Genomic DNA, 42,242 nt, shown 5'->3' on the forward strand with positions numbered 1-42,242 from the left:
CGGCCAGCGGGCCGTGCCCGGTCGTCCGTCCCGTCGTCATCCGGCCCCCTTGCTGTGACAGAACTGATGTAACACCAGTGATGCTATGAACGTGTCCCCGCGGACACAAGAGCCGGACGAGCAAGCGCTTAGGTCAGGTCGCGGCCGGTTCGCGGCGCGTCGACCGACGCTCAGCGCCTTTCCAGCTCCGCTATGAGCCGCCGGGGAGCGATCGTGCGGTAGCTCTCCTCCACCCAGTCGCAGAGCAGCTCGGCCTCGGGCGCGCCCTTCTCCCCCAGCGGGAGGCGCACCCAGCCCGACCTGCCGAGGCCGTATCCGGCGGGCTCGGCGCCGGGGGCGGCCAGCGCGTGGCCGTGCGCGGTCTCGTCCGTGAGCTTGACGGTGACGCCGAGCGGGTGACTGCCGTCGTCGACGCCGAGGAAGACGAACACCTTCTTGTTCACCTTGGCCACGCTCCCGCCCCACGGGAACTCCTCCGCCGCACCCGGCAGTCCGAGTGCGAACGCGCGCACTTTCTCCCACTTCCTCAGGGCGTCGCGGTCCACGGTCACCTGCTGCCTCCGGGCTCGTCGTCGGCCTCCGCACCCCTCACGCTAGCCTCAGCCACCGACAGCGGCACGGGCTGCACCGCGAAGGGATGTCATGAGCAGGCTGAAAATGACCGACCGTCCGTACGACATCGTGCTCTTCGGGCGACGGGCTTCGTGGGAACGCTCACCGCGGAGTACCTCGCCGCCCATGCGCCCGCCGGGCTGCGCTGGGCGATCGCCGGGCGTGACGAGCGCAAGCTGGAGCGGCTGCGCGAACGGCTCGGCGTGGACGTCGGGGTGCTGCGCGCCGACGTCGCGGACCCGGCGTCCCTGCGCGCGCTCGCGGAGCACGCGCGCGTGGTGGCCACGACGGTGGGCCCCTATGTGCGCTACGGGCGTAGGACCTGGTGGCCCGCCTGCGCGCGACCACCGGCCGCCGACTACCTCGACCTCACCGGCGAGCCGGGAGTTCGGTCGACCTGATGTACGACCGGCCCGACGCACGGCGCGCGGGAGACGGGGGCACGGCTGATCCACGCGTGCGGCTTTCGACTCCGTCCCTCCCACGTCACGACCTCGGCGTGTACTTCACCGTTCCGGGCAGCTCCCCGAAGGCGTGCCGTGACCGTGGACGGCTTCAGTGCCGGCCGACGCCCTCCTTCTCGGGCGGCACCTTTCGCCTCCGCGCTCGGCCAGTTCGCCCGTGGGCCGCCAGATGCTGGCCGCCGCACGGGAACGGGGACGGCACGAGCCGCGGCTCATGGGCCGCCGGGCCGTCGCACCGGTGGGCGCGCCCCGGTTCGCGGGAGAGGTCGGCGCCTGGGCGCTGCCGCTGCCGACCATCGACCCGCAGATCGTGCTCCGGTCGGCCCGGGCGCTGCAGCGCTACGGCCCGGACTTCCGCTACCGGCACTACGCGGCCGTCCGGCGGCTGCCCGTCGCCGTGGGCGGCGTCGCCGCGGTCGGGACGCTCGCCGCGGCGGCCCAGATGCCGCCCGCCCGGCGCTGGCTGTCGGACCGGCTGGGGCCCGGTGAGGGGCCGAGCGCGCAGAAGCGGGCGCGGAGCTGGTTCTCCGTCCGGTTCGTCGGCGAGGGCGGCGGACGGCGGGTGTACACCGAGGTCGCGGGCGGCGACCCCGGCTACGACGAGACGGCGAAGATGTTCGCCGAGGCGGCGATGGCGCTGGCCTGCGACGACCTCCCGCCGGCGGCGGGGCAGCTCACCACGGCGGTGGCGATGGGCGACGCGCTGACCGGGCGGCTGACCCGCGCGGGCGTCCGCTTCCGCGTCGCGGCGCGCCGCTGACCGGTGCGCCCGCGTCCTGGCGGTCGACTGCCGCCCTCAGAACGGCCACTGCACGAGCGTGTAGATCATCCCGACGATCCAGCCGAGGCCGGCCAGGACGGCGAGGATCAGCGCGACGTTGACGGCGCGCTCGACCGGGCGTCCCGGGGCGGCGAGGGGCTTCGGAGCACGATGCGTGGTGGTCATGCTGCCCAGCTTGCCGACGCGACGCCGGGCGTACATCCGTACGGGTACTCAGAGGGTGTACTCAGACCGCGTACCCAGGCAACGCTCGGACGGCGTACTCGGACGACGTGGTCAGCTGCGGACGGTGGCCTCCTGAAGGGCTCGCCGGCACAGCGAGTCGGCGCGGCGGGTGGTCTCCGGGAGCCGGAACCTGGGGGTGAGGGCGAGGGTGTGGGCGCAGGCGTCGTCCAGGGTGACGCGGTGGCCGACGGAGACGAACACCGGCTTCACGCCCGCCCGGGTGCGCAGCGCGCGCCCCACCTCCTCGTCGCCCGACAGCAGCGGGGACGCCGATCCGCGCGGGGCGTCCGGATCGGCGTAGGCGACGGCGAACGGGTTCTTGGCGACGCCGATGGTGGGCAGGCCGGTGAGCACCCCGAGGTGGCTGGCGAGGCCGAAGCGGCGCGGGTGGGCCAGGCCGTAGCCGTCGCACACCACCAGGCCCGGCCCGTGCGGCAGGGCCTCCAGGGCGGCGAGCACGGTGGGGATCTCGCGGAACGCGAGCAGTCCGGGCACGTAGGGGAAGGAGATCCGGCCGACGGCGGTGGCCTCGGCGACGACCTCCAGGCTCGCCGCGTCCAGCACGACGGCGGCCGCCGCGACGACGTCGCGCGCGTCGTCGTAGGCGACGTCGACCCCTGTCACGTGTCCGGCGCCCACGGGCGGCCCCGGCTCGAGCAGCACCCGCGCCCGCAGCTCGTCCTGGACGGCGCGGGCCTCTTCCTCGGTCGCGGGCCAGCCCGCGGGGATGCTGACGGTCGTCATGGTGAGGACGAGCGTACTGCTCCCGCGGGCGGGCCCGCGATCATGTTTCCTTCGCGGCCGGCGCCGGCGTCAGTCGCCGAGTGCGCGCTGCAACTGGCTCTTGTTCATGTCCGAACGGCCCTTGACGCCCCGCCGCCTGGCCTCCTCGTACAGCTGGTCGTAGGTGGGTCCCTGAGAACCCTTGCCGGACCGCTGACCGCCCCGCTTGCCGGACGACATGTCCTGGGTGGAGGTGCGGCTCGCGGTCTTCGACTCGCCGGACCGGGCGCGCTCCTTGTTGACCGTCCGCGCGGCGATCTCCTTCGCGCGGCCGGCGCTCTCTCCCCGGTCCTGCGCGCTCTCCTTGATGTGCTCGTACTGGCGCTCCCGCTTGGGGCTGGAACCGCGTGGCATGGACGCTCACTCCTTCCGCGTTCGTCTCCACCGGGTACCCGGAAAAGGGCTTCCACGTACGCGGAAAAGACTTTCGCGTACCCGGAGAGGAACTTCCGTGTACCCGGAGAGGGGCTCAGCTCTCCAGGCGTGCCACGCGCCCCTGTTCGCCCGCGGCCCAGCAGCCGAAGTCGGGCGTGCAGTCCACGGTGTCGTACGAGCCGGTGTCGAGGGTGCGCCAGGTGCGGCCCGCGTCGGTGGTCAGGTCGGCGCCGGCGGGGCCGACCGCGAGGGCGGCGGTGCGGCTGTGCGGCAGCCAGGCGACGCCGGAGCGGTAGGCGGGCGGCGGGCCTGCCGCGGGCCGCCAGGTGCGGCCGCCGTCCGTGGTCGTGGCGGCGGCCTGCGGGGAGGGCTGGTCGGGGCGGTAGTCGCCGCCCACGGCGAGGCCGTGCGCGCGGTCGCGGAAGGCGAGGGCGAAGACGCCGCGCGCGGGATCCGCGGCGGGGACGGGGACGTCGGCGGCCCGCCAGGTCATCCCGCGGTCGGAGGAATGCAGCACCCGCGCGCGTGCGGCCCCGCCGGTCGCCAGCCAGACGTCCCGGGACCCGGCCGCGACCAGGCACTGGCCGCTCGCGGCGAACCCCGCCTCGCCCTCCTGGGCGGGCGGCATCCCCGCGTCGGGCAGCACCTTCCAGGTGCGGCCGCCGTCGCCGGTCGACAGGATGCGGAACCTTCCGTCGACGGGATCGCTCACGGCGAGTCCGTGGCGGCGGTCGAAGAAGGTCATGCAGTCGTAGAACGCGCGGGGGTCGGTGTTGCGGAAGGACTCGGTCCAGGTCGTCCCGCCGTCCTCGGTGCGGTACACGCGTGAGGCGTCGCCCTCGCCGATGGCGAGCACCACGGCGCGGCGCGCGTCGAACGCCTCCACATCACGGAACTGCAGGCCCGCCGCGCCCGGCGGGGAGACGTCCCGCCAGGTCTCGCCGCCGTCGGCGGTGCGCAGGACGACGCCCTGCGTGCCGGCCACCCAGGCGGTGTCCCGGTCGACCGCCGCGAGACCGCGCAGGCGCGCGGTGACGCCGGTGTCCTTGAGCTCCCAGTGCGGCGCCGCCGGCCGTGCCGGATGGGCGTGCGCCGGCAGCGCGGTGAGCGCGGCGAGCACCGCCCCGCAGGCCGCCGCCACCACGCGGCCGCGATTGCGGGTGCGGTGGCGGTTGCGGTTGTGTTTTGTCCGTAACGTGCGTCGCGTCTTCCCCAAGCGCCTCATGGCGGGCGAAGCTAGTCCAGGCTCCCGCCGGCGTCCAGAAGGCGTCGTCCGCCCCAACCGCCTTACGGGGCACGGCAGGAGAGCTGAGTCACTCCCGTGCATGAAACGCGGTGACCGAGGTCACTCGGAAGTGGTGTGCACGGATCGGCCGGTTCCGGCGTCTCTTCCAGTGTCCGGTCCCACCCGCCCGGAGTTTCGTCCCGCCGTCACAAGGGAGCAAGGCGTTGTCCACCGTCATCGAACAGCTCGTAGAGGCCCGTCTGGTCGCCGCCGCGCCCCGGATGCCCAACATCCCCGCCACCTTGCACTACGACCGCCTGGACCCGTTCGCCGTCCGGATGACGTTCCCGGCTCCGGCCACCCTGGAGGGCGTCGAGGTCTGCTGGACGTTCTCGCGCGAGCTGCTCGCCGCGGGCCTGCACGACGCCGAGGGCCATGGCGACGTCCGGGTGCGCCCCTACGGGTACGACCGCACCGTGCTGGAGTTCCACGCGCCCGAGGGGACCGCCGTCGTGCACGTCCACTCGGCCGACATCCGCCGTTTCCTGCGGGCGGCGAGCGAGCTCGTGCCGACCGGGACGGAGCACCGTCAGCTCGACCTGGACCACGACCTGGCGGAGCTTATGCGGGACGCCTGCTGACCCGGGCGCCTGCTGGCCCGCGTAAATCCCTTTGACGGCCCTCCCCTGCCCTCCTACGGTGTGAAGCGCTTCTGTTGCCGCCGATCGGAGTAGGACGTTGCTCGTCTGAGGTCCCGAGACACCCGCGCCACACCCCTTGTCGGTGTGTGCGCCGTGTGCGACCTCGGCCTCGAGCCGTCCCGGCGGAGCAGGGCTTTCCGTGCTCTCTCCGCGCCCCCGCTCACCGCGGTGGTCGCCGCCCTCCGGTGTCTCGACACGTGTCGTCCCTGACCGCACACGCACCCACGAGGCCCACTTTGCATCAGTCCATCGCCTGTACCTCCCTCGCCTTCTCCTGGCCCGACGGCACCCCCGTCTTCGACGGCCTCGACGTCGCGTTCGGCAGCGGCCGCACCGGGCTCGTCGGCGTCAACGGCTCCGGCAAGTCCACCCTGCTGAAGCTGATCGCCGGGGAACTGACACCCGCCGACGGCGCCGTGCGCGTCGCGGGCGAGGTCGGCTACCTCCCGCAGAACGTCACCCTGGACACGGCCCTGCGCATCGACCAGGCGCTCGGCATCGCCGACCGGCGGGCCGCCCTGCACGCCATCGAGGCGGGCGACGCGGCCGAGGAGCACTTCGAGACCGTCGGCGACGACTGGGACGTCGAGGAGCGCGCCCTGGCCACCCTCGGCGAGCTCGGGCTCGGCCACGTCGACCTCGACCGCACGACCGGCGAGGTCTCCGGCGGCGAGTCGGTCCTGCTGCGGCTGGCCGCCCTGCTGCTGCGCCGGCCGGACGTCCTGCTGCTGGACGAGCCGACCAACAACCTCGACCTGTACGCCCGGCGACGGCTGTACGCGGCCGTCGCGTCCTGGCCCGGCGTGCTGGTCGTCGTCAGCCACGACCGGGAGCTGCTGGACCTCGTCGACCAGATCGCCGACCTGCGCGCCGGCGAGATCACCTGGTACGGCGGCAACTTCACCGCCTACGAGGAGGCCCTGGCCACCGAGCAGGAGGCCGCCGAGCGCATGGTGCGCGTCGCCGAGGCCGACCTGCGCAAGCAGAAGCGCGAACTGGCGGACGCCCAGGTCAAGCTCGCCCGCCGGAAGCGGTACGGGCAGAAGATGTGGGACAGCAAGCGCGAGCCGAAGATCGTCATGGGGGCGCGCAAACGCGCGGCGCAGGAGTCGGCGGGCAAGCACCGGATCATGCACGAGGAGAAGCTCGCCGAGGCCAGGGACCGGCTCGACGACGCCGTGGAGGCCGTACGCGACGACGACGAGATCCGCGTCGACCTGCCGTACACGGCCGTACCGCCGGGGCGCGAGGTCCTCACCCTCATGGACCTTCGGCTCGCTTACGGCGCGCGCGTGGAGGGCGGTTTCGATCTGCGCGGTCCCGAGCGGGTGGCGCTGGTGGGGCGCAACGGGTCCGGGAAGACGACGCTGCTGCGCACGATCGCCGGGGAGCTGGCGCCGGAGGCGGGCGAGGTGCACGCGCACGTGCCGCTGCGTTTCCTGCCGCAGCGCCTCGACGTCCTCGACGGCGACCTCACCGTCGCCGAGAACGTGGCCCGCTTCGCGCCCGGAGCGACCAACAACCGGATCCGGGCCCGGCTCGCCCGCTTCCTGTTCCGGGGCGCCCGCGCCGACCAGAAGGCGGCGACCCTGTCGGGCGGGGAGCGCTTCCGGGCGGCCCTTGCGGCCCTGATGCTGGCCGAGCCGGCGCCGCAGCTGCTGCTGCTCGACGAGCCGACCAACAACCTCGACATGGCGAGCGTGCGTCAGCTGACGACGGCGCTCGAGTCGTACGAGGGGGCGGTCATCGTGGCCGGCCACGACCTGCCGTTCCTGGAGTCGATCGGCATCACGCGCTGGCTGCTGATGGACGGCACGCTGAGGGAGACGACGGCGGAGGAGGTGGCGGACGCGGAGTAGGGCACTGCGTCGGGGGCTTCGCGTTGGCTACCTGCATCGGGCCCTTCGCGTCGGGTCCTCCGCATCGGGCCGTGCGTCGGGTCCTGCGCGTCGGGCCCTGGCGCGTGCGGGTCGCCGTCAGGTCCTGCGGGCCGGGCCCTTCGCCAGTCCTTCGCATCGGGTCCCGCCTCGACCGCGCGGGTCTCGGGAGGGCCACAGTGTTACTGAGGGGTTTTGTCCTGGTGGTCCCGCGCTGCATGATGGCTGACCGGCGCCGCGCCCGAGGCGCCGGTCGGCCACCCGATTCGGAGACCTGGACGTGCCCAGCAAGAAGGCCCTCATCCGCCGCCCCAGCCCGCTCCTCGCCGAAGGCCTGGTGACGCACCTCGAGCGGGAGAAGGTCGACGTGGAGCTCGCCCTGGAGCAGTGGGAGGCGTACGCCGACGCCCTGCGGACGCACGGCTGGGAGACCGTCGAGGTCGATCCGGCCGACGACTGCCCGGACTCCGTCTTCGTCGAGGACACGGTGGTGATGTACCGCAACGTCGCCCTGATCGCGCGCTCCGGCGCCGAGTCCCGGCGTGGCGAGACCGTCGGCGTCGAGGAGGCCGTGGCCCGCCTCGGCTGCTCGGTGAACTGGATCTGGGAGCCCGGCACGCTGGACGGCGGCGACGTGCTCAAGGTCGGGAACACGATCTACGTCGGCCGGGGCGGGCGGACCAACGCGGCCGGCGTCCAGCAGCTGCGGGCCGCTTTCGAACCGCTCGGGGCGACGGTGGTGGCGGTGCCGGTGAGCAAGGTGCTGCACCTGAAGTCGGCGGTCACCGCCCTGCCCGACGGCACGGTGATCGGCCACATCCCGCAGGTGGACCGGCCGTCGCTGTTCCCGCGCTTCCTGTCCGTGCCCGAGGAGGCCGGCGCGCACGTGGTGCTCCTCGGCGGTCCCCACCTGCTCATGGCGGCGAGCGCCCCGAAGACGGCGGACCTGCTCGCCGACCTCGGGCACGAGCCCGTCCTCGTCGACATCGGCGAGTTCGAGAAGCTCGAGGGATGTGTGACCTGCCTCTCGGTGCGACTGCGGGAGCTGTACGCCTGACCGGGTGAACCATTCACCCTTTCAGCCTCGGGACCTGCGATTCCCCGGAGGGTCTTCGGCATGCCCCGAATGGCCCGGGGAACCCGGCTGATCAGCGATGTTTACGCCCCGCTTAGTCTGAGGCTTCGTAACCTACGGGTTCGTAGCCTACGATCCCGTAAGTTCCGGCCCCGCTCGCCGGACGGTTCCGCTCCGCTTCACGTCCCCTGGAGTCTCTCGTGACGATCACCTCCCCTCACCTCGGCAATCCGGCCGTCTGGACCGACGCCAAGCTGCTGTTCGCGCTGGAGGAAGTGGTCGAGGCGGAACTCAACCGGCACCTGAAGGTCACCAAGGACTGGATGCCCCACGAGTACGTGCCGTGGAGCGACGCCCGCAACTTCCCCGGCTTCTTCGAGGACGGCGAGGCCTGGGGCAAGGAGCAGTCCAAGGTCACCGAGATCGGCCGGATCGCGCTGGTCGTGAATCTCCTCACCGAGGACAACCTGCCCAGCTACCACCACGAGATCGCCTCGCTCTTCGGCCGGGACGGCGCCTGGGGCACCTGGGTGCACCGCTGGACCGCCGAGGAAGGCCGGCACGGCATCGTGATGCGCGACTACCTCCTCGCCTCACGCGCGGTGGACCCGGACAAGCTGGAACAGTTCCGGATGGCCCACATGGGCGAGGGCTTCGAGTCGGACAACCGGCACTCGATGCTGCACTCGGTCGCGTACGTGTCCTTCCAGGAGCTGGCGACCCGTGTCTCGCACCGCAACACCGGCCACCAGTCCGGCGACCCGGTCTGCGACCGCATGCTGGCGCGCATCGCGACCGACGAGAACCTGCACATGGTCTTCTACCGCAACCTGCTGAAGGCCGCCTTCGAGCTCGCCCCCGACCTCACCATGCAGGCCGTGCGCGACGTCATCGTGAACTTCCGCATGCCCGGCCACGGCATGCCCGGCTTCGAGCGGGCGGCCGCGCAGATGGCGATCGGCGAGATCTACAACCTGCGCATCCACCACGACGACGTCATCCAGCCCGTGCTGCGCTTCCTGAAGGTCATGGAGATCGACGGCCTCGGCCCCGAGGGGCGGCAGGCGCAGGAGGAGCTCGGCCTGTACATGGGCGGCCTGGACGCCGAGGCCCTGAAGTTCGACGAGAAGCTGGCCGCGCGCAAGGCCCGCATGGCGGCCCGCGCCGCGGGCTGACGAACGACGAACGGCCCGCACCCGGGAAGGACTTCACGGGTGCGGGCCGTTCGTCCGCTCACCGGTCAGTCCCGGTGGTCCTTGCGGACCCCGCTCACCAGTCCGCCTCCTGGTAGTCCTTGAGGAACACGCCCGATACCGGGTCCCCTGCCTCGCCGCGCACGATCGGGTCGTACACGCGTGCGGCGCCGTCCACGACGTCCAGCGGGGTACGGAATCCCGCGCTCGCCATCCGGGCCTTCTTCGGCGCCGGGTTCTCGTCCGTGATCCAGCCGGTGTCGACGGCGCACATGTGCACGCCCTGTTCGGCGAGCGCGGCTGCGCTGGTGCGGGTGAGCATGTTCAGGGCGGCCTTGGCCATGTTGGTGTGCGGATGCCCGGGCATCTTGTTGCGCACCGCGAACCGGCCCTCGACCGCGGTCACGTTGATCACGTACCGGCGTGGATGCGGGGACGCCAGCAGCAGCGGCAGCAGCCGGTCGCACAGCAGTGCGGGGGCGAGCGCGTTGACCAGCTGGGTCTCCAGGACCTCGGCCGGGTCGAGCGCGCCGAGCCGGGCCGACCAGGAGTTCTCCGGGGAGGGGTCGGGGAGCAGTCCGGCCTCGTCGGCCTCGCGCAGCACGGCCGGGAGCGCCGGCACCGTGCCGCCGAGCCCTTCCAGCATCCCCATCGGTGTGAAACCGGGCGCCCGTCGGGCGCCGTCGGGCAGCGCGTCCCGCTCCCCGGCGGCCAGCAGGGCGTACGACTCGGGCGGGCGCCGCACGGTCTGCGCCGCGTTGTTGACGAGGATGTCGAACGGCTTGCCCTCCTCGCGCAGTTCGTCGCACAGACCCAGCACCTGGCGGGGGTCGCGCAGGTCGACGGCGAGGACCGTGAGCCGGTGCAGCCACCGCTCGCTGCCCGGCTCGGCCCGGAAACGGCGGACGGCGTCGTGCGGGAACCGGGAGGTGACGACGACCTCCGCGCCGTCCCGCAGCATCATCAGCGCCAACTGGAAACCGATCTTGACCCTGCCGCCGGTCAGCAGCACCCGGCGCCCCGTCAGATCGGTGCTCAGAGCGCGGCGGGCGGCGTTGTCGGCGGCGCAGACGGGACAGAGGCGGTGGTAGAACCCGTCGGCCTGCCGGTAGCGCGACTTACAGACGTAGCAGGGCCGCGACCGGTGGTAGACGCCGCCTCCGCCGCCGTTCACGAGGGGCGCGTCCTCGCGCCGGTCCAGTGCGCCGGTGGCGGTGGCGGCCGTCGTCGCCGCGTCGGCGGCCGTCGCCTCGGCGCCCCGGGTGCGACGCCTGCGCCGCCATCCGTCGCGCGCGAACGACGTGGCCACCCGCTCGGCGTGCAGCCGTACGGGATCGTCGACGGGCAGGGCCCGCAACTTGCCCACGACCTCGTGGAAGGCGGCCAGCTCCGTCTCGCTGACCTGCGAGGTCTTTGCCGCCCCCGTGTCCTTCTCGCGCATCCGCCTCTGCCCCCGGCCCCGCCCCTGTGCTCCGTACCGTGGCCCCGACCGGATGGGGCCGACGTCACCGCCCTGAGGGGTGTCGAGTCGGCTCTGCTCCAAGGGGACCGCGCACGCGTTCGGGCGGCCGGATGCGAACCGGCGTGATCGCCTGTGCAGGGCGGTGTGCCTGCCTTTGCGCCACGCCCGAACACGCCCCCGGATCTTAACCGCACCCCCGCGACGCGGTCGTTCGAATTCGGGGACGGCGACGGCGACGGGGACGGGGACGGCCCCAGGGCGCTCCGTCGCCTCGGCACGGTCAGTCGGCCGTAGCCCCGGCACGGGTCAGTCGGCCGTGCGCCTGATCTGCAGTCGCTCCTTCTCGGAGAGGCCGCCCCAGACGCCGAAGCGCTCGTCGTGGGCCAGGGCGTACTCCAGGCAGGCGGGACGCATCTCGCACATGCCGCAGATGCGCTTGGCCTCGCGCACCGAACTGCCGGGTTCGGGGAAGAAGAAGTCCGCCCCCGTCTGCGCGCACAGCGCCTCCCGCTGCCAGGAGAGGTCGGGCGTGGGAATCGTGTCGGTGTACATGGCCAGAACAGTGCCCGGCGGCGCAAAACGTTCGATCAACGCCGGGTATACGCGCGGCGCGACGAGCCCCGTGACCGCCCTGCCGTCCCCCTGACGTCCCCTGACGTCGCCTGACGTCGCCTGACGTCGCCTCGCCGGTCCTGCGCCTGCCGGGGCGGTCGGTGCTCGGGCAGCGATTGTCAGTGGGCGGTGCCAGACTCGGCAGTGCACAGGACGGGACTCCTTCGAGGAGGGCGATGATGCTCACCACCCGTTTCGTCGACGGCGCGCCGAACTGGGTCGACGTCGGCACGCCCGACATCGACGGCGCGACCTCCTTCTACGAGGCGCTCTTCGGTTGGCGGTTCCGGTCGGCGGACCCGACGCCGGCGGCTACGGCTTCTTCCAGCTGGACGGCAGAACCGTGGCGGGCGGCATGCAGACCACCCCCGAACAGGGGCCGCCGTCCTGGACGGTCTACTTCCGGACGACCGACGCGTCGGCCACCGCCAAGACCGCCGAGCAGGCTCACGGCAGAGTGCTCCTCCCTCCGATGGACGTACTGGGCCAGGGCACGATGGCGGTCCTCGCCGACCAGGCGGGCGTCACGTTCGGCCTCTGGGAGCCGGCCCTGACCAAGGGTGTGGACGTGGCGGACGAACCCGGCTCGCTGTGCTGGGTCGAGCTGTACACCCCGGACATCGCCGCGGCGGCGGCCTTCTACCACTCCGCGCTGGGCCTGGAGACCTCGGCCGCGCCCTTCCCCGGCGGCACGTACACCTGCGTCAACCCGGCCGACGGCGGGGAGGAGGCGATGTTCGGCGGGATCGTCCCGCTGGCCGACGATCCCTCCGAGGCCGGGTCGGATCCGTACTGGCTGCCGTACTTCGAGGTCACCGACGTGGACGCGGTCGTCGCGGAGGCCACGGGCCGGGGCGGCAGCGTGCGGATGCCCGCCACCGACGTGGAGGCCGTCGGCCGCATCGCCAAACTCGCCGACCCGTACGGGGCACGCTTCGCGGTGATCAGGAGCGTCCCGCAGGAGAGGTGACCGGCGGCCCGGCCTCAGCCTCCCGGTGCCCTGCCCGGCTCGGCCCCGCCCGGCGCGCGGGTGTCGGGCCGTCGCCGCCGCGTGCTGACCTACGCCGACGCGCGGCGCACCAGGGTGGTCGGCAGCACCACCGGGGCATCGGGGCCGTCCGCACCGCCCGGAACCGCGTCGGCGGTGCGCCTCTCCAGGCGGCGCAGCAGGAGGCGGGCCATGATCCGGCCCATCTCCTCGATGTCCTGGCGGACGGTCGTCAGCGGCGGGTCGGTCTGCTCGGCGACGGTCAGCATGTCGTCGAAGCCGACCACGGCCACGTCCTCGGGCACGCGCCTGCCCCGCTCCCGCAGCACGCGCAGGGCGCCCGCGGCGGTGAGGTCGTTGGCGGCGAACACGGCGTCGACGTCGGGGCGGCGTTCGAGGAGTGCGCGCATGGCGCGTTCGCCGCCGCCGGGGGTGAAGTCGCTCTCGACGACCAGACCGGGGTCGGCGTCGCCCATGACCTCCCGGTATCCGTCGAGCCGGTCCGCCGCGGAGGTCTGGTCGAGCGGGCCGGTGATGTGCGCGATGCGGGTGCGGCCGAGACCGGCCAGCAGGCGTACGGCGTCGCGGGCGCCGCCGCGGTTGTCGCTGTCCACGTAGACGACGTCACGGGTGCCGTCGCTCCAGCCGGGCCGCCCGCCGAACACGGTGGGGACCCCCGCGCCCTGGATCAGGCCCGGCAGCGGGTCGTCGAGGTGCAGGGAGAAGACGAGAGCCCCGTCGACATGGCCGCCGGCGAGGTAGCGGGCCACGCGCGCGTGGTCGTCGCGGCCCTCGGTGAGCAGCAGCACGAGCTGGTTGTCGTGGGCGGTCAGCTCCTTGCTGATGCCTCGGAGCTGGAGCGCGAAGAAGGGGTCGGCGAAGACCCTGGTCTCCGGCTCGGCGATGACGACGGCCACGGCGTCGTGTCGTTTCGTCACGAGGCTGCGCGCGGCCTGGTTGGGCACGTAGCCGAGCTCCTCCACGGCCTGCCGCACCCGTTCGACGAGCGGTTCGCGGACGCCGTCCCCGCCGTTGACGACTCTCGACACGGTCGCCCGGGAGACCCCGGCCCGCTCGGCCACGGCCTCCAGCGTGGGACGGGACGCTGTCTCGGTCACTTCGGGGCTCCTCCTGGCCGGCTGCGGATCAGGATAGCCCCGGACCACGAACCGGCCGGGGGCGCATGAGAGCGCTCTCTCCGGGACGCTCTCGCCTCGCTCGTCGATCTCCGCCGCTCTCGCCGCGCTCGGCGCACCGGTGGTACCGCGCCGCGTCGCCCGGCGGTACCGCAGCACGCCGGAGGTGGCCTCTGCACGGAGGCGTCCCGGTCAGGGGGCGGTCGTGTCCGACGGGGGCCCTCCCGCTTCGGGCACTCCCTTCTTCGCCCTGCTGGGCTGCACCCGCTTCGGTTCGCCCGGCATCTTCGGGTACTCCGGCGGATACGGCAGGTCGCCGAGACCGTGGTCGTGCTCGTCGCGCCGGGCCAGGTCGAGGAGGGCGTCGAGGGAGAAGGCGTGGTCGTCCATGTCGGCGTGGACGTCGCCGAGTTCGGCGTAGCGGGCGGGCATGCTCGCGATGTCGAAGTCGCGGGGGTGCGCCTCGCCCACCTCCTCCCAGCGCAGCGGCGCCGAGACGGGAGCGTGCGGGCGCGGGCGCACGGAGTAGGCGGAGGCGATGGTGCGGTCGCGGGCGGTCTGGTTGTAGTCGACGAAGATGCGTTCGCCGCGTTCCTCCTTCCACCAGCGGATCGTCACCTGGTCCGGCATCCGCCGCTCCATCTCCCGGCCCACGGCGATGGCGGCGCGCCGGACCTGGGTGAAGGTCCAGCGCGGCTCGATCGGCACGAAGACGTGCAGACCGCGCCCGCCGGAGGTCTTGGGCCAGCCGCGCAGACCCCCGAACTCGTCCAGCACGGCCCGCAGTTCGTGGGCGGCGCGGACGGCGTCGTCGTAGTCGGTGCCGGGCTGCGGGTCGAGGTCGATGCGCAGTTCGTCGGGGCTGTCCACGTCGGTGCGGCGCACCGGCCACGGGTGGAAGGTGAGGGTGCCGTACTGGGCGGCCCACAGGACGGCCGCCTCCTCCGTCGGGCACATCTCGTCGGCGCTGCGTCCGCTGGGGAAGGTGATGTGCGCGGTCGGGATCCAGTCGGGCATGTTCTTGGGCGCCCGCTTCTGGAAGAAGGACTCCCCGGTCACTCCGTCGGGGTAGCGCTCCAGGGTGGTGGGGCGGTCACGCAGGGCACGCAGGATGCCCGGGGCGACCGCCTGGTAGTAGCGGGCGAGGTCGAGCTTGGTGAAGCCGCGTTCCGGGAAGAACACCTTGTCCGGGCTGGACAGGCGTACCGTCCGGCCGGCTGCTTCCAGTTCCACCGCATCGCCCATGCGAGCCACGGTAGACACACCCCTGGCGCCTCGCATGCGCGCACACCCCGGGTGACTCGCGTACGCGCACCCCCCGCCGGCTCGCGTGTGCGCACCCCGGGTGACTCGCATACGCGCACCCCGGGTGGCCCGAGTGTGCCGGCGGCGGGCCCGTCCGCCGGGCGGCCGGGTCGATCGGCGCGCAGAATCGCACCATGGATCTGCCCGTGATGCCTCCCGTGAAGCCGATGCTCGCCAAGTCGGTGGCGGCGATCCCGCCGGGCATGCAGTACGAGGCGAAGTGGGACGGTTTCCGCGCGATCGTCTTCCGGGACGGGGACGAGATCGAACTGGGCAGCCGCACCGGGAAACCCCTGACCAGGTATTTCCCCGAGCTGGTGGAAGCGTTGCGGGAACGCGTTCCCGAGCGGTGCGTGCTGGACGGCGAGATCGTGATCGTCCGGGAGGGACACCTCGACTTCGACGCGCTGACGGAGCGCATCCACCCGGCGGACTCCCGGGTGCGCACGCTCGCCGAGCGGACGCCGGCGTCCTTCGTCGCCTTCGACCTGCTGGCGCTGGCCGACGAGGCGGTCCTCGACGTGCCGCAGGTCGACCGGCGGGAACTGCTGACCGGGGCGCTGGCCGAAGTGACGGCGCCGGTGCACGTGGCGCCGGCGACGACCGACGTCGAGGTGGCCCGGCGGTGGTTCGAGGAGTACGAGGGCGCGGGACTCGACGGGGTGATCGCCAAGCCGCCGCAACTGCGCTATGTGCAGAACGAGCGCGTGATGTTCAAGGTCAAGCACGAGCGCACCGCGGACGTCGTGGTCGCCGGATACCGCTTCCACAAGAGCGGGCCCGTGGTGGGCTCGCTGCTGCTGGGCCTGTACGACGACGCGGGCGTCCTCCAGCACGTGGGGGTCTGTGCGGCCTTCACCATGAAGCGCCGGGCGGAACTGGTCGAGGAGCTGGAGCCGCTGCGGATGCCGGAGGCGGCGGGCATCCGTGGGCGGCCTGGTCGGACGAGACGGCCCACGAGAGCGCCCGGCTGCCCGGGGCGCCGAGCCGCTGGTCGGGCAAGAAGGACCTGTCCTGGGTGCCGCTGCGACCCGAGCGAGTGGTCGAGGTGGCGTACGACCACATGGAGAACGGGGCCCGGTTCCGGCACACGGCGCGCTTCCGCCGCTGGCGCGCGGACCGCACCCCGGAGAGCTGCACGTACGCGCAACTGGAGGAACCGGTGCGCTACGACCTTGCGAAAATTCTCGGGACGCCGCCGCGCACCTGACCCACCAGCCGGCCGCGCCGCCCGCGCGCCCGGCCGCCGGCCTACCGTCTACGGCGTCATCAGGACCTTCACCGCGCCGTCCTGCTTGCGCTGGAACATCTCGTACGCATGCGGGGCGTCCGCCAGCGGCAACCGGTGGGTGGCGAAGTCGTCGACGCCGAGCGGGTCGTCGTCGGTGAGATGGGGCAGGATTCGGTCGGTCCAGCGGCGCACGTTCGCCTGGCCCATGCGGATCTGCAACTGCTTGTCGAACATGGTGAGCATGGGCAGCGGATCCGCCATGCCGCCGTAGACGCCGACCAGGGACAGCGTGCCGCCGCGGCGCACCAGTTCGATGGCAGTGTGCAGTGCGGCGAGCCGGTCGACGCTGAAACGTTCCGCAAGCGGGCCGCTCAGTTTCCGCGGCAGGAGGGCGGAGGCGTTCTGGACCATCCGGGCGGCCGCGCTGCCGTGCGCCTCGGTGCCGACGGCGTCGATCACCGCGTCCGGGCCTCGGCCGTCGGTCTCGTCACGGATGGCGGCGACGAGTTCCTTCTCGCTGTCGAAGCTGCGCAGGTCGAACGTCTCCACGCCCCGCGCGCGGGCCCGGCGCAGCCGGTCGCCGACCAGGTCGACGCCGAAGACCCGGCCCGCGCCACGCACCTGGGCCACCCGGCAGGCCATGTCGCCGATGGGCCCGAGCCCGAGCACGGCGACGCTGCCGCCCTCCGGCACGTCCGCGTACTCGACCGCCTGCCAGGCGGTGGGCAGGACGTCGGAGAGGTAGACGAAGCGGTCGTCGGGCGGGCCCTCGGGCACCTTGATGGGGCCGAACTGGGCCTGGGGCACACGCAGGTACTCGGCCTGGGCGCCCGGCACCGCGCCGTACAGGCGGGTGTAGCCGAACAGGGCGGCGCCCATGCCCTCGCCGGTGACCTGGGTGGTCTCGCACTGGGTGGGCAGGGAGTTCAGACACATCCAGCAGTTGCCGCAGGCGATCTGGAAGGGCACCACGACCCGGTCGCCGACCTTCAGGTCGGGCACGGCCGCGCCGACCTCCTCGACGATCCCATGGGCTCGTGGCCCAGGATGTCGCCCGGGGTCATGACGGGGTGAGCACCTCGTACAGGTGCAGGTCGGAGCCGCACAGCCCGCTGGACGTGATGCGGATGACGGCGTCCGTCGGTTCCTGGATGGTCGGGTCGGGGACGGTGTCCACCCGCACGTCCCGCTTGCCCTGCCAGGTCACAGCCTTCATCGTGCCGCACTCCCTCCGCCGGCCGGTCCGTCCCGGCGGGTCCGGGGGTCCCGGGTCCTGGCTGCCGCCCGGGTACCCGTGCCGCGGCCCCCGAACCGCGGCGAGGCCCGCTCGCGGTCACGGATGGCCGCCGTCGCCCGGCGAGCGCACAATCGAGACACCGAACGGGGTGCACACGATGAGTGCGAGAGATCCGAGTCGTCCGGCACGCTCCAGACATCAGAAACGCTGCAGACGTCCGAAACGCTGCAGACGTCCGGCGCGCACGGTGAACGCGGTGCGCGGGGCGGACGCGGTGAAGGCGGAGCCCGGGGCGGACGCGGTGAAGGCGGAGCCCGGGGCGGACGCGGTGAAGGCGGAGCCCGGGGCGGACGCGGTGAAGGCGGAGCCCGGGGCGGACGCCGTGCCCGGGGCGGCCGCCGTGCCCGGAGCGACCGCCGTGAAGGCAGGACGCTCCCCGGCCGCCGCGGCGCTGCTGGCCTCGGCGCTGGCCGCCGTGTTGGCGGTCTCGCTCACGGCGGGCTGCACGACGTCCCGGGAACCCTCGGGGGACGACGGCCGCAGCGCGTCGCAGAAGGCGAGCCCCGGCGGTGACCGTCCGAGCGCGGTCGGTGCCCCGGTGCTCGCCGTGAAGATCGACAACGCGCCGGCCGCACGACCGCAGACCGGACTCGACGCCGCGGACGTCGTGTACGTGGAGCAGGTCGAGGGCGGGCTGAGCCGGCTGATGGCCGTATACGCGACGCGTCTGCCGAAAGCGGTCGGTCCGGTGCGCAGCGCCCGCGAGTCCGATCTGGAGCTGTTGCGCCAGTTCCACCAGCCGGTGCTGGCGTTCTCCGGGGCGCAGGGCAGGCTGCTGCCGCTGATCGACAGGGCGCCGCTGGACGCCGTCACGCCCTCCGACGCGTCCGGCGCCTACTTCCGCGGCGCGGACCGGGCGGCGCCGCACAACCTGTTTCTGCGCCCGAGCGGCCTGCTGCCCTCCGCTCCGGGCGCCGCCGCGCTGACCACGGGGTTCCGGTACGGGCCGGCCCCTTCGGACGGCGGCACGGCGACGGCCTCTCGCACCGTGCGCTACCCGGCGGCCCGCTTCACGTTCACCTGGTCCGCGAGCAGGGCGGGCTGGCTGGTCTCGACCGACGGCGCGGCGACCGGGACGAGCGACGGGCAGGAGCCCCTCGCGCCGGCCACGGTGGTCGTGCAGTACGTGCAGGTGCGCGCGTCGCGTTTCCATGACTTCCTGGGCAACAACACGCCGTACACCGAGACGGTGGGGTCGGGGAAAGCGCAGGTGCTGCGGGACGGACGTGCCTACGACGTGAACTGGAAGCGTGACACGGCGACGGAGGGCACCGACTTCACCACCGCGGACGGCACTCCGGTCGGCTTCGCCCGCGGCCAGGTATGGGTGGTCTTCGCGAACGCGTCCTCGCTCTCGACCTCGTCGTCCTCGACCACATCCTCCTCGTCGTCCTCGGCCTCGGCCTCGCAAGCGCCGTGACCGGCCGGCGGGGCCGGTGCAGGGTGGAACGACCCGCCGGCCAGGACGGAGAACCCGGCCTAAACGGAAATCCCGGCCGATCAGGACGGGGCGGGCTGGGGCTCCCCCGGGTTGCGCAGCCCCTCGGCGGCGTCCGACACGCGCTGGAGGAGTTCGAGGAACACCGTCTGTTCCGCGGCCGAGAGCGGCGAGAGGAAGACCTGGTTCATCCGGGCCGTGCGCACGGTGAGCTTGCGGTGGGTGCGTGCCCCTTCCTCGGTGAGGCCCAGCAGGAAGCGGCGGCCGTCCTGCGGGTCGCGGACCTTGTCGAGGAGGTCCCGGCGCATCAGCCTGCTGATCACCTCGGCGACGGTGGAGCGGTCGAGCCCGACCCGCTCCCCCACCGTGCGCTGGTCGAGGCCCGGCTCGGCGACGAGCGCGTTGAGCACCGCGAACTGCGGGGAGGTGATCTCCTCGGAGACCATCGTGTTCCACAACAGGTAGTGCGCCTGTTGCAGCCGTCGGGCGAGATGCCCGGGGTGGCTGGTGAGGTCCACCGCGGCCATGTGCGCTCCTCTGCGTGGGTTCGGCGTCTGCCTTCATCCCGAGAAATTCATCGGTGCACTGAACGATACCCTCGTCCGCCGACCGGATCCCGTGCGCCATCGACCTCGCTCACCCTATCTGCCTGGGGTCTTGACGGGGAACGCCACCCGGTGGCAGCGTGTGGAAACCTCGAAACAATAATCAGTGCCCTGATTAATTGACCGGATCTCGCCCGCCGAGGCTGCGGCGTGGAGGTCGCCACCCTCCGCATCGGCAGTGGGCCAGGGCTTCGCCCCCGTCCTCGAACGTCAGGAAACACGGGAAACGTCATGACTCTCACGCAAGCCGACATCGACCTGGAGATCGCGGCCGAGCACGCCGCCTACGAGAAGCGGCTCGCCTCCGGCGCGCCCGTGGAGCACCAGCCGCGGCGCGACTATGCGCCGTACCGTTCGTCCGTCCTGCGCCATCCGCGGCAGCCGCCGGTCACCATCGACGTGACGCAGGACCCCGAGCTGGTGGAGCTGTTCTCCCCCGCGTTCGGCGAGCGGGACATCACGGAGATCGACAACGACCTCACCCGGCAGCACACCGGCGAGCCGGTCGGCGAACGGATCACGGTTTCCGGCCGGTTGCTGGACCGTGACGGGCATCCGGTCCGCGGTCAGCTGGTGGAGATCTGGCAGGCCAACTCGGCGGGGCGGTACGCCCATCAGCGTGAGCAGCACGACGCGCCGCTGGACCCGAACTTCACGGGCGTCGGCCGCACACTGACGGACGGCAACGGTTTCTACCGCTTCACCACGATCCAGCCGGGCCCCTACCCGTGGCGTCAGCACATCAACGCGTGGCGGCCCGCCCACATCCACTTCTCGCTGTTCGGCACGGCGTTCACCCAGCGGCTCGTGACGCAGATGTACTTCCCGAGCGACCCGCTGTTCCCGTACGACCCGATCATCCAGTCGGTCACGGACGACGCGGCCCGGCAGCGACTGGTCGCGACCTACGACCACAGCCTCTCGGTACCCGAGTTCTCCATGGGCTACCACTGGGACATCGTGCTCGACGGGCCGCACGCCACCTGGATCGAAGAAGGACGCTGAGCTGCCATGACGAAGATCGACACAAGCCGTCCGGAGAGCGTGCTGCCCACGCCGTCGCACACCGTCGGCCCCTTCTACGGCCATGCACTGCCGTTCCCCGGCGGCGGCGACATCGCCCCGGCAGGCCACCCGGACACCATCGCGCTCCAGGGCTATGTGTACGACGGTGAGGGCAACCCGTTGCCGGATGCGTTTCTGGAGCTGTGGGGTGCGGACCCCGAGGGCAACGTCCCGCAGGTCGACGGCTCGATGCGGCGCGACCCGTCGAGCGGTGGATTCCTCGGCCGCAACGGCGTGGAGTTCACCGGTTGGGGACGGATCCAGACGGACGCGAACGGCCACTGGTCGGCGCGTACGCTGCGGCCCGGCGCGCGCGGGCGGAGCGCCCCGTACCTCAGCGTCTGCGTGTTCGCGCGCGGTCTGCTCCTCCACCTCTACACCCGGATCTACCTGCCGGGCGACGAGGCCGCGCTGGCCGCCGACCCGCTGCTGCGCCGGGTCGACCCGGCGCGGCGCGGCACACTCATCGCCACGGACGGCCCGCTCGGCGCCTACCGTTTCGACATCCGCCTTCAGGGCGAAGGCGAGACGGTCTTCCTGGAGTTCCATTGACATCCTCGCCATCCGACGACCCGTACGGGACCGGTCTGCTCGCCCCCGGGTGGACCGGCTCCCCCGCCGCCTCCGCCACCTCCGACCAGGCCTGGCTGCGGGCGCTGCTCGACGCGGAGGCCGCGCTCACCCGCTCCCAGGAGTCGCTGGGCCTGGCCCCGGAGGGGGCCGGGGCGGCGGTCACCTCGGCCGCGCAGGACGGCGTCCAGGACGGCGTCCAGGGCGACGTACAGCACGGCGTACAGAACGGTGTCCAGACCCGCGTCTTCGACGCGCGCTCCCTCGCCGCGCGCGCCCGCGGCGGCGGAAACCCGGTGATCCCGCTGGTCGCCGATCTGACGGCGGCGGTCGGCGAGCGGTACGGCCCGTACGTCCACCGGGGTGCGACCAGCCAGGACATCATGGACACGGCGGCGATGCTGGTCGCCGTGCGCACGCTCAACCTCGTCCTGGCAGACCTCGACCGCACCCAGAGCGCACTGGCCGCGCTCGCCGCGGCGCACCGGGACACGGCGATGCCGGGGCGCACACTGACCCAGCACGCCGTACCGACCACGTTCGGGCTGAAGGCGGCCGGCTGGCGTTCGCTGGTGCTGGACGGCCGGGACCGGGTGACGGCCGTACGGGACTCACTGCCCGCCCAACTCGGCGGCGCCGCCGGGACCCTGGCCGCCTTCACGGCGTACGGCGCCGAGGACGCGACCGCGCTGCCCGCCGTCTTCGCCCGTGAACTCGGCCTGGCGGCACCCCTGTTGCCGTGGCACACCCTGCGCACGCCCGTCGCCGACCTCGCCGGCTGCCTGGCGTTCACCGCGGGCGCCCTCGGCAAGATCGCGGAGGACGTCCTCACGCTCGCCCGTACCGAGATCGGCGAGCTGGCGGAGGGCAGCGGGGGCGGATCCTCCGCCATGCCGCACAAGGCGAACCCGGTGCGCTCGACGCTGATCGCGGCGGCCGCCCGGCGCGCCCCGCAGCTCGCGGCCGTGCTGTACGGGTCGCTGGCCGCGCAGGACGAGCGGCCCGCCGGGGCCTGGCACGCCGAGTGGGAGCCGCTCAGGGACCTGTTGCGGCTGGTCGGCGGAGCCGCCCGGGACGCGGCGGAACTCACCGAAGGGCTACGGGTGGACGCGGACGCGATGCGCTCGAACCTCGGGCTCTCCCATGGGCTGATCGTCTCCGAGCGGCTGTCCGCCGAGCTGTCGGCGCTGCTCGGCCGTGCCCGCGCCAAGGAGCTGCTGACGCAACTCGCCCGGCGCGCCTACGCCGAGGGCGTGCCATTGGACCGACTCCTGTCCGGCGAACCGGACTTGACCGGGACCGACCTCACCGAGCTCACCGACCCCGCCCGCTACACCGGCTCCGCCGGAGCCCTCACCGACCGTGCGCTGGAGCGACGTTGACCGACAGGCTTCTCCACCACCTTGCCGAGGGTCCGGCCTCCGGTCCCCCGCTGCTGCTCGGCCCCTCCCTGGGCACCTCGAACGCCGTGTGGGGCAGGATCGCGCCCGAGCTGTCCGCCACCCACCGGGTGGTCCGCTGGGACCTGCCCGGGCACGGAGGGTCGGACGCCGGCCTGATCGGTCCCGGAGCCACCGTGGGAGACCTCGCCGACCTGGTGCTGACGCTCGCCGACTCCCTCGGCCTGGAGCGGTTCGCGTACGCGGGCGTGTCCTTGGGCGGGGCGGTGGGCCTGCATCTGGCGCTGCACCACCCCCAGCGGGTGTCGTCGCTGGCGATGATCTGTTCGTCCGCCCACTTCAACGGGTCGAAACCGTGGGAGGAGCGGGCCGCGCTGGTGCGCGCGGAGGGGCTGGCGGGGCTCGTCGAGACGGCGGACGCCCGGTGGTTCACGCCCGGGTTCACCGTGCCGGAGCTGATCGCGGACCACCGCGCCGCGGACCCGGCGGCGTACGCCGCGTGCTGTGACGCGCTGGCCGCGTTCGATCTGCGCGGACGGCTGCCGGAGATCGCCGTCCGGACCCTGCTGATCGCCGGACGCCGGGACCCGGCGACGCCGCCGGCGCATCTGCGGGAGATCGCCGACGCGGTGCCGGACGCCACGCTGGTCGAACTGGCGGGGGCTTCGCATCTCGCTCCCGCGCAGTGCCCCGAGGCCGTGCTGACCGTGTTGCGGGCGCACCTCGACGGCCCGGCGAAGCGGGGCATGGAGGTGCGGCGCGAGGTGCTCGGGGACGCCCACGTGGACCGGGCCCAGTCACGGCAGAACGCGCTTACCGCCCGTTACCAGGACTTCATCTCCCGCTACGCGTGGGGGGAGATCTGGACCGACCCGACGCTCAGCCGCCGCGAGCGCAGCCTGATCACCCTGACCGCGCTGGTGGCGCACGGCCACTACGACGAACTGGCGATGCACGTCAGGGCGGCCCGCCGCAACGGGCTCAGCCCCGAGGAGATCGGCGCCGTGCTGCTCCAGACGGCCGTCTACTGCGGCGTACCGGCCGCGAACTCGGCCTTCGCCACAGCGCAGCGGGTACTGGCGGAGGAGGACGACGCGACCGGTTGAGACGGTGCGGCGGGCATGCCCCCGAACCGCACCGAACCGAACTCACTGCACTCACTGCACTCACTGCACTGAGACGGTCCGAACCCACCGGACCCCACCGCACCACACCGCAACGGTCCGAACTCACGCACCGCACCGCACCGCACCGGCCGCCGCCTCCGGTCCCGCCGCCCCTACCTCCTGGTCTGGCCCGGGACCAGGCCGACCTGTGCGGCGCCGAGGCCCCGCAGGGCTTGCTTCGCCTGCTCCACCAGGCCGTCCGCGCCGCAGGAGCGGGCCAGCGTCAGGCCCCGGCCGAGTTCGGCGACCGAGCGGGAGAGAATGCCGTACTCGACCCGCGCGGCCGCGTGTTCGTACTGGCAGGGCGACAGTTCCAGGTAGGTGACGGCCTGCTGGGCGAGCCGTACGGCACGCTGCCCCGTCTCCAGGGCTGCGGCGCAGCGCAGGGCCTCGCCGATGGCGGTGTCGGTGCCGAAGCGCTCGGCCTGACGGCGGGCCTCGGCGGCGAGCCGGCTCGCCCGTGCCGGATCCTCGACGGCGAGGGCCCGGGCCAGGTCGACGGCCCAGGGTCCCATCACCGGGTTGAGGTGGCCGCGGGCCGCCGCCGCCTTTTCGGCCTCCTCCAGCTCGTTGACGCCCTCCTGGACCCGGCCCACGGCCAGCAGCAGCCGGCCGCGCACCGACCGGGGGTCGGGCAGCACGATCGTCGACGGGTAGGGCGGGGCGAAGCCGTACTGTTCGGCCACTTCCCAGGCCCGGTCGGCGTGGCCGCGCGCCAGCAGGGTGTCGACCAGGTTGCAGATCGCCGACCAGTACAGGGGCAGCCCGCGGCCGACGCGTTCGGCCAGGCGCAGGGACTCCCTGAGGGATTCCTCCGCCTCCTTCAGACGCCCCCTGCGGCGCAGCCCGAGGCCGAGGTAGGCGTGGGCCAGGGCGAGGTGGCCGCCGCTCCAGCCGGCCGACACATAGGCGCGCAAAGCCTCGTTGAAGAGAGCGTCGGCGCGGTCGAGCCGGTCGGTGTAGGCGTATGAGCTGGCCAGCATCATCAGCAGCTCGATGCCCCACTCCTGGTCGGTCCAGCCGAGCCCGGGGGCGAGGCGGCCGTTGACGAGGGCGCGGTCGCAGAACTCGACGACCTCCTCGGCGTTCTCGCCGTGGGTCATCAGGTCGAACCCGCGCAGGATGAGCAGGGCGCGTTCGGAGTTGTCACGGCCGGTGCAGGTCGCCGCGAGGGAGGCGAGCTTCTCGGAGCGGCGGGCGGAGGTCGGGTCACCGGCGTGCACGCCCTCCCACATGAACTGGACGGCCTGCAGCCGCAGCCGCGCGGGGCCGGGTGCGTGCCGGGCGGCCTCCGCCTCGACCGTGCGGACGGCCTCCTCCAGCTGGTCGTTGTGCAGCAGCGCCTGGGAGAGGCGGTAGACGGCGTCGACCCGCTCGTCGCCGTCGAGGCCGGGCAGACACAGGGCTTTGCGCAGGTGCTCGATGGTCCTGGCCGGTGCGGTGAGGAGGGTGGCGCAGCCCAGTTCGTACAGCACGCGCGCGTGGACGTCGGGCACGGGCGGTTCCCGCAGGGCCCGTTCCAGGCAGCGGCGGGCCGCGTCGGGGGCGCCGACGGCGAGGTGTTCCCGGGCGGCCTCGCGCAGTTGCTCGACGAGTTCCTCGTCGCCCTCCGCGTGCACCTTGAGCAGATGGCGGGAGGCGGCCGCGAGGCCCTTCCCGGCGTCGGCGACGACCTGGGCGGCGATGCCGTGCATCGCGGTGCGCAGGCCGCCGGGGATGGACTCGTAGACGGCGGAGGCGATCAGCGGGTGGACGAACTCCAGGTCGCCGTCCTCGGCCGGGGCGGCGGCGGGGTCGGGCTCGGTGAGGATACGGGCGTTGCGCAGCAGCTCGGCGCAGCGCGCCGCGTCGTCACGGCCGAGGCCGGCGAGCCGGGCCGCCTGGGCGACGGAGATGTCGGCGCCGAGGATCGCGGCCGCCATCGCGAACTTGGTGGCGTCGACGCCGAGTTTCTCCAGTCGGTCGACGAGTCCGCCGCCGCGGGCCGCCCGGTTCAGGGCGCGCAGCTCGGTGGCCGAGGACTCGCTCGGCGTCAACTCGCGGTCGCGCACCTTGGCGAGGAGTTCGACGGTCTCGTACGGGTTGCCGTCGGTGACCGCCCACACTTCGCGGCAGAAGGAGCCCTCGGCGTGTTCGCCGAGGGTGGCCCGGGTCAGGCCGGCGACCGCGGCCGGGGTCAGGGCGCTGAGGCTGGCGACGGCGCGGCCCGCGGCCTCGCCGACGGCGTCGAGGTGCCGGGCGGCGTCGCCCCTCACCTCGCCGGGCCTGCGGGCCACGACGACGAGGACCGGCAGTTCGTCGAGGCGTTCCACGAAGGCGGCCAGCCAGCGCAGTGACTCCTGGTCGGCCCAGTGCGCGTCGTCGACGAGCAGGACGAGCGGGTAGTCCCCCCGGGCGAGCCGGGTGACGGCGGCCACGAGACCGTCGCACACGCCCTGCGGGTCGGCGTGGCCCTCGCCGGGTTCGACGATGCCGAGGGCGGGACCGGCGATGTCGAACCAGTCGCCGAGGTACTCGCGGGCCTCCTCCGGGTGAAGGGACATCAGCGCGGGCTGCAGCAGTTGCCGCACCATGTTGAAGGGGACGGACCTCAGTGTCTCGCCGCCGCGGGCCGACCAGACCGCGCAGCCGCGGGCCTCGGCGATGCGACGTGTCTCGGCCAGCAGGGCGGTCTTGCCGAATCCGGCCTCGCCGCTGAGCACCAGCAGGTGACCCGTGGAGGACCGGTCGGCGCAGAGCGTCTCCACCGCCTGTGCGATGGCGGCGACCTCCGCGTCGCGCTCCCACAGGGAAGCCGAGGCGGCCGCCGCCGGCCTGACCTCCGTCATCCCGCTACCTCCCCAAGTCGCCCGAACGACGTACCGACGTCGAGCGTAACTCTCCGAGGGCGCGCGCGGAGGGTGGTCCGCGCAGGTCCCGCCTCGACGGGTGACGGGTCGCGGCGCTGAAGGGCCCGGCGGGCCTGCGGAGGTGCTCCCGTGACGTCAACAGGGAGTGACACGCACCGAATTGACGTCGAATTCGCGCCACGCCGAGGGCGCTCGGCCGGCCGGGCGCCGGGGTCCGGTTCCGACGGAGTGCGCTCCCTCTCATCCGGATCTCACCGACGCCTCTTACGGTGGGGGTATGACGCAGGTGACTCCTCCCGGGTGGTATCCCGACCCGGGCAGACGAATGACGGTCCCGCCACCGAGCGCTGGTGGGACGGCAAGGCATGGACGGACCAGACCCGCGCCGCGGGCTCGGCCGCCGCTTGGGGTCCGCCGGCGCAGACCGCGGCCGACGGCACGCCCGCGGCACATCCCGACGGCGCGCCCGCGGACCGCCCCGGCGGCGCGGGTCAACCGGTGCCCCCGCGGGCGCGGGACAGCGGGGGCACCCCGTGGGCCCGGCGTACCCGGGGGGTCCGGCGTATCCCGGGGGGCCCGCGTACCCGGGCGGCCCGGCGTACCCCGGAGGGCCCGCGTACCCGGGCGGCCCCGGGTATCCCGGGTATCCAGGAGAATCCGGCCATGCGGGCCACCCGGGGTATCCCGCCGCGCCCGCGCCCGGCCGGCGGCGCGGGCTGCGCACGGGCATAGCCGTGGCGGCCGCCGTCGCCGTCCTCGCCAGCATCGGGGTCGGCGTGTGGGCCCTCGCCAAGGACGACGGCTCGGGCGGCGGCGGTGGCACGGCCCAGGGACCGGGCGGGCAGGGCGGCCCGGGCGGACAGGACGGCGGCGGATCAGGCGGGTCGAGCGGGTCGGGCGGGTCGGGCGGGTCGTCGCCCTCGCCCGGGGGCTCCGAGCCGCCGACGATCAAGAGCGGTTCGGTGACCGACGCGCTCAACGGGATCAGCATCCCGATCCCGAAGGGCTGGGCGGGCCAGGAGCTCAGGGTGGGCGTCCAGGTCATCTCCGACGCCTCCTACAAGTGCCCGGGCGACACCACCAAGACCTGCACCAAGGGAGGTGTGTACTCGTCGCCCGCCGAGGTGCTGGGGAGCAAGGGCGACACGGCCGAGGAGGTCGCGAAGGCGGACATCGCGGCCAACGCCGAGCAGTCGTACGGCGGTACGACGTACGGCGCGATCACGTCGCACCAGGTGCTTGCCTCGAAGACGGTGACGGTGGCCGGGCAGAAGGGTTATCTGGTGCGCTGGAAGGCGGTGACGAGCAAGGGCGCGGACGGCTATGTCGAGTCGCTGGCGTTCCCGGCGCCGGCGGACGCCAAGCGGTTCGTGGTGCTCCGCTTCGGTCTCGACACCGATCAGGACGTGTCGGTCATCGACACGATCACCAAGAGCGTCAAGGTGTCGACGGGCGGCGGCAGCGGACAGGACGTCTGAGCGCCGGACCCGCCCCGCGGGACACGCCGGGCGGGACACGCCGGGCGGGACACGGCCGGCCGGGCGGGGACGCCCCTGCGTTCAGGGACGTCCCCGCCCGGCCGGGTGCGCGCCGCCCCCGTCCCCACGGTGCGGCGCGATACAGGTCGCCGTCCGGTCATCCCGTGGACGGCGGCCTGGGTCCGTTCGGTCTCAGGCCGGCCTCGGAGCGGCCCCGGCCGCTCCCCCGGCAGACAGGTCGCCGCCGGGGCGGGGGACGAGGCCGAGGGCCGGCAGCACGGCGGCCTCCACGAAACGCAGCAGGTACTCCTCGTCCGCGTACTCCCCGTCGACGACCGGACGGGCGCGGATCACCCCGAACACCTGCGCGGGGACGTACTCCAGCGCCGGATGGCCGTCGGCGATCTCGCCGCGTTCCACCCCGCGCCGCAGGATCTGCCGGAGCGCGTCGATCTCCGGGGCCACGATCGCCTCCCGCAGCGCACGGGCGAGTTCCTGGTCGCCGGTGACCGCGTGACCGAGGGCCTGCATCAGCGTGGTGTCGTGGGTGGACCAGCGGCCGGCGGCCCGCGCGGCCTCGCGCAGGTCCCCGGCGAGCGAGCCGGTGTCGATGCCGGTCAGCCGGGCCTGGCGGCGGGAGCGCAGTGCGGCGACGACGAACTGCGGCTTGGTCTTCCACTGCCGGTAGAGCGTGGACTTGCTGCAGCGGGCGCTCGCCGCGACGCCCTCCATGGTGACGGCTTCGTAACCGCATTCACGGACCTGGTCGAGGACGGCGTCGAAGAACTCCTGCTCCCGCTCGGGCGTGATCTTCGAACGGCGCGTGGCGGCGGCCGACTCCGGTCCGTCCGCGGCCTGCGACGTCATCTGCTCTCCCCCTCGCTTCTCTTCCGCTCGCTTCTCTTCCGCTCGGACGCCTGCCCCGCGGCGGTGCGGGCCCCGGATCGGGCCCGGCCTCCAGTGTGGCGCACATCAATCGATACGCCAGTGTACCGGTACGGATTCGTTTCGGTACACTGGCGTATCGGAACGACATCGTATCGATGGTGCATATACGCGAGCGACCGCCCGACGGCACCACCTGCGCCACCTGCGCCACCTGCGCCACCTGCGCTACCTGCACTACCTGCGAGATCTGCACTTCGTGCACCACCTGTACTACCTGCACCACCTCACACGCACCACCGTCAGCGAAGGGGCCGGGGGATGAATGCCCGCACCGAGCCTGCAGAAGCGGAGCCGGCCACACCGGCGAGGCCGCCCGTAGTCCGTGAGCTCCTGCTCGTCGCAGGTCTCTTCGCCGTCTACAAACTCGGCCGGCAACTGGCCGCGGGTCACACCGGCGAGGCCTTCCGCGACGCCCGGGACGTGTGGCACGCCGAGCGGTGGCTGCACCTGCCCGGCGAGGGCACCGTGCAGTCCCTGCTGCTGCACGGCGACGGCCTGGCCGAAGCCGCCAACGCCTACTACGCGACCGTGCACTTCCCGGCCACCCTGGCCTTCCTGGTCTGGCTGTACCTGCGGCGCCCGGCGCACTACACGTGGTCGCGGCGGGTACTGGCCGCGGTGACCGCCGCCGCCCTGCTGCTGCATCTGGCGTTCCCGCTCGCCCCGCCGCGCATGCTGGCGGCGACGGGCCTGGTGGACACCGCGCGCGTGTACGGACCGTCCGTCTACGGCCCGCCGCAGACGGATCACCTGTCGAACCAGTTCGCGGCGATGCCCTCGCTGCACTTCGGCTGGGCGCTGATGGTGGCGATCGGCCTGATCGTCGCCACCCGGTCACGGTGGCGGTGGCTGTGGCTGCTGCACCCGCTGCTCACCCTGCTGGTGATCGTGGGCACGGCGAACCACTACTGGCTCGACGCGATCGCCGCGGCCGCCCTACTGGGTGTGGCGCTCGCCCTGGTTCCGCCGCCCCGTCGCGCGGCGGGCGCAGCGGGCACCGGGGGCTCTGCCGGCGCTGCGGGCACGGCCTCAGCGGCCGCCGAAGCCGGACGCGACGCGCGCGCCCTCGTCCTCGTCCCGGCCGAGCGGCCGGCACCGGTCGGAGCGGGCCGATGAACGCCGCCCTGGTCGCCGTCGTCCTCTCCCTGTTCTCGGCCGTCGCGTACGCGGCCGCCGCGGTCGCCCAGGAACGGCTCGCCTCCCGGCACCCCGGCTCCGGCCTGGCCCGCCTGCTCGGCAACGGGGCCTGGTGGTGCTCGGTGGGACTGAACGCCGGCGCCGCGCTGCTGCACGTCGTGGCCCTGAAGTACGGCCCGCTCACCGTGGTGCAGCCGCTCGGCGCGCTCACCCTGGTGGCGGCGGTGCCGATGGGCGCCCGGGTCGCGGGACGCCGGGTGAGCGCCGCCGAGTGGCGGGGCACCGCCCTCACCCTGGCCGGCCTGGCCGCGATCCTGGTCACAGCCTCGGGGTCGGCCCCGGAAGACGTCCTGAGCGGCCCCGAGGCGGTGGCCGTGGCAGGGGCCACCGCCGCGCTGATCGGGCTGCTGGCCCGGCGCGGCGCCCGTCCGGGGCTGCGGCACGCGACGGCGTCCGGCTTCGCCTCGGGCGTCGCCTCGGCCCTCACCCAGACCGTGACGGTGGCCGCGACGGACCGCTCGGGCGCGCTTGCGAGCATGCAGGTGGTCGGAGTGGCGCTGCTGGTCGCGGCCTTCGCGACGGGCGGACTGCTGCTGTCGCAGACGGCCTACCGCGGCGGCCTCGGCGCCCCGCTGGCGATGGTGACGCTGGCCAACCCGGTGGCCGCCGCGGCGATCGGCCTCGCACTCCTCGGCGAACGGCTCCAGGGCGGGCTCGCGGGACTGCTCCTCGCCCTCGCGGGAGCCGGGCTCGCGGGACGGGGCGTGGTACTGCTGTCACACGCCGCGCCACAACCGGCGTCCGTCACCGAGTCTGCCGCTGAGTCCGTCACAAAGTCCGTCACGGAGTCCGTAACGGACGAGGAACACCCGGTGGCGGCGGTGCTGGCGCTGAGTCCGGAGACTGCGTCCGCCGAACCGGCGCTGCTCCCCTGGCCCACGACCGGCCCGGAACACCTCACCCCGCTGTGACGCGCGGCCGGGTGGCACCTTCCGGGAACGTGCCACCCGTGCGCGGAGGATGCGAGCCGCGACCGCGCGCGTCCGCGGAGACGGTCAGCCCAGACCGCGGGCGTCCTGCTTGAGCGCGGTGTCCACGGTCAGGGCCGTCGCGACGACGAGGCTCAGCAGCGGCTCGGGCAGCTGGTAGTGGATCTGCAGGACGTAGTTGTCCGCGGTGGTGAACATCGTCTTGGCGAGGCCTTCCCAGGTCTTGGTGATCCGGGCGACCTCGTTTTCCGCGTGGTCGACGATCGCGAAGTTCCACGCCCGCCAGTTCTCCGCCTTGATGGCGCCGACCTGCCGGCCGTCCGCGTTGATCGCGAAGTTGATCTTCCCGAAGACGTTCTGCTGGACGATCTCGCCGACCGGCTGCCCGTCGGGACGGGTCACCAGCACCCGCGACTTGAAGATCTTCGCCGGGCGGGTCAGCAGCAGCACCGGCTGGCCGTGCGCGTCACGGATCTCCAGCCGCTGCGTCAGGTACTGGTCGATGCTCGCGACGAAACGCAGGATCTTGCGCAGAGCGCTCTGGCCGACCTGGACGACCGAGCCGAGCTGGTTGCCCTGCTGGTCCATCACCTTGTACTCGTTGGTGAGTTCGATCAGCTTCGCCTTCTGGTTCACCACCAGCACGGGCTCGCTGAACATGGAGCCGCCGCCGGGACCGCTCGGCGCTACCCCGGCCTGCTGCTGCACCTGGCGCTGGACCCGGGCGTCGGGCCCCGCCTGCTGCGGTATCTGCGGGGCGGGCCCGCCCTTGCCCTCGGCGTGGGTCTGCTCGGTCCACTGGGCGCCGTCCCAGTAGCGCAGGGTCTGGGCCGCTCCGTGCGGATCGGGATACCAGCCTGCAGGCGTGTTCGAATGCGTGTTCACCGGGGCACACTACCCCGCGCCAACCGGGACCCGACCAGCCCCCACGATCCGGCAGTCCTCGCGCATTCACCGCGACCACCGGCCCGCGCACTCACCGCCGAATGCGAGACAGAAGGAAGCGCATGCACGGCGGCAGCAGGGGGCACTCCGGCTGGATTGAATCGATTCATATGGCAGCATTCGGCCCGAATTTGACGGAAAATTCAGACAGTACAGGTGGTTGACGGTCTAAGAGGAGGCCTTTAAGGTCCCGATTTATGCACGTTGAAAGCATTCAATCGGTCGGGGCGGGCAGGCCTGGGCCGGTGGGAACGAGCCGTCCCGGCACTCCGTCAGACCGCGAGCCCTTCCGTGTCGCCCCCGCTCAGCGACCGGGCATGTCCGGCTGCATCGGCAACCTGGGCTAGCACCCACGGAGTCTGCGCCTCGCCCGTCCGAGGCCAGTGCCGCCCAGGGCTGGAGACCGCGTCGAGCGAGCGCCTTTCTGCCTCGCCGTGAGTCGAGCCGGGGAGAGCCGACCCATCGGCTCTGCGTGCCGGCATCGAAGGTCTCAACGCCCCGAGCTCCTCAGCTCTTGAGGAGTCACCCCTTGATCCAAACCCTCCCAGGTGTCAAGCCAGGAGTCTCGTTCCTGATGCCCGCAGCCGCCAGGAATGCCGGGGAGGCTGCTCGTGCGGCACCACTTCCCCGAACCGAGGAAAGAGAAGTGTTTTGAACAACCCCATGACGCGCCGTACCGTATCGGCGCTGGCCGCCATTGTCCCGCTCACGCTTCTCACCGGCCTTCTCACCACGGCGTGCGGAAGCGAGAACAAAGATCCCAAGAGCGCCGTGCCGACAAACCCCACTACCGCAAGGAGAGGTTATCCACTGGATCCCGTAAAGAAGGGGATGACGATCGCCTTCGTACCGAAGCAGCTGGGAGGGAATCTCTATTTTGCGGCTGCAGGCGACGGTGGCAGAGCAGTCGTCGAGAAGCTCAGCTCGACATACAAGGAGGTCGGCACTTCTGAGAGTACCGACATTGAGGGGCAGGTGAAATACATCAAGCAACTCACCGACGAGGGAGTTGATGCCATAGTTGTCTCCGCGCAGGACCCTGATTCTCTTTGCGGCGCGCTCAAGCGCGCGATGGACAAGGGCATCCCGGTGGTCACGTACGACTCCGACACGCGGCCCGAGTGTCGGAACGCCTTCGTCTCGCCTGCCGACCCGGATCAGTTGACCTTTCCGCTGGTCCTGTCGCTGGCGCAGCAGATCGACTACAAGGGAGACATAGCGATTCTCAGCGCTTCCAAGAGTGCGACGAACCAGAACAACTGGATCGAGTTCATGAAGGAAGACCTCGACACCGACCCGCGTTACTCAGACATCAAACTGGTCACCGTCGCCTACGGCGACGACAATGCCGATAAGTCCTATCGGCTCACCGGGAGTCTCCTCAAGGAGTATCCGAAGCTCAAGGCGATCATCGCTCCGACGTCTGTCGGCATCAGCGCTGCCGCTCAGTACCTGTCACAATCGCCCCGCAAGGGCAAGGTCAAGCTGACAGGTATGGGAACACCCAACAGCATGCGGGAATACGTCGAGGACGGTACTGTCGAAAGTTTTGAGCTCTGGGATCCCACCGAACTCGGTAAACTCGCGGCGTGGACTGCGGAGTCCCTTGCCTCGGGCCAGATCACAGGGCGGGAAGGGCAAGGGTTCAGGGCCATGAACGGACAGCTCTTCGTGCTCGGAAAAAATGGCGTTGTCAACCTGGGCGATCCGATCGCATTCACCAGCAAAAACATCAACAAATACAATTTCTAGCTCTTTTCTAGCCTCGATCTTCCTTGACGGCCCGCCGACGGCGTCGGCGGACCGCCTTGTCGCGGGTGGCGGAGGCCGGGCAGTCGCGGGCCTTGCTCATGAGCACCGCGGTCGTGGGGGCGCCGAGTTCGAGCCCCTTCGCCAACTCGCCGGAGGCGTTCGCTCGATCCGCTACCGCGACCCGGGGAAGAGCAACCCCGGCTACCTCACCCGCCACTCGGTTCGGTCATCGGTTCGCGGACGACGGCGACGCCTCCTTCGGGGACGGTGACGGAGCCCACGACCGGTTTGCCGGTGAGGAGTTCGATCCCTTCGGCGGGGATCTCGGCGCCGTGGCCGGCGTGGTCGATCAGGAAGAGGTAGTCGGCGTCCGCGCCCCGCCGCCTCACCGCCTCGACGCCGGCCGGCACGCCGTGCTCTGGGCGCACTCCGGCCTCCTCAACGATGCGCTCCAGGACGGCGGCCAGGGTGGCGGGGTCGGGGTGGGTGGCGAGGTACCAGGCGGTGCCGCTGCCGTACGCGTGGCGGGTGATGGCCGGGACGCCCGCCAGCGGTCCGTCCGCGTACGTGGCGACGGCCTCCGCCCCGGCGAGCCGGAGGCGTTCGGTCCACAGGTCGGCGGTCGCGTCCCGCGGGACCTGTCCGGTCAGGCCGACCTGGACGCCGGGCAGCAGGGGGAACAACTCGTCGCCGCGCACTCCGAGGAGTTCCCGGAAGGCGCCCGGGTAACCACCCAGGCGTGCGTGGCAGTTCTCGTCCACCGCACCGCTGTGGAAGCCCACGGCGAGGGTGCCGCCGTGCTCGACGAACGCCGCCAGGTTGGTCGCTCCCGCTTCGTCGACCAGGTACAGACTGGGGGCGAGTACGAGCCGGTAGCGGTCGAGGTCGGGGCTGTCGGGACGTACGAAGTCGACCGCCACGCCGGCCCTCCACAGCGGGGTGTACCAGTCCCTCACCAGGTCCTGGAAGCGGAGTTCACCGCTGGGCTGGGAGGGCAGTTCCACGGCCCAGCGGGCGTTCCAGTCCCAGACGACGGCGACCCGGGCGGGGCTGGTGCTGCCGCGGACTTCGGCGAGGGCGCGCAGATCGGCTCCGAGCTGGACGACGTCCTGCCAGATCCGGCTGTCGGTGCCCGCGTGGGGCAGCATCGCCGAGTGCCACTGCTCGGCCCCCGCCTTCGCGGCGCGCCACTGGAAGTAGGCGATGCCGTCGGCGCCGTGCGCGACGTGGGCGAGCGCGTTGCGGCGCATCTCGCCGGGGTTCTTGGCCCGGTTGACGGGCTGCCAGTTGATGGCTCCGGTGGAGTGTTCCATGAGCAGCCAGGGCTGTCCGCCGGCCAGGGAGCGGACCAGGTCGCCGCAGAGAGCGACGTCGGTCTCCGACTCCGGGTCGGTGGAGAGCAGGTAGTGGTCGTTGGAGACGATGTCCAGCTCGGGGGCCCAGCGCCAGTAGTCCATGGCGTCGAAGTTGTGCATCACCATGAAGTTGGTGGTGGCGGGGATGTCCGGGGCGGCGCGGCGGAGCACGTCGCGCTCGGCGGTGAACAGCGAGAGCAGTTCGTCCGAGCAGAAGCGGCGCCAGTCCAGCCGGTGCGCGGGGTTGGGGTCGGCGCCGGTGGCGCGGGGCGGGATGATCTCCTCCCAGTCGTAGTACCACTGGCTCCAGAAGGCGGTGCCCCAGGCGTCGTTGAGCGCGTTCAGGTCGTTGCCGTACTTCGCCTTCAGCCAGGGACGGAAGGCGGCGGCGCTGGTGTCGCAGAAGCATTCGGCGTTGTGGCAGCCGTACTCGTTGTGGACGTGCCACATCGTCACGGCCGGGTGGTCGGCGTAGCGCTCGGCGAGGGCGCCCGCGATGCGCAGCGCCGCGGTGCGGTAGGCGGGGCTGGACGGGCAGAACGTCTGGCGGCTGCCGTACGACAGCGTGCGCCCGTCGCGGTCCACCGGCAGCGCCTCGGGGTGGGCGCGGAAGAACCAGGCGGGCGGGGCGGCTGTGGGGGTGGCGAGGTCGGCGGCGATGCCGTTCTCGTGGAGCAGATCCAGGATCTTGTCCATGCGGGAGAAGTCGTAGACGCCTTCGGACGGCTCGAGCAGGGCCCAGGAGAAGATGCCGACGCTGACCATGGTGACCCCGGCCTCGCGCATCAGGGCCATGTCCTGGGCCCACACCTCCTCGGGCCACTGCTCGGGGTTGTAGTCACCGCCGTAGGCGATGCCGGGAATGCGAAGACGGCGTGCGGTGCTCACTGGTGGTGCTCCGGGAGATAGCAGAGACAGGTGACGTGAGGGGGGTCAGCCCTTGTTGGCGCCCAGGGTGAGGCCGCTGACGAACTGCCGCTGGAGCACGAAGTACACGATCAGGGTGGGGATCGCGGTGAGCAGGGCGCCGGCAGCGACGAGGTTGGGGTCGGTGAAGTACTGGCCGGAGAGGTTGTTCAGCGCCGAGGTGATCGGCATGTTCTCGCCGGTGGAGATCAGGACGAGGGCCCAGAAGAAGTCGTTGTAGATCCAGATGGACAGCAACGTGGCCAGGGCCGCCATCGCGGGCTTGCACAGGGGCAGCACGATCTGCCAGTACAGGCGCCACACGGAGGCCCCGTCGACGAGGGCGGCCTCGGTCAGCTCGTGCGGCAGCGAGCGCATGTAGTTGGCCAGCACGAAGGCGCAGAAGCCGGACTGGAACGCCACGTGGATCAGCACCAGGCCCAGCGCCGAGTCGTACAGCTTGCCGCTCATGGTGATGCCGGGCAGGTCGATCAGCAGGTACAGGCGGTACAGCGGGGTGATGATGACCTGCTGCGGGAGCAGGTTGCCGGCCGTGAACACGAGCAGCAGGAACAGGTTGACCCGAAAGTCGAAGCGGCTGACGTAGAAGGCGACCATCGACGACAGGAACAGCGTCAGCAGCACCGCCGGGACCGCGATGAGCAGCGTGTTCCCGAAGTAGTGCAGCATGTCCGACTGCTCGAACGCGTTCGTGAAGTTGTCGAGGCTCAGTTCGTCGGGCCAGGAGACGTAGCCCTTGGCGCTGGTCTCGGCGTACGGCCGCATCGCCGCGTACATCGCCCACAACAGGGGCGCGAGCCAGGCCAGGGCGCATCCGGCGAGGAAGACGTGCAGCAGGATCCGGGCTGGGCGGACGGGGGTGCGCTGCTTTGCGAGCGCGCTCACGGTGCTCATGCGCGCCGCTCCTTCCGGAAGGTCGCGATCAGGTACGGGATGATGACCGCGAGAGAGATGACCAGCAGGACGACGGCGATCGCGGAGCCGTAACCGATGCGGCTGGACTCGCCGATGATGTTGTTGGTCACCAGGATCGACAGCAGTTCCGTCCCCTCGGCGCCCTTGTTGAAGACGAAGACCAGGTCGAAGGCGCGCAGCGCCTCGATGATCGTCACTACCAGGACGACGGTGTTGGTGGGCCGCAGGGTGGGGAAGATGACGTTCTTGAACGTCTGCCACTCGTTCGCGCCGTCCAGCGAGGACGCCTCCCGCAGGGCCGGATCGACGCCCTTCAGGCCCGCCAGGTAAAGGATCATCATGTAGCCGGTATGGCGCCACGACGCGGCGATGAGGACGGACCACAGGTTGAGGTCCGGGTCGCCGATCCAGTCGATGTAGTGGCCGGGCTTGTTGGCGCCGATCAGGCTGTTGATCAGGCCGGTGTCCGGGTTGTAGACCAGTTGCCAGACGAACCCGATGACCGCCATCGACAGCACGACGGGCAGGAAGAACGCGGTCTGGTACACCTTGCTGAACCGGATGTTCTTGTCGAGCTGCACGGCCAGGAACAGGCCGAGCGGAGTCGGTATCAGGATGAGCACGACGAACCAGGTCACGTTGTGCTCGACGGCGGGCCAGAACTGCGGGTTGCTGGTGAACAGTTCACGGAAGTTCTGCAGCCCGACCCATTTGATGGCGTCGAAGCCGATGCCGTCCCAGGTGGTGAAGGCAAGCGCGATCGAGGCGAGCGCCGTGAGCCAGACGAGCAGGACGTGCAGAATCGTCGGCACCCCGGCCATCAGGCCGAGCGTGAGGCGGTCCCGTCGGGTGAGCAGCCGTCGGTGACCCAAGGGCGCCCGCAACCGCTCGGCCTGACCGGAGGTCACGTTGTCCGGGTGGCCCGGGGGCGGCACTGCGGCCGTCCCCGGGGTGCTGGTGGCGCCGGTCCCGGTACCGGTCTTCGCTGTGACGGTCATGCGGACGCGAAGATCGTCTTCTTCTGGCGCTCGATCGACGCCAGCAGGCTGTCGACGCCCTTGGGGTCGCGGACGAACTTCTGCAGGGCGGGCTGCATCACCGTGGAGGTGAAGTCCGGCCGGCTGTCGCGGTCCATGAACTGGGTGAGGTGCTTGGCGCCGGCGATCGTCGCGTACGCCTTCTTCTGCAGCGCGGTGTACGAGGAGGTGTCGGCCTTGTTGGACGCCGCGACCAGGCTCGGGTCGGACTTCAGGTAGATCTGCTCGGCCTCCGGGCTGCCCAGGAACTCCAGGAGCTTGAGTGCGCCGGCCTTGTTCTTCGGGGCCTTGGAGAGCATGAAGCCGTCGGTGGGCGCCTCGACGGTGTCCTGGCCGTACGCGGAGTCGATCTCCGGGAAGGCGAAGAAGTCGAGGTCGTCCAGGTCGGCCTTGTTCGTGAACTGCTGTGCCACGAAGCTGCCGAACAGGTACATGCCCGCCTTCTTCGAGATCAGCGTCTGGGCCGCGTCCTGCCAGGTGCGGCCGACGGCGCCCTCCTGGTGGTAAGGGAGGATCTCGGCCCAGTTGTCGAAGGTCTTGCGGACCTTGGCGTCGGTCCAGGACGCCTTGCCGGCCATGAGCTCGACGTGGAAGTCGTAGCCGTTGGTGCGGAAGTTGATCTGGTCGAAGGTGCCGAGCGCGGGCCAGGCGTCCTTGTCGCCGAAGGCGAGCGGGACGAGGCCGTCCTTCTTCATCTGCTTGCACAGGGCGACGAGTTGGTCCCAGGTGGTGGGGACTTCGTAGCCGTGCTGCTGGAAGACGCTCTTGCGGTAGAAGACCCCCCAGATGGACGTGGAGATCGGCACGAAGTAGTACTTGCCGTCCGCGCCCTTGCTGAGCGCCTTCATCGCGTCGGGGAAGTTGCCGCCGATCTTCTGCCACACGTCGTCGACCGGGGAGGCCAGGCCCTTGGCCGCGAAGAACTGCATGCGGTAGCCGGCGAACCAGTTGAACACGTCGTCCGGGGTGCCCTGGAGGTAGGAGTTGATCTGCTCCTGGAACGTGTTGTGGTCCTTGGTGTTCACGTCGACCGTGATCCCGGACTGCTTCGTGAACGCCGCGTAGATCTCCGCGAACGCCTTCTTCGGCACCGCGTCCGACGCGTTCGAACCGAGGCTGACGGTCTTCGGGTCGGCAGCCGTACCGCTGCCGCCGCAGGCACTGAGCAGCGGTATGCCGGTGCCGAGGACGGCTGCGCCACCGATACCGCGCAGGACGGTGCGGCGACTGGCGGCAGGCATGGGCCGACCGAGGGAGGAAGAGTGCATTTCGGCTCCTGAAGAGAGCGACGTGCCCGGGTGGCACGTCGGCCCAAGGGGGTGTGACGGGGGAAGCGGTCGTCCACGCGACCAAGAACTCAACACGATCGAACAAATCCGACCGGCGGCTGCGAGGAAGACTGAACGCTCCGAGGAGTCGCTGTCAAGCCCCTCCGACCTGGACTCAGGGCCGACCGAACATGCCTCCAAGGCGGCCGTCCTATCGTCGGACGGCAGCGAAGCCCTCCTTCCGCGAGCGGTCCTGCAAGTGAGCTTCCGCCTTCTGACCTGCACGTATACCCGCCAGAGGCGACCTTCTCAAGGTGGCTGCGCAACCCGTCGCAGACCAGCCGCCCGCCATCGGATCCGTCGCCGCCCATCGGAATCGATATGGCGGGAGCCCTTGACGAACAGCTGTCGGCTACGTAGACATGACCACGCGGTCAGACCGCGTGATCAGACCGCGTGGTCATACAGTTGACCTCCTTCGATGCAGACGCACAGCCGTCAGGAGACTTCATGGCAGCAGTGGTGGGACAGGGCGAGGGCTCCGCTGTGCCGCGCAGCGCGGACGTGGCCCGCCTGGCCGGGGTGTCGCGCAAGACGGTGTCCCGGGTCCTCAACAACGAGCCGTATGTCTCCGAGGAGGCCCGCACAAAGGTCCTCGCGGCCGCTGAGGAACTCGGCTACCGGCTGAACCAGGCGGCCAGGACCCTGGCCTCCGGGCGCACCGGTTCCATCGGCGTGGTCGCCCTGGGCACCGCCGGGTACGGCACCGCTTCACTGCTCGTACACATCGAGCGGGCCGTGCGCGACGCGGGTTACGCGCTCCGCGTGATCAACACGCCGGACGGAGACCCGGCAGGCATCGCCGGCGCTCTGGAGTCGCTGCTCGAGCAGGGCGTGGACGGCGTCGTCGTCTCCGAACCCATCGTGGAGGGGGACGTCGGCGTCCGGGTCGACGTCCCCGTCCTCTTCCTGGGGGCGCCGCCGGCCTTCACGGCCGCCCGCACCGTGACCGTGGGTGTGGGCGCACACGAGCTGGCGCGGGCGGCCACCGAGCATCTGCTGGATCTGGGGCACCCGACCGTCCATCACCTCGCCGGCCCGCGCCGCTGGTACGCCACCAAGGACCGTATCGAGGGATGGCGGGCGGCACTGGCGGCACGTGGCGCGCACGAACCGCCTCTGCTCAACGGTGACTGGTCGGCCGCCTCCGGGTACGCGGCGGGTCGCGAGCTGGCCTCGGACAGCTCGGTGACCGCGGTGTTCGCGGCGGGTGACGAGATGGCCATCGGCCTGATCCACGGCCTGCGTGAAGCAGGGCGTCGGGTGCCGGACGAGATCAGCGTCGTCGGGTTCGACGGCAACCCGGTCTTCGCCTATGTCTCTCCGCCGCTGACCACCGTGCGCCAGCCCTTCGACGCCGCGGCGCGGGAAGGCATCCGCCTGCTCGTGCACGCCATCGAGAAACCGGACGGGGAACTGCCGCCGGCGAGCGACCCACCGGTCGAACTCGTCGTCCGTGGCTCGACCGCACCGCCGCCGGCCCACAAGGGCCACAGCCGTCTGCGCACCACCTGAGCCCGGAGCCCTGAGCACTGAGCCCAGAGCCCTGAGCCCTGAGCCCTGAGCCCTGAGCACTGGGCACTGGGCCCTGGGCCCTGCACTGAGCACTGAGCCCTTGGCCGACGCGGGATGCCGCCGCACGCACCGCGGCAGCCCGCGCACAACAACCGTCACCCCGCGTCCGTCCCCGCGCACAACGGCCGTCACCCCGCATCTGCCCCAGCGGGCGTCGGCTGTACCGGCGGCACCGCCCGGCCGGTCACCGCAGGCCCGCCGGGAGCCGTCACGCGGATCCCGACCACGCCTTTTGTCGCGCTGTCGTCCCGCCCTCCCGTCGGCCGACCCGCCCCTGAACCCCGCCGCCCCCACCTGATCGTCCTGGGGCGGCGGACCGCAGAAGGAAACCCCGTCCCGCCATCGGAGCCGCACATGTTCCCCGCACAGCCAGGCGCCAGACCCGGCGCCGCCCCGCGTTCCGTCCCCTCCGCTCTCCTGTTCCTGCTGCTGGCCCTGGCCGTCGCGGCAGCGACGCTGGTCCTGCCCGCCGCGGGCAGGGCGGACGCCCTCTCCCGCCCGGCCCAGACGCTCTACACCCCGCCGTCCGACGCGCTCTCCCCCGGGAGCTTCTACCCGCGGGCGATGCGCCTGCAGCACAACGGCTCGGCCAACGGCACCCTTCTCGCCACGTTCGAGCAGTACCGCGTGGACATGCCCGTCTTCCCGATCTACCGCAGCACCGACAACGGCGTCTCCTGGACGAAGCTCTCCGAGGTCGCCGACACCCAGAACGGCTGGGGCATGCGCTGGGAGCCCGAGCTGTTCGAACTCCCCCAGGCCATGGGCGGCTTCCCCGCCGGGACGATCCTCGCCGCCGGCGACTCGGTGCCGTACGACCGGTGGGGCGGCAGCAAGATCGACCTGTACGCCAGCACCGACCGCGGTCAGAGCTGGGACTTCGTCACCAACATCGCCACCGGCGGCCCGGCGTTCTCCACCAACGGCTTCACCCCGGTCTGGGAGCCCTACTTCGTGCTCTCCGGCGACCGGCTCATCGTCTACTACTCCGACCAGCGCGACACCGACCACGGCCAGGAGATCGTGCACCAGGTCTCCACGGACCTGCGCAACTGGGGCCCGGTCGTGGACGACGTGTCGATGCCCACCTACGCGGACCGGCCCGGCATGCCCGTGGTCACCCGGCTGCCCAACGGCAACTACGTGATGAGCTACGAGTACTGCAACGCCCCCGAGGGCAGGTGCTCCGTCTACTACAAGATCTCCGCCGACCCGGAGGACTTCGGCTCCGTCACCGGCCGCGTGCTGAGGTCCACCGACGGCGTCATCCCGAGCGGGGCGCCCTTCATCACCTGGCTGCCCGCAGGCGGCCCGAACGGCACCCTCGTCCTCAGCGGCGAGAGCCAGGACGACCTGTTCGTCAACACGGAGAAACGGGGCCCGCCGCCCCTCCCCCCCCCCCGGCGAACGCCTGGACACCG

At 71.9% G+C, this 42,242-nt stretch carries 31 protein-coding genes, 1 tRNA gene and 5 pseudogenes; 18 read left to right on the top strand and 19 right to left on the bottom strand.

Features of this window, described 5'->3' with window-relative positions; genetic code table 11:
- Positions 1–170: 170 nt before the first annotated feature.
- Positions 171–551, bottom strand: coding sequence for an MmcQ/YjbR family DNA-binding protein (locus QA802_RS41070; RefSeq protein ID WP_334531889.1), 381 nt, complete (start codon positions 549–551; stop codon positions 171–173).
- 91 nt (positions 552–642) lie between these two features.
- Between QA802_RS41070 and QA802_RS41880 the strand changes: the two are divergent.
- Positions 643–1,836 (top strand): annotated as a pseudogene (locus QA802_RS41880) (saccharopine dehydrogenase family protein).
- A gap of 36 nt (positions 1,837–1,872) precedes the next feature.
- Here QA802_RS41880 and mmpA read toward each other — a convergent pair.
- From mmpA to QA802_RS41100, 4 genes are all read right to left on the bottom strand, one after another.
- Entirely contained in the window at positions 1,873–2,022 is a 150-nt protein-coding gene (gene mmpA / locus QA802_RS41085) for a morphogenic membrane protein MmpA (protein ID WP_334531883.1), read from the bottom strand.
- Positions 2,023–2,133: 111 nt separating this feature from the next.
- On the bottom strand, positions 2,134–2,826 hold the full coding sequence (locus tag QA802_RS41090) for an endonuclease V (protein ID WP_334531880.1): 693 nt from the start codon (positions 2,824–2,826) through the stop codon (positions 2,134–2,136).
- Positions 2,827–2,895: 69 nt separating this feature from the next.
- A complete protein-coding gene (locus QA802_RS41095) occupies positions 2,896–3,219 on the bottom strand; it encodes a plasmid stabilization protein (protein ID WP_319171672.1) in 324 nt (107 codons plus the stop codon).
- A 115-nt stretch (positions 3,220–3,334) separates the two neighbouring features.
- Complete coding sequence (locus QA802_RS41100; protein ID WP_334535101.1) at positions 3,335–4,384, bottom strand: WD40/YVTN/BNR-like repeat-containing protein; 1,050 nt, start codon at positions 4,382–4,384, stop codon at positions 3,335–3,337.
- A 305-nt stretch (positions 4,385–4,689) separates the two neighbouring features.
- Here QA802_RS41100 and ssgD point away from each other — a divergent pair, with 305 nt between their 5' ends.
- The 4 genes from ssgD (at position 4,690) to QA802_RS41120 (ending at position 9,293) form a co-directional block, all read left to right on the top strand.
- Positions 4,690–5,106, top strand: coding sequence for a spore wall synthesis regulator SsgD (ssgD, locus tag QA802_RS41105; RefSeq protein WP_319171671.1), 417 nt, complete (start codon positions 4,690–4,692; stop codon positions 5,104–5,106).
- Positions 5,107–5,402: 296 nt separating this feature from the next.
- Positions 5,403–7,025 carry an ABC-F family ATP-binding cassette domain-containing protein gene (locus tag QA802_RS41110; RefSeq protein ID WP_334531876.1) on the top strand — a complete coding sequence of 541 codons (1,623 nt, stop codon included), beginning with the start codon at positions 5,403–5,405 and terminating at the stop codon, positions 7,023–7,025.
- Between the two features lie 298 nt (positions 7,026–7,323).
- A complete protein-coding gene (gene ddaH / locus QA802_RS41115; protein ID WP_334531873.1) occupies positions 7,324–8,100 on the top strand; it encodes a dimethylargininase in 777 nt (258 codons plus the stop codon).
- Between the two features lie 218 nt (positions 8,101–8,318).
- Positions 8,319–9,293: an acyl-ACP desaturase gene (locus tag QA802_RS41120; RefSeq protein WP_334531870.1), complete on the top strand. Its 975-nt coding sequence runs from the start codon at positions 8,319–8,321 to the stop codon at positions 9,291–9,293.
- Between the two features lie 94 nt (positions 9,294–9,387).
- Here QA802_RS41120 and QA802_RS41125 read toward each other — a convergent pair whose 3' ends face one another.
- The 3 genes from QA802_RS41125 to QA802_RS41135 all read right to left on the bottom strand — a co-directional run bounded on the left by QA802_RS41125 (position 9,388) and on the right by QA802_RS41135 (position 11,325).
- Positions 9,388–10,752: an SDR family oxidoreductase gene (locus QA802_RS41125; RefSeq protein ID WP_334531867.1), complete on the bottom strand. Its 1,365-nt coding sequence runs from the start codon at positions 10,750–10,752 to the stop codon at positions 9,388–9,390.
- Positions 10,753–10,870: 118 nt separating this feature from the next.
- Positions 10,871–10,942, bottom strand: a tRNA-Cys gene (locus tag QA802_RS41130).
- Between the two features lie 137 nt (positions 10,943–11,079).
- Positions 11,080–11,325 carry a WhiB family transcriptional regulator gene (locus tag QA802_RS41135; protein ID WP_319171666.1) on the bottom strand — a complete coding sequence of 82 codons (246 nt, stop codon included), beginning with the start codon at positions 11,323–11,325 and terminating at the stop codon, positions 11,080–11,082.
- Positions 11,326–11,564: 239 nt separating this feature from the next.
- On the opposite strand from QA802_RS41135, the pseudogene QA802_RS41140 reads away from it, so the two are divergent.
- A pseudogene (locus QA802_RS41140) lies at positions 11,565–12,355 on the top strand (VOC family protein).
- Between the two features lie 89 nt (positions 12,356–12,444).
- Here QA802_RS41140 and QA802_RS41145 read toward each other — a convergent pair.
- A complete protein-coding gene (locus tag QA802_RS41145) occupies positions 12,445–13,491 on the bottom strand; it encodes a LacI family DNA-binding transcriptional regulator (protein ID WP_334531863.1) in 1,047 nt (348 codons plus the stop codon).
- Between the two features lie 210 nt (positions 13,492–13,701).
- The gene (ligD, locus tag QA802_RS41150; RefSeq protein WP_334531860.1) at positions 13,702–14,754 is read right to left on the bottom strand and encodes a non-homologous end-joining DNA ligase; all 1,053 of its coding nucleotides are present in this window, start codon (positions 14,752–14,754) and stop codon (positions 13,702–13,704) included.
- Between the two features lie 227 nt (positions 14,755–14,981).
- On the opposite strand from ligD, the pseudogene QA802_RS41155 reads away from it, so the two are divergent.
- Positions 14,982–15,755: pseudogene (locus QA802_RS41155) on the top strand (ATP-dependent DNA ligase); the annotation flags it as partial.
- A 317-nt stretch (positions 15,756–16,072) separates the two neighbouring features.
- On the opposite strand, the pseudogene QA802_RS41160 reads toward QA802_RS41155, so the two are convergent.
- Positions 16,073–17,261 (bottom strand): annotated as a pseudogene (locus tag QA802_RS41160) (zinc-dependent alcohol dehydrogenase).
- Positions 17,262–17,700: 439 nt separating this feature from the next.
- Between QA802_RS41160 and QA802_RS41165 the strand changes: the two are divergent.
- Positions 17,701–18,762 (top strand): DUF3048 domain-containing protein, encoded by a 1,062-nt coding sequence (locus tag QA802_RS41165; RefSeq protein WP_334535097.1) that lies wholly within the window; start codon positions 17,701–17,703, stop codon positions 18,760–18,762.
- Positions 18,763–18,842: 80 nt separating this feature from the next.
- On the opposite strand, the gene QA802_RS41170 is transcribed toward QA802_RS41165, so the two are convergent.
- Positions 18,843–19,307: a MarR family winged helix-turn-helix transcriptional regulator gene (locus QA802_RS41170; protein WP_334531852.1), complete on the bottom strand. Its 465-nt coding sequence runs from the start codon at positions 19,305–19,307 to the stop codon at positions 18,843–18,845.
- Positions 19,308–19,616: 309 nt separating this feature from the next.
- Between QA802_RS41170 and pcaH the strand changes: the two genes are divergently transcribed.
- The 4 genes from pcaH to pcaDC are packed head-to-tail and all read left to right on the top strand — an operon-like array spanning position 19,617 to position 23,526.
- The gene (gene pcaH / locus QA802_RS41175) at positions 19,617–20,390 is read left to right on the top strand and encodes a protocatechuate 3,4-dioxygenase subunit beta (protein WP_334531849.1); all 774 of its coding nucleotides are present in this window, start codon (positions 19,617–19,619) and stop codon (positions 20,388–20,390) included.
- Positions 20,391–20,396: 6 nt separating this feature from the next.
- Positions 20,397–21,002, top strand: a complete 606-nt coding sequence (gene pcaG, locus QA802_RS41180) for a protocatechuate 3,4-dioxygenase subunit alpha (protein WP_334531846.1) — start codon at positions 20,397–20,399, stop codon at positions 21,000–21,002.
- Positions 20,999–22,402: a 3-carboxy-cis,cis-muconate cycloisomerase gene (pcaB, locus tag QA802_RS41185; protein ID WP_334531843.1), complete on the top strand. Its 1,404-nt coding sequence runs from the start codon at positions 20,999–21,001 to the stop codon at positions 22,400–22,402. Before pcaG ends, pcaB begins: the two co-directional genes overlap by 4 nt.
- Complete coding sequence (gene pcaDC, locus QA802_RS41190) at positions 22,399–23,526, top strand: bifunctional 3-oxoadipate enol-lactonase/4-carboxymuconolactone decarboxylase PcaDC (protein WP_334531840.1); 1,128 nt, start codon at positions 22,399–22,401, stop codon at positions 23,524–23,526. Before pcaB ends, pcaDC begins: the two co-directional genes overlap by 4 nt.
- Before the next feature lie 173 nt (positions 23,527–23,699).
- Here the strand turns inward: pcaDC and QA802_RS41195 are convergent, their stop codons facing one another.
- The gene (locus tag QA802_RS41195) at positions 23,700–26,414 is read right to left on the bottom strand and encodes an ATP-binding protein (RefSeq protein ID WP_334531837.1); all 2,715 of its coding nucleotides are present in this window, start codon (positions 26,412–26,414) and stop codon (positions 23,700–23,702) included.
- 298 nt (positions 26,415–26,712) lie between these two features.
- On the opposite strand from QA802_RS41195, the pseudogene QA802_RS41205 reads away from it, so the two are divergent.
- A pseudogene (locus QA802_RS41205) lies at positions 26,713–27,913 on the top strand (DUF2510 domain-containing protein).
- 192 nt (positions 27,914–28,105) lie between these two features.
- On the opposite strand, the gene QA802_RS41210 reads toward QA802_RS41205, so the two are convergent.
- On the bottom strand, positions 28,106–28,780 hold the full coding sequence (locus QA802_RS41210) for a TetR/AcrR family transcriptional regulator (protein WP_334531831.1): 675 nt from the start codon (positions 28,778–28,780) through the stop codon (positions 28,106–28,108).
- Positions 28,781–29,119: 339 nt separating this feature from the next.
- Between QA802_RS41210 and QA802_RS41215 the strand changes: the two genes are divergently transcribed.
- Positions 29,120–29,977, top strand: a complete 858-nt coding sequence (locus QA802_RS41215; protein WP_334531828.1) for a phosphatase PAP2 family protein — start codon at positions 29,120–29,122, stop codon at positions 29,975–29,977.
- A complete protein-coding gene (locus QA802_RS41220; RefSeq protein WP_334531826.1) occupies positions 29,974–30,969 on the top strand; it encodes a DMT family protein in 996 nt (331 codons plus the stop codon). The genes QA802_RS41215 and QA802_RS41220 overlap by 4 nt, the downstream gene beginning before the upstream one ends.
- Before the next feature lie 84 nt (positions 30,970–31,053).
- Here the strand turns inward: QA802_RS41220 and QA802_RS41225 are convergent, their stop codons facing one another.
- Complete coding sequence (locus QA802_RS41225; protein ID WP_334531824.1) at positions 31,054–31,872, bottom strand: LURP-one-related family protein; 819 nt, start codon at positions 31,870–31,872, stop codon at positions 31,054–31,056.
- 711 nt (positions 31,873–32,583) lie between these two features.
- Here QA802_RS41225 and rhaS point away from each other — a divergent pair.
- Complete coding sequence (rhaS, locus tag QA802_RS41230; protein ID WP_443042226.1) at positions 32,584–33,684, top strand: rhamnose ABC transporter substrate-binding protein; 1,101 nt, start codon at positions 32,584–32,586, stop codon at positions 33,682–33,684.
- A gap of 206 nt (positions 33,685–33,890) precedes the next feature.
- Here rhaS and QA802_RS41235 read toward each other — a convergent pair whose 3' ends face one another.
- Genes QA802_RS41235 through QA802_RS41250 form a run of 4 tightly spaced genes read right to left on the bottom strand, consistent with a single transcriptional unit; the run spans position 33,891 to position 39,159 of the window.
- Positions 33,891–35,927: a beta-galactosidase gene (locus tag QA802_RS41235; RefSeq protein ID WP_334531818.1), complete on the bottom strand. Its 2,037-nt coding sequence runs from the start codon at positions 35,925–35,927 to the stop codon at positions 33,891–33,893.
- Between the two features lie 45 nt (positions 35,928–35,972).
- Complete coding sequence (locus tag QA802_RS41240) at positions 35,973–36,860, bottom strand: carbohydrate ABC transporter permease (protein ID WP_334531815.1); 888 nt, start codon at positions 36,858–36,860, stop codon at positions 35,973–35,975.
- Positions 36,857–37,879, bottom strand: a complete 1,023-nt coding sequence (locus tag QA802_RS41245) for a carbohydrate ABC transporter permease (protein ID WP_334531812.1) — start codon at positions 37,877–37,879, stop codon at positions 36,857–36,859. Before QA802_RS41245 ends, QA802_RS41240 begins: the two co-directional genes overlap by 4 nt.
- Positions 37,876–39,159 (bottom strand): ABC transporter substrate-binding protein, encoded by a 1,284-nt coding sequence (locus tag QA802_RS41250; RefSeq protein ID WP_334531810.1) that lies wholly within the window; start codon positions 39,157–39,159, stop codon positions 37,876–37,878. Before QA802_RS41250 ends, QA802_RS41245 begins: the two co-directional genes overlap by 4 nt.
- 537 nt (positions 39,160–39,696) lie before the next feature.
- Here QA802_RS41250 and QA802_RS41255 point away from each other — a divergent pair.
- Both QA802_RS41255 and QA802_RS41260 read left to right on the top strand, forming a co-directional pair.
- The gene (locus QA802_RS41255; RefSeq protein WP_334531807.1) at positions 39,697–40,761 is read left to right on the top strand and encodes a LacI family DNA-binding transcriptional regulator; all 1,065 of its coding nucleotides are present in this window, start codon (positions 39,697–39,699) and stop codon (positions 40,759–40,761) included.
- Between the two features lie 414 nt (positions 40,762–41,175).
- The coding region (locus QA802_RS41260) for a sialidase family protein (RefSeq protein WP_334535291.1) at positions 41,176–42,242 on the top strand (1,067 nt) is incomplete at its 3' end.

The organism is Streptomyces sp. B21-105 (assembly GCF_036898465.1).
Lineage (GTDB): Bacteria > Actinomycetota > Actinomycetes > Streptomycetales > Streptomycetaceae > Streptomyces.

What these genes read in the sequence shown, in the direction of transcription:
- mmpA (WP_334531883.1), bottom strand. Translation starts at nt 2,022, where the DNA reads ATGACCACCACGCATCGTGCTCCGAAGCCCCTCGCCGCCCCGGGACGC.
- QA802_RS41090 (WP_334531880.1), bottom strand. Translation starts at nt 2,826, where the DNA reads ATGACGACCGTCAGCATCCCCGCGGGCTGGCCCGCGACCGAGGAAGAG.
- QA802_RS41095 (WP_319171672.1), bottom strand. Translation starts at nt 3,219, where the DNA reads ATGCCACGCGGTTCCAGCCCCAAGCGGGAGCGCCAGTACGAGCACATC.
- QA802_RS41125 (WP_334531867.1), bottom strand. Translation starts at nt 10,752, where the DNA reads ATGCGCGAGAAGGACACGGGGGCGGCAAAGACCTCGCAGGTCAGCGAG.
- QA802_RS41135 (WP_319171666.1), bottom strand. Translation starts at nt 11,325, where the DNA reads ATGTACACCGACACGATTCCCACGCCCGACCTCTCCTGGCAGCGGGAG.
- ligD (WP_334531860.1), bottom strand. Translation starts at nt 14,754, where the DNA reads ATGGGCGATGCGGTGGAACTGGAAGCAGCCGGCCGGACGGTACGCCTG.
- QA802_RS41170 (WP_334531852.1), bottom strand. Translation starts at nt 19,307, where the DNA reads ATGGCCGCGGTGGACCTCACCAGCCACCCCGGGCATCTCGCCCGACGG.
- pcaH (WP_334531849.1), top strand. Translation starts at nt 19,617, where the DNA reads ATGACTCTCACGCAAGCCGACATCGACCTGGAGATCGCGGCCGAGCAC.
- pcaG (WP_334531846.1), top strand. Translation starts at nt 20,397, where the DNA reads ATGACGAAGATCGACACAAGCCGTCCGGAGAGCGTGCTGCCCACGCCG.
- QA802_RS41195 (WP_334531837.1), bottom strand. Translation starts at nt 26,414, where the DNA reads ATGACGGAGGTCAGGCCGGCGGCGGCCGCCTCGGCTTCCCTGTGGGAG.
- QA802_RS41210 (WP_334531831.1), bottom strand. Translation starts at nt 28,780, where the DNA reads ATGACGTCGCAGGCCGCGGACGGACCGGAGTCGGCCGCCGCCACGCGC.
- QA802_RS41215 (WP_334531828.1), top strand. Translation starts at nt 29,120, where the DNA reads ATGAATGCCCGCACCGAGCCTGCAGAAGCGGAGCCGGCCACACCGGCG.
- QA802_RS41220 (WP_334531826.1), top strand. Translation starts at nt 29,974, where the DNA reads ATGAACGCCGCCCTGGTCGCCGTCGTCCTCTCCCTGTTCTCGGCCGTC.
- QA802_RS41240 (WP_334531815.1), bottom strand. Translation starts at nt 36,860, where the DNA reads ATGAGCACCGTGAGCGCGCTCGCAAAGCAGCGCACCCCCGTCCGCCCA.
- QA802_RS41245 (WP_334531812.1), bottom strand. Translation starts at nt 37,879, where the DNA reads ATGACCGTCACAGCGAAGACCGGTACCGGGACCGGCGCCACCAGCACC.
- QA802_RS41250 (WP_334531810.1), bottom strand. Translation starts at nt 39,159, where the DNA reads ATGCCTGCCGCCAGTCGCCGCACCGTCCTGCGCGGTATCGGTGGCGCA.
- QA802_RS41255 (WP_334531807.1), top strand. Translation starts at nt 39,697, where the DNA reads ATGGCAGCAGTGGTGGGACAGGGCGAGGGCTCCGCTGTGCCGCGCAGC.